Raw genomic sequence first — 57,671 nt, forward strand, 5'->3', positions numbered from 1 at the left:
TCGGAGACCTCCGCCATGAGCTCCGTGGGGATTCCGCCTCCCCACACCGGCCTGTCCGGAGCACTGCCGCGCGACACGATGGGGTCGCGGTACTCCCCTTTCTTGGTTCTCGAAACGGGCTCCACCACGGTCGACAGGTGGTGGTTGAAGTGCTTGATGAAGACGGAGTTACCCAGCCACGCGAGCGGTGAGCCGATGAAGGCGAGCGCCACCATGATGCCCACCCACGGTATCCGCCAGTTCGCCACGACCAGGGCGCTCACGAAGAACGTCAGGAGGTAGCCGCCCACCAGTGTGGGAAAGCCGATCATCACGATGGGGTCGCGGAAGAGCTCGAACTGAATCCACGCCGCGATGTTCGGGGCGGCCCACACGGCGGCGGACACATAGATGGCGCGATACTTTGAACCCGGCTTTGCCTCCGCTGTCTCCGTCGCGGGCGTCGCATCCGGCACGGTCTCCTCGGGTGCCGCGCTCGACATCGCCTCCGTGCGCCGCCGCGACACCAGCACATGCAGCACCGCCGCGACGCCGATGACGCCAGCCCCCTTGGCGAGGCTTTCCACCCCGCTCTTCATGGAGCTGCCGTCGTAGACGCTGTCGAGCAGACCCGAGAAGGCAAGAGTCACCATGAAGCTTCCGATGACGTAGACCAGTAGATAGATGATGCCCATGACGCACCCTTCGGATGAGGTTCCGGTTCAGTCCGCCGTGGCCTTCGTGAAGAGTCGGCCGCCCGGCCTGCGCTGGCGCATCTGCCGCTCCCACTCCGCCACGCGCGCGGCCTCTGCCTCGAAGGCCTGACGCTTGTCGGCCTCGACGGCTTCGTCGAGCGCCTCATCGAACGCCGCCGCGCTCTCCAGGGCCGCCTCCGAGCCATCCGGATTCACGACGACGTAGGACCCATCGTCGAGCTGCTTCATTCGACCGGCGGCGAGCTCCTCCTCGATGTTGATTTGCCTGGCATTGCCGAGGGCCGCGGCCAGGTCCATCACGTTCTTGTGCGGATTCATCTCCTGCGGGGGCATGGGCACATCGGCGCGCTCGCTGAGGACGCTCCGGTCCTCCCCCGTCATGGGGTCGCTCATGAGCAACACCACATCACTGAGGTGGTGGTTGAAGTGCCCGATGGGCAGCGCGGCGCCCAGCAGTCCCAACGGCAATCCGAACAACGCCACCCCCGCGGTCGTCGCCACGACAGGCATGCGCCAGGTCGCAGTGACGTGGGTGCAGACGCAGAACACCAGGAAGAGGCCGCCCAGGAACATGAGGTGCGGGGCCATCTGGATGGGGTTGATGAAGAGCTCGAACTGAAGCCATCCGATGAGGATGGGCATGGCCCACATGACGCCTGCCAAGGCGAACGCGACGCGCCCCATCCGAGGCAATGCAGCCGAAGGGCCGTCCGGGTTCCGTCGCCGGAGTGTCACCGCGTGCAGGAGCGCCGCGAAACAGACGAGCCCCATCCCCAGTGCCACGAGCGGTGCGGACTCTGCCAACGGCGCCCCGTTCAACGCATCTTGAAGGAAGCGGGACACGCTCAACGTGAGCAGGCCCCCTCCCGCGAGGTAGAGCAGCAGATACACGACACCCATGACTTCCCCCTCTAAACCGGACTTCCGGCGCGCAAACCCTACCCGTCCGGCCTCCGTCTGAGAAGGCACCCCCGGCGGCTCAGGCGGGTGTCACGCCTCACATCAACGACTGCACCGCGGCGACGACGTGCGGCCATTCCCGTGAGCGCGGGTCGATGACCTCGAAGTGCCCCGCGCCTGGCAAGGTGACGCAGCGGACGTCATCCCCCAGCGCGCGGCCGCGCGCGCAGAAGTCCTCGCTCATCGACACGGGCACGGTGTCGTCCTCCGTGCCGTGGACGAGCACCTGGGGCACCCCGAGCGGCTGGAGCGCCGCTGGCGAGGCGGTGCGGTAGCGCTCAGGCACCAAGGACGGCGTGCCGCCCACGAACGTCTCCACGATGCCGTCCCCCAGGCGGTGCCCGAACGCGCGCGCGAGGTCCACGACGCCCGCCAGCGGCACCACGCCGCGCAGGGGCAGCGGCGCCTCCTGGTGAAGCGCCTCACCGGGCCGCAGCTTGTGCCGTCCCCCCAGCCACGCCACCAGATGCCCACCCGCCGAGTGGCCGAGCGCCACGACCCGCGAGAGGTCCAGCGCATGTGACGGCGCGAGCGTGCGCAGGAAGTCAGTGCCCCGCGCGACATCCTCCAGCGTGCCGGGCCAGCCGCCGCCTTCATGCCCCACGCGCCGGTACTCCAGGCTCCACGTCGCGAAGCCACGCTGGGTCAGGTCCGCGCACAGGTGCCCGGCGTGCTCCAGCCCGTACTTCGCGCGCCAGAAGCCGCCGTGGACGACGACCACCACCGGATGCGGGCCGGGGCCGTCTGGCAGCCGCAAGTCCCCGAACTGGTGAGGCTGCTCGCCATACGCGATGCGCGCATCCGCATCGGGCGCGGGTGTATCCAGGACCCACATCGAGCTCATGGCGACACCCTACTCCGTTGCATTCGCGCGCCCGCGTGGACATTGAGGGGGCGCGCGGCTCGACATGGAGCCAGGGCGCCGAGCCTCGGCGCGGCGCGTCACCCTCGGCCGGTCCTTCGTCCTCCAGCCACCACTCCGAGGGCTTCCATGGTGGGTCCAAGTGTCATCCGGCGGGCTTTGAAGGTTTCATCGCAAAGTTTTTAGGCTCCGTGTCGCGGGGTTTAGACTTGATTTCCGGCCCCCAAATGTAAATACCTGCGCCCACGGATTCAGCGCGCCGCGTTGTCGGCGAAGAACCCGGCCTGGGAGGCACGGTCAATGGAGACGAAGGGTCTGCGGACGTTCCTGGAGATTCCCTACGACGAGCTCGAGGAGCGCAACCTCAAGGTGAAGGAGCAGCGTCTCAAGCACATCGCGCCGGAGAAACTGCGCGAGGAGCGCATCGACTACCTCACCAAGGAACGCGGCATCAAAGCGGTCACCGTGTGCTTCACCGACCTCGAGGGTCGGCTGCACATGCTGGACTACGACAAGAAGTTCCTCATCAAGAGCGCCGACAACCTGACGTTCGATGGTTCGTCCATCCGGGGCTTCTCCGCGCAGCAGGAGAGCGACCTGCGGCTGAACATCGACTGGGGCGCCTTCTACTGGCTGCCCTCGGACATCTTCGGGCCGGGCAAGGTGCTGGTGTTCAGCGAGGTCCTGGAGCGTGACGGCACGCCGTACCACGCCGACCTGCGCGGCAAGCTCAAGCAGATCACCGAGGCCATGTACCAGAAGGACGGCACGGTGTTTCACGCGGCGCCCGAAATCGAGGGCTTCCTCTTCAAGGGCCGCGACGCCGAGCGGCACTACCACGAGGTCGGCCACTTCGACTTCATCTCCATCGGCGGCTACTACCACTCGCTGCCCGGCGACGTGCTGCGCACCTTCATCGACAAGGTGGCCGAGGCCCAGCGCGCCATGGGCTTCCAGAACGAGAAGGACCACCCCGAGGTGGCGCCCAGCCAGTTCGAGATCAACTTCTCGTACAGCGAGGCCATCGTCGCGGCCGACCAGATTCAGCTCTACAAGCTGCTCGCCCGTCAGGTGGCCGCGCAGTTGGACTGCACCGCCAGCTTCCTTCCGAAGCCGGTGACGGGCGTCAACGGCAACGGCATGCACATGAACATGTCGCTGTCCAAGGGCGGCAAGAATCTCTTCTACGAGAAGGACGGTCAGGACGGCCTCAGCGCGATGGGCTGGGAGTTCATCGACCGCATCCTCAACAACGCCAACGACATCTGCCTCACGCTCAACTCCAGCGTGAACGCGTACCGCCGCCTGGACCCGCACTACGAGGCGCCCAACCAGATCAAGGCCAGCGCCAACAACCGCGGCGCCATGGTGCGCATCCCCTTCGGCAACGAGCGCAGCGCGCGCGTCGAGTGCCGCTCGGTGGCGCCGGACGCCAACCCGTACCTGGTGCTCTACACCCTGCTGCGCACCGGCCTGGAGGGCCCGCAGCCGCAGGAGGACGCGGAGACCAAGCGCAGCCGCACCCGCTTCCTGCCGGACAACATCTTCGACGCCATCCGCATCTTCAAGAGCAGCCAGTTCGTGTCGTCCATCCTCGGTGAGAACGTGCAGAGCAAGTTCGCCGAGCTCAAGACGTCCACGGCCGAGCGCAGCCCCAAGCAGTTGGGCAACCGCGTGAAGTACTCGGAGATCGTGTTCCACCACGAGGTCACCAACCAGTACCTCTGGAGCCAGTTCTAGGAACGGGCGTCCGCGCACCGCCGGACCTCAGGAGCCGCCGTCCTCCCGCGACATGGGAGGCGGCGGCTTCGTCCGTTACAGGGGCTCGCCGCGCAGCGCCGCTGACGGCTCCGAGGCGCGGGGCCTCGACAGCCGCAGCAGTACCAGCCCCGCGACGGTGGTGAGCACCGTGGTGACGCCTTCCCTCACGCTGGCACCGAAGGCCACCAGCGTCAGGCCCAGCCCCAGCGTGGGCACCGCCAGCAGCGCGTGCAGCGGACGCAGGCCTCGCTCGCGCCGCCAGGACAGCGTGGCCAGCGCGGCGGCCGTGACGCCGTACTGCATCAGCACCGCGATGCTGGAGAGCGCGAACAGCTCCGACAAATCACCCAGGTTGACGAAGAGCAGCACCAGGCCCCAGGTGACGGCCAGGGCACGCAAGGGCACGCCCCCAGCGGACATGCCGTCGAGCCCCAGCAGCGTGTGCTCGCCCGACGCCAGCGCGGACAGGTAACGCGGCGTGGTCACCATCATCCCCAGGCAGATGCCCAGCGCGGACACGCTGGTGCCCGCCCGCACCCACCCTTCGAGCCCGGGCCCGCCCCACACCCCCGCCGCGGCGGCCAGCGGCGTGGCGGAGGAGGCCAGGTCCGGCAGCGCCGCCACGCAGGCCCACACCAGGCCCACGTACAACAGCACCGCCAGCAGCAACGAGCCCACCGTGGCCAGGGGCACCGCGCGCGAGGACGAGCGCACCTGCCCCGCGATGACCGGGACGATTTCGAAGCCCTGATACGCGAACATCACCGTCAGCCCCGCGCGCAGCCACGACACGTCCACGGCCGGGCTCGCGACCGCCACCGCCGACGCGCCTGGAGCTGGTCCCGACAGCGCCAGGAAGGCCACCAGCAGCGCGGCCAGCGGCAGCAGCTTGAAGACGGTGAGCGCCGTCCACGTGCCCGCCGACACGCGGATGCCGGACGCCACCACGCCCGCCAGCGCCGTGACGAGGACGGACGCGAGCACGCGCTGCCCCAGGGCCCCTTCCAGGCCCAGGGAGGGCGCCACCGCCTGGGAGAGGCCCGCCACCACCGCGGACGTGCTCAGGAACGCGCTGACGTAGGCGACCCAGCCCACCAGGAAGGACGCCCGCTCGCCAAACGCCGCGCGCGCGAAGAGCACGGGCCCGCCGTCCGCATTGAAGCGGCGGCCGAGCACCGCGAAGGCCAGCGCCACCGGTATCAGCGCGAGCCCTGTCAGCGCGAAGGCGGCGATGGCACTGCCCCCCGGTGCCAGCGCGGCGACCTCCGCCGGGGCGAAGAAGATGCCCACGCCGACGATGCCGTTGACGCCAAGCGCGAGGAGCTGGAGCGGCCCCACCGGACGCGAGGCCGACGCAGGGGTGGAGGCAGGAGAAACCGACACGGACGCACTTCACTACAGGCGGGCACCGGACACCAATCCGCCACGCGGCCCGAACCGGTATGATGGCGGCGCCCGGAGCGTGGTGTCCCGGCGACACGTCGCCTGCCTGGGCTCCAGGCGGGATGGGAGCATTCGATGCGGCTTCACGGTGCGCTGCTGGGACTGGGGCTGCTCTGCTCGGGCTGCGCGACCTTGAGCCGGGGCTTCGGCGCCACGGCCAACGAGGACACGGGCGAGTACGAGACGCCGGAAGAAGAGCGCGTGTACATCGTCCCCGCCGAGGACGCGATGATGGTGGCGCGCCGCATCCTGGAAGAGCAGCGCTACGACATCCTGGAGAAGGAAGGTGGGCTGGAGATGTTCTCCTCGGCCCACGAGCCCGGGAAGAACACGCCGGGCGTGCGCACCATCGAGCGCTACTACATCAAGGGCGAACGGCTGGGGCCTCGTCAGACGGTCGTCCGCGTCTTCCGGCTCAGCTACAACGAGATGGAGACCCAGTTGGAGATTCCGCCGCAAGCCATGGGGCAGCGGGATGCGAACTATTTCTCCGCCCAGGACGCCCACCCGTTCGACGCCACCCGGGATGCCTACGCCGGCCCTCGGGGCGCGGCGATGCAGGACCCGTTCAAGGGCGCCCCGGGCATGGAGCGCTTCCGGATGGCGCGAGGCGTGCGCGACCTGGACATCGAGCGGACCTTGCTGCAACGGCTGGAGATGGTGCCCGCCCTCGAGCTGGTGGGCAGCAACGCGCCCATGCCCATCCGCTCCGTGACGTTGGAAGGATGGCGGACGGAGCAGCCGCAGCAGGCGCCGGAATGCGGCACGCCGGTGGACGGCGCCGGCCCGCTGATGGCGCCAGGACACGTGCTGCTGCTGGCCGACCCCTTGGGGACCCGGGAGCTGCCCACGGCGGCGCTGCGGATGCTCTGTGAAGCCACGGCGAAGGGCCTGCCGGTGACGCTGGCGCTGTCACTGCCCGCCTCCGAGCAACCCCTGCTGGACACCTACCTGGCGAGCGACGGCCAATCCCAGGACATCCAGACCCTGCTGAATGAGAGCCCTTTCTGGCGGCGCACCTATCAGGACGGCCGCAGCAGCGGCGCCATACTCTGGCTCGTCGAACAGGCCCGCAGGCTCCGTGCCTCCGGCAAGGACATTGCCCTGGTGGCCTTCGACGCCGAGAAGGCGCAGGGCAACGCGCGCGAGGCGGAGATGGCGCGCCACCTGCTCGACCATCAGCGCGGACGCGCCCAGGCCTGGACGCTGGTGCTCGCGGGCGGCACGCACGTGCGCACGGCCGGTGTGAATTGGGACAGCGACTATGCGCCGCTGGGGGCGCGGCTCGCCCAGGTGCTCCCGTCGGTGCGCGCGCTCGACGTGGGCTTCCAGCGAGGCACGCAGTTCTCCTGCCGCTACAACGTCTGGGATGAGGTGGAGTGCAACCTCTTCGCCATCAGTCCCACGAAGGAGGTGCGGCAGAAGCCCGACACCGCCCCCGGCGTGCACCTCTTCCCGCAGCCGCTCGCGGAAGGCTTTCACGGCCGCCTCTACGTGGGGGCGCTGAGCGCGTCACCTCCGGCGCTGCACCGGGTGGCGCCCACCACCGCCACCTGGACGCCGCCCGCCGCCACGCCGTAGGCACGGCAACGCCTGCCGGGGCTGGCAAGCCTTGCCGCACCGGAATGGCGCGGAGACGGCAACACTTGCCTGACATGCCACGGAACCCCAGGCGCGGAGGCCGCGCGAAGGCTGGCATTCCGGTTGCTCTTCCCGCTCACGCCACACCCCGCCGGACCGCATGAAGCGGCGCCGCGCGAGGCCGTGTGATGCCAGGAAGAAATCCCATGAAGACGTCCCTTTCGCTCGTGTCGAAGTCCGTTGCCGTGTTCGCGGCGCTCAGCACCCTGCCCGCCATGGCGGGGACCGCGACCTACTCGGGCTCGCTTTGCACGTCGGTCTCCGGGTTCGCGGCGCCGACCATCTTCCGCAGCGGGCGCCTCATCAACTCGGACACGAGCCCGATGGAGGTCGTCTGCCCGATTCAGCGCAACGTCAGCGCGCCCTACTTCAATGAGACGCTGTCCATCAGCGTCACGGCGCTGGACCCGCACCTGACGGAGAACGTCTGCTGCACCGCGACGGTGGCGGAGAAGGACGGCACCGCCCTGGCCTCGGCCGCGGCGTGCTCCAACTGGGGCGCGCACACGACCAACCACAACACCTTCTCCATCAGCGTGCCGTCGGTGTTCGCGAACCTCAACGGTTTCGTGAGCCTGCGCTGCGAGCTGCCGGGCCAGTACGTCAACGGCTCCACCTCGCACCGGTCCGTCCTCGCCAGCTTCGTCGTCACGGAGTAGCCACCATGCGACAGGTCCGTTGGGGAATCCTGGGTCTGGCCACGGCCGCCGTCGCCGCCGCGGGTGGGTGGAGCACGTGGGGAGCGACACCCGAAACCACACCGGTGCGCACGCAAGCCACCGAGGCACAGCCCGGGTCCCCAGCGGACCTGGCGTCGGAGGTGCGGGCCCTCCGCGCGGAGGTGGAAGCACTGCGCCGGGGACAAAGCCAGTTGAGACACCTCGGGGTGCCCGAGGCGCGTCCCACACCGCCGCCCGAGCCCGCGGAGGTGGCCGCCCCCGAAGCACCGGCGGCGCCACCCACCGCGCAGACGCTGGCCGCCGTGGAGGTGGCTCGCGACGAGCGGCGACACGAATTGGAAGCCGAGCTCCAGGCCGTGGCCCACACCGAGCCGCGTGACAGGGAATGGGCGGGACAAACCGAGACGCTCGTCACCCATGCGTTCGACGGTCCGCGCTTCGCGGGGTCCCGGCTGACACGCGTGGACTGCCGCACCCGGATGTGTGTGTTGGAGGTGGAGCACGACGAGGCCGAGGCACGCGCGGAGCTGCTGTCCTCCCTGTTGATGGTGAAGGGCCTTCAAGGGCAGGCGGTGATGCGGCCCTCGGACGCGGGGGGCCGGCTGACCTCACGTGTCTATCTATCGCGTGCGGGTGAGCCTCTTCCCATGACCTTGCGCCAATGAGCCACTCCGACGTGAGGAGACGGGGCCGGAGCGCGCCCGCCCGCGCAGCCGGTTGCCCGCGCCAGTGTGGGCGTGTCAGCATTCTCCGCCCCGACATGGCCACTTCACAGCCCAGCGCTCGCGACACGCGCCCTCTTGGGAGCGCGCCGGAATCGACAGACACCGGCACCTCGTATCTCCTGGTGTTGGAGGGGGACTCGACGTCGCGATTTTCCCTCCCCACCGAAGGCGTGGTGCTGGTGGGCCGCGACGAGAAGGCGGACCTGTGCCTGCGTGACGACAGCGTTTCACGCCGCCATGCGCGTCTGGTGTTGACGGAGGAAGGTGTGCGCCTGGTGGACCTGGGCAGCCACAATGGCACCACGCTCAACGGCCGTCCCGTGGACACCGCCCAACCCCTGCTGTCGGGTGACGTGGTGTCCTTTGGCGCCGTGGTCGCGGTGGTGCGCACGCGCGCACGCTCCGCTCCCGCGAATGCCCCGCTCCAGGCGGAGCCGCTGATGGCGCGGCTGCGAGAGGAGGCCGACCGCGCCTTGCGCTATGGCCGACCCCTCACCGCGCTGGTGCTCGCGCTCCCGGAGCAGAACTGCTTGGGGAGGGAGGCCGCGGAGGCGCTGCTGGCCGCGGAGGCGGGCCCGGCGGAGGCCGCGGGGTGGCTGGACGGCTCGCACCTGCTGTGGATGATGCCCGAGGTCTCCGGCGAGCAGGGCGAGGACGGCCTGGGCGAGCGCGTGGGTGCGCTGCTCGCCGCCTGTCCCCAGGGGCGCCTGGGCATCGCGACCTGTCCTTCGGACGGATGCGACGCGGAGTCCCTGGTGGCGGCGGCGCGTTCGGCGGCCCGGACCGCGGTGTCCGGCGCCTGGGCTCCCGCGGCCGAAGGCATCACCCGCCTGACGTTGGCGGACCGCACCGTGCTGGTCGCGGACCCCGCCATGGCGCAGCTCTACACCCTGCTGCGCAGGCTGGCGGCCAGCGAGCTGCCCGTGCTGGTCTGCGGGGAAACGGGCGTGGGCAAGGAGAACGCGGCCTTCGCCGTACACCACTGGTCTCCTCGCTCGGACAAGCCGTTCATCGCCATCAACTGCGCCGCGCTGCCGGAAGGGCTGGTGGAGAGCGAGCTGTTCGGCCACGAGCGCGGCGCCTTCACGGGCGCCAACACCACGCGCGTGGGCCTGCTGGAGAGCGCCCAGGGCGGCACCGTCTTCCTGGACGAAGTCGGGGAGCTGCCCGCCTCCGCGCAGGCCAAGCTGCTGCGGGCGCTGGAGGTTCGCCGCATCACCCGCGTGGGTGACGTGCGCGAGCGGACCATCGACCTCCGCGTGGTGGCCGCCACGCACCGGGACTTGGAGGCGGAAGTCCGCGCGGGGCGGTTCCGGGAGGATTTGTACTTCCGGCTCGGCGCGGCGACGGTGCTGCTGCCGCCGCTGCGGGAGCGCCCGCGGGAGGTGCCGCTGCTGGCGCGCGACTTCCTGGCCCGCGCCTGCCAGTCGCTCGGCCGAGCGGAGATGGAGCTGTCCGCGGGCACGCTGTACGCGCTGTCCCGCCATGCGTGGCCCGGCAACGTGCGCGAGCTGCGCAACCTGATGGACTACGCGGCGGCGGCCGTGCCGGAGAACGTGGTGGAGCCGCGCCACCTTCCCGCGCGCATGCAACCTCGCGGCGCTGGCACGCCCACGCAGCCGCTGTCACAGGACCTGGGGGCGCCTGCCGCACCGGCCGAGCCCGTGGTGCCGCAGAAGACGCGGGTTCCCCTGGCGCAGGAGATACGCGACCTGGAGCGCCGCCGCATGCAGGAGGCGCTCGATGAAGCCGAGGGGGTCCAGACTCGCGCGGCGGCGATGATTGGCATGCCCATCCGGACCTTCTCGTTCAAGTTGAAGCAGCTTGGACTGCCGTCCCGCACCTCTCGCAAAGGGCCGTCCATCGGATGAAACCGCCCGTGGGGCGATTGGGGCCCCCATCGGAGTTCGAGGAGTACCGGCTGCTGCGCCCCCTGGGGCACGGCGCCATGGGGCAGGTGTTTCTCGCGCAGGACACGCTGTTGGACCGGCGCGTGGCGGTGAAGTTCATCGCCACGGCGCAGGGGCTGCTGCCGGACGCGGCCGCGCGCGCGCGCTTCTTCCAGGAGGCCCGCGCCATCGCTCGGCTCCAGCATCCCAACGTGGTGGCCATCCACCGTGTTGGGGAGGTGCGCGGTCAGCCCTATCTGGTGTCCGAGCTCATCCAGGGCGAACCGCTGGACCGGCTGCGGCGGCCGGTGGATGCGCGGATGGCGCTCCAGTTGGGACTCGGGCTCGCGCGAGGGCTGGCCGCGGCGCACCGGCGCGGCATCCTCCACCGGGACATCAAGCCGGCCAACGCCATCCTCTCCGAGGACGGGGAGGTGAAGCTGCTCGACTTTGGGCTCGCGGAGGCCGCCTTCGCGGAGAGGGAGCCGCACGCTCTTGCGGGCACGGACGTCACGTCCCCGCCAGGAGCGACGTCCACGGACACCCAGCCGATGCCTGGAGCACGCCCCGTGGACACGCGGCCGCTGCCCGCGCAGGGCGCACGGGCTCATCAGGAGCCACGCGCCTCGGACACGCGGCCCATTGCCGCGCAGAGCGCGCTGGCCCAGCGGACCTCGGACACGCGGCCCATTGCGGCGACGAGGGGACACGACACCGGCCCGCGCGACGACGCGGGAGAATGTGCTCCCGCGCCTCATGGGCACGACACCGGTCCGCGTGACGACGCGGGAGAGCGGCCCACCGCGCCTCAGGGACACGACACTGGCCCGCGTGGCGGCACGGGAGAACGTGCTCCCGCACAGCAGGGGCACGACACTGGCCCTCGTGACGACGCGGGGGAGCGTGCCCCCACGACGCAAGGGCACGACACTGGCTCGCGTGACGACGCGCGAGAGCGTGCTCCCACGACGCAAGGACACGACACCGACCCGCGTGACGATACAGGTGCACGGACTCCCGCTCAGCAAGGGCACGACACTGGCCCGCGTGACGACGCTGGGACACAGGCTCCCGCTCTGACGAATGACACGGGCCCCCGCGACCTCTCGACTCCGGACGCGGAGGCCGACCACCACGACTTCGTCCCAGGCACGCCGCTCTACCTCGCACCCGAGCTGTGGCGCGGTGAGCCCGCCAGCCGCGCCAGCGACATCTACGCGCTGGGCATCCTTCTCTATGAATTGTGCGCGGGCCACGCGCCGCATGAAGAACTTCCGCTGGAGCAGCTCGGCGCCGCCGTCCTGGAGTCTCCCCCGCCACCCCTCGCCCAACACGCGCCGGGTGTTTCGCCCGCCTTCGCCGCCATCGTGGACCGCTGCCTCGACGCGGACCCGGCCCGGCGCTACGAGTCCGGTGACGCGCTCCGCGAAGCGCTCGAAGCCCTGAACACGCCCACGCGCGCCAGCGCCCTCCCCACCGGCAATCCCTACCTGGGCCTGCGGGCCTTCGATGCCGCGCACCGAAGCGTCTTCTTCGGCCGCGAACCCGAGCTGCGGGAGGTCCTCGACCGGCTGCGCGGCGACACCTTCGTCCTGGTCGCGGGTGACTCCGGCGTGGGCAAGTCCTCGCTCTGCCGGGCAGCAGTCCTCCCCACCGTCACCCAAGGCGCCTGGGAGGATGGTGGTCCCGCATGGACCGTCATCACCGGAGCCCCCGGCCGTCGGCCCCTGGAAACCTGGGTGGAGCTGCTGGCCCCCGTGGCCGGTGAAAGCGCGGAGGGCCTGCACGCGCGCCTCACCACCGAGGAGCCCGGCGTCCTGGCCCGCGCCCTGCGCCGCCGCCCCTCGAACGCCGCGCCCCTGCTCCTCTTCATCGACCAGTTCGAGGAGCTCGTCACCTTCTCGGAGCCCGCGCAGGCCGCCCAGCTCACCGAGGAGCTGGCGCTGGTCCTGCGCCGCGCGCCCCGCGTCCGCCTCCTCGCCACCGCGCGCAGCGACTGTCTCACGCGACTGGTGGCCCTCCCGGGGCTGGGCAGCGAAGTGCCCCGCGCGCTCCACCTGCTGCGCGCCCTCTCCGAACACGGACTGCGCGAAGCCGCGGAAGGCCCCCTGCGATTGCTGGGCATGCGCTTCGAAAGCCCCACCATGGTGGACGCCCTGGTCACCTCCGCGTCGCGCGCGGAAGGGGGCCTGCCGCTGCTCCAGTTCGCGCTGGAGACGCTCTGGGAGGCCCGGGACGCGCAGCGCCAGCACATCCCCGCCGCGGCGCTGGAGGCCCTGGGGGGCGTGGAAGGCGCGCTGGCCCGGCACGCGGACGCGGTGGTCGCCCGGCTCCGCCCCGAGCAACGGCCTCGCGCCCGAGACATGCTCCTGGAACTGGTGACGCCCGAGGGCACCCGCGTGCGCCGCACCCAGGAGGAGCTGCTGCGAGGCGACGCCGACGACACCGGGCGCGCGGTGTTGGATGGACTGGTGCGAGGCCGGCTGCTCACCGCGGGCGAGGCCGAGGACGGCGACGGCGTGTACACGCTGGCCCACGAGAGCCTCGTCACCGGCTGGGACACCCTGCGCGGCTGGCTGGGGCAGGACGAACAGCGCCGGGCCGCGCGCATGCGGCTGGAGCGCGCCGCCGCGGAGTGGGTACGGCTGGGACGTCCCCCCGAGCTGCTCCATGGGGCCCGCCAGCTCGCCGAGGTCCGGGCCGCGGGCCTCACCCACGTGGACGGGGCCCGTGAGCGCGAGTTCCTCTTCCGCTCGCGGGCGACCGTGCGTCGGCAACGCGTCACCCGCTGGCTGGCCGTCGCGCTGGTGCCCCTGGTGCTGGGAAGCGTGGTGGCCGTCACCCGCGTGCAGGCCCGGGCGCAGTTGGAGGCCCGCATCAACCGCCACCTGGATGAAGCCCAGGCACAACACGACGCGCTGGGCGGCCACCTGGCCGAACTGGGACAACGGACCACCGAGGCCTTCGCCCTGTTCGACACCCCGGGGCCCCAGAACCGCGAAGCGGCCGAAGCCAGGTGGACCCAGGCATTGAAGGCCCGGCAAGCGGTGGAGCAGACCGCGCTGCGCGCCATGTCGGAGCTGGAGGCCGCCTGGGGACTGGCGCCTGGGAATCCCCGAGTGAGCCCACTCATGGCGAGCCTGCTGGTGACGCGCGTGGAGCTCGCGGAGCAGGAGCGGCAACCCGAGCAGCACGCGCAATGGCTCGCACGGCTCACGGCGCATGACGCCCTGGGTGAGCTGAAACAGGGCCTGACGGCCCCCGCGCGCCTGACGCTCACCAGCAAGCCCTCGGGGGCCCGCGTGCGGCTGCTGGAGCCCACCCCCGAAGGGGCGTTCCACCCGGGACGCGACCTGGGCCAGACACCGCTGCGGGAGGTGGCGCTGCCAGCGGGTTCCCACCTGTTGGTGGTGGAGGCACCGGGCCGGTTCCCAGTGCGCGTCCCCGTGATGCTGGCCTTCGGCGAGTGGCTGGCGTTGGACCTGCCCCTCCCGGAGGCCGCGGCGGTCCCCGAGGGCTTCGTGTACATCCCCGCCGGACGCTTCCTCCAAGGCGCGTCGGAGAGCGAATACCTGCGGCGCGCCTTCTTCTTCGCGCCGCCGCTGCACGCCGTCGAGACGGGCGCGTACCTCATCGCGAAGCACGAGGTGACGTTCGCGCGCTACATCGCCTTCCTGGAGACGCTGCCTCCCGAGGAGCGCGCCGCGCGGATGCCGGGCTCGCGCCGCCGCCTCACCGTGGTGGACCTGGCGCAGGAGCCAAAGGGCCGCTGGCGGCTCACCCTGCGCCCCGCGTCCGCCAGCTACAGCGTGAGGGACGGAGAGCCGTTGCGCTACGGCAAGCGGAGCCGCCGCCAGGAGCAGGACTGGCTGCGCTTCCCCGTGTCCGCCGTGTCCTTTGACGACGCCCTGGCCTACACCGCGTGGTTGGACCGCACCGGTCAGGTGCCGGGCGCGCGCCTGTGCACGGAGCGGGAATGGGAGCGGGCCGCGCGAGGCGCGGACGGACGGCGCTACCCGTCCGGGGACTGGCTGGCACCAGACGACGCCAACCATGACGCCACCTATGGCCGGGAGCCCTGGGGCTTCGGCCCCGACGAGGTGGGCAGCCACCCGCGCTCGCGGAGCCCGTTCGGCGTGGACGACCTGGTGGGCAACGTGTGGGAGTGGACCCGCTCCGACGTGGACCCGGAGAAGCCGTCCGCCCAGGGCGGCAGTTGGTACCAGAGTGACCTGACGGCCCACACCGCCAACCGGGAGCGCGTGGAGCGCACCCAGCGCGAGGCCCTCATCGGCTTCCGAGTCTGCGCCACGCCGCGCCCCTGAGCGCGCGCAGGAACGGCCGGCAATCCCTGCCGCTCCACCGGCAATCATTGCCGTCCATCGACGCCAGCCCCCAGGCGCCTGTCGGAGCTGCCTGCAAGTCCTGCAAGGCCATGGGAAGCGCGGGCCCATGGCACGGCGGATGCTCTGTCATTCCACATCCCACGATGACTGAGGTGCCCCACATGAAGCTCCGCCTCCGACTGCTCCCACCGTGTCTTCTCGGCGTGCTGCTCGCGGCCTGCGGCCCCACCCTGGATGACGTCGAAGCGCCCCTGGCCCAGCAAGCCTTCGCGGGTGACGAGGACGACCCTGACTCCCACTCCCAGGGCACCCAGCTCCACGCCGCCCCCGTGCGCGCCGTGCAGTACGACAACGCCCTCGTGCGACACGACGGCGCCCACCGGGAAGCCCGCCTCCTGTTGAAGGCCGGCGGCATCGTGGCGGTGATGCCCCTCATCGTGAATGGGAGCACGCGCAGCCTCCAGCGCTGCTCGCCCACGGGAAGCCCGCCCACGGGCGAGACTCGGAACTGTGGCTTCATCCTGGATGGACAGGGCGTCTGTACGCCGGGGACCCGCGTCAACCTCGTGGGCGGCAATAGCAACTCCACCCGCGACCGGTGCGAAGGCGCGCCCGTGCTCCGGGTCTGCTCCGGGGAGGCGCCCTGCGAGCACCTGGGCCCGGGCTATCTGGCCTCTGGCAACAGCACCTTCTCGATGAACGCCTGTCCCGCCGTCGAGTTCGTCTGCCCCGACAGCGGCGTCTACACCGCGCTCGCGGGCCCCGCCGCCCCCTTCACCTCCTGGACGATGGAGGTGTCGGCTCGCAAGGGCACCTACCCCACGACCCACAAGATGATGAAGGGCGAGGAGCTGACGGGCGCTCGGCTCTACCAGGGCGCGACGACCTCCGCGCAGCCCTGGCTGGACATCGTGGACGTCGTCAACGCGCGCGAGAACCCCGTCTCGGAGGGCTCCGGCGCATGGGACCCGTCCGGACAAACGTACCTCTACCAGGTGCGTTACACGCCCAGCGGCGGCACGGCCTCCGTGCCCCTGTGCTCCCTGGGCGCGAACTGGGCCGTGCCGGTGAAGGGCCTCTTCAACCTCCAGGGCGCGCGGACGGAGAGCACCTCCAGCTTCACGCTGGGCTGCGACGCGGGCGTCATCGCCAAGTGCTACCGCTGGGGCTACCAGCCGTGGCGTGACGGCGCGCAGCCCGGCCCCATCACCGAGGCGCACTGGTCCTGCACCCGCATGGCGCGCGCCGACTACTGCGGCGTGGGCACGTCCTTCACCCAGGACGGCACGCGCATCCGCCCCTGGGACGCGCTGACGCCGGCCATCATCGCCCCGCCCGAGCCGAACACGAGCCCGGAGGACCTGACCTTCGAGGCGGGCTGGAACACGACGGGCCCCACGTGCCTCAGCCACCTGCGCTGGCAGCACCTGACGGCGTCCTGCGTGCCGCTCAATCCGCCCATCTACGACGCGAACGGCAACATCGTGAATGACTGCCGGGACCCGAACACGCCGTATGGCCCGGGCAAGTGCGCGGAGATTTGCGACACCGCCGAGGAAGCCGCCTTGTTCTACGGCAGCCGCGTCTTCAACAACTCCGCCATCAACACGCTCTGAGGGGGCGTCACTCCCCGGCGAGGTGGTCCCAATCCGCCTCGTCCTGGAACACCTGGACCGCCCACCGCTCGCACACGGCCCGGTGCGAGCGCGCGGCGGCGCCCCCCACCCAGACGGGCACCTTGGCGGGCAGCGCCTGCATCACCTGCGACAGCGCAGCCTCGAAGTCCGCCTCGCCCCGGTTCATCACCGTCGACAGGCCCACGAAGTCCGGCCGCAGCGCCGCCACCGTGCGGCCCAAATCGGTCGCGGGGACCCGCTGCCCCAGCAGCGTCACCCGCACGCCCAGGTGCCGCAGGCGCAGCGCGGCGCCCAGCAGGCCCATCTCGTGCTCCTCGTCCGGAAAGCACGCCAGCACCGCGTGCCGGCGCCGCCCCTGGGGCGCCGCGTGGAGCAGGCTCACCAGCCGCTCCCGCACCACCTGCGACACCAGGTGCTCCTGCGACACCGTCAGCGTGCCCGCCGCCCAGCGCTCGCCGACTTCGCACAGCAGCGGCGTCAGCACCTCGTCGTAGGCCTTGAGCGGGGGCAGCGCCGCCATCACCGTGTCCAGCACGCCCGACACCCCCGGTTGGTCATACGCCTGGGCGGCGGCGAACACCGACTCGCGCCACGCCTCGGAGTTCGCGGCGCGCGGTGCCTCGGGCTGGGCCAGCAGCTCCGGCAGGAGCTTGGCCGCCTCGCTGATGGCCATGCCCTCGTCGGTGAGCTGCTTGAGCTGCTTGAGCACCGCCACGTCCCGGTCCGTGTAGACACGGTAGCCCCCGGGCGTGCGGCGTGGCGTCAGCACGCCATAGCGACGCTCCCAGGCCCGGATGAGCTCCACGCGGACTCCGGCCAGCTCGGCGGCGATGTGGATTCGATAGGTGCGCTCAGCCATGTCCCTGCGGCAAGACTAGGGACGATTCTGGGCGTTGCGCACCTGATTCCAGATGGCCACGAGCTCTTCCGACGACTCCGCGTACTGCGCACCCAGCGAAAAAATGGCCTTCAGGTGCTCGCGAGCGCCCAGCCCACCCACCACGACGGGGAACGGCGAGCAGGCCCGCAGCGCCTCCTCCAACACCGGGGTGAACTCGCCCACGGAACGCGAGCGCACGAAGGACAACGCCACCACGTCCGGCCGCACCTGCGCACAGGCGCCCTGGAGCGCCATCGCCGGGGTGTCCGACCCCAGCAGCGTCACCCGCCAGCCCTTGCGCTTGAGATGGATGCCCAGCAGCAGCAGCCCGCCCTCGTGGTGGTCCCCCTCCGGGCAGGCCAGCAACGCCCGGGGACCGCTGACCACGGTGGGCAGGCCGTCATACACCTGCCGCAGGCGCTGTCGGATGACCGCCGACGCCAGGTGCTCCCGGGCGATGTCAAGCCGGGCGCCCATCTCCCGCAGCAGCGGCAGGAGGAACTGGTCGCAGTACGCCTCCATGTCCATGACGGTCTGCGCGTCATCCAGCACGCGCGTCACCTCGTCCCCGTCCAGGGTCACCACCGCGGCCCAGAACCGCTCCCCCAGACGCTCCGCCTCCGGCAGCTCGCGCGGCGGCGAGGACCGCACCAGGGCGATGGCCTCGCTCACCGACAGGCCTTCCTCCTGGATGAGCCGCGCCACGCGGCGGACGGCCTCCACCTCGTCGCGCGAATAGACGCGGTAGTTGTTGCCCTCGCTGCGCAGTGGTTGAGGGAAGCCGTAGCGCCGCTCCCAGGCGCGCAGCGTGGCCTCGCGGATGCCCGTCATGCGGGCGATGGTGCGGATGCGCAGCGTCACGACGCCATCCCTCGCGCCGCGTCCCAGCGCTCCGCCACGCCCCGCGCACCCGACACCCGGCGCGAGAAGTCCTCCAGCGACGTCACCGCCGCCAGCCGCCGCACCACGCGCTCCAAGCCCTCCTGGAACACGGCCATGTCCCCGGGAGGATGGGGCGTGCCCACCTCCAGCAACACGTCCGGGCGCTCGTGCTCGAAGAAGCCGTAGCGCACGGCGATGGGCAGACACTCCACCTTGGACACCCGCGCCAGCATCTCCACGCCGCGCTCCAACCGCAGGGGCAACACGCCGAAGGGCCGGTGCTCGCCTTCCGGGAAGACGAACACCACGGCGCTCGGCTTGCGCAGCAGGTCCTTCGCGTAGCGCAGCGACGACACGGAGGACACCGCGTCCTGGCGACGGATGCTGAAGGCGCCAATGCGCGTGAGGAAACGGTAGCGGCGCAGGTTCTCCTCGTCCATGAGGCAATAGCCGTCCCAGCCCGCCGTCTGGCAGAGCTGGTTGAGCACGAAGCCGTCCCACCAATTGGAGTGGTTCAGGTACACCAGCCGCCCGGGCCCGCCCGGAGGCAGCGTCCCGCGCACCCACAGGCCCCGAAACGCCGAGCGGAACTTCCAGCCGATGTACCGGTCCCACGCCCAGCCGAGCGGACCCCCTTTCGCCGCGTGAATCACGACGCCCGGGCCTCCCCCAGCAGCGACACCAAGGCGGTGAACAGCGCCAGGCCCAGCGACACCAACACGCTGGTGATGAGGAAGAAGAGCACCTCCTCCAGGGGCACCACGCCCAGGTAGATGCCCAGGTGCTTGCCTTCACCGAAGTTCCAGATGCCGGTGGTGATGGCCAGATGGTCCGCCACCGCCAGGTACAGCCCCAGGATGAAGGCCGGCGGCAGCACCGCTTTCAGCACCGCGCCAGAGCGCTCCTTGTAGTGGCGAACCAGCACGACGAGCTGGAAGGCGATGACGGGCAGCGTCCAGGCCAGCAGGTGGATGAGATAGGCCCACTTCGTCTCCATCATGGCGCCACCTCCCGGGCCGACAGCGCGCCGCTCCGCGCCGCCGGGGCATCCGGTGCCACGGGCCGCGACTCGGCCTCCGGAGCCAGCACGCGCGCCAACCGCGCCCGGGCCCACAGGCCCACCAGCAGCGTCTGGAGCCCGAAGAAGAGGTACTCCTCCAAGGGCAGGTAGCCCAGCCGGATGCCCCAGATGCGCTCCGGGTCGAAGCCCCAGAGGCCCCACTTCACCGCCAGGTTGTCCCAGGGCGACGTCGCCGCGTAGACGACGATGAGCAACAGCCCCATGGGCGCCAGGGTCCGGGCCGTGAAGGTGCGGCGGTAGCGCCACACCAGGAAGAGAATGGGTACCACCACGAACAACCCGAGGAATCTCGCGTACGTCATCCCGGTCCTCCACTCAGTTCAGGCACGACCCGCACCATGCGCCCTCCGGGGCGCAGTGCGTACGTCTGTCCCCGCCACGTCACCGTGCCCTGCTGCCACAACGAGCGCACGAAAGCAGCCAGCAGCAGCGCCTCGCCCAGCAACCAGTCCGTCACCGCGTAGGCCCGCCCCGGGTCCGCCAGGGGCCCGGAGAGCCTGGCCAATCGCAGGGCCAGCAGCACGCGGATGGCCACCAATCCGGCGACGGCCAGCCCCAGCACCGGCGAGCCCAGTCCCGCCGCCAGCACCAGCAGTGGCAACGTGGGCGTGAAGAGCAGCGGCACCGTGGGATAGAGCGCGGGGCGGTGACTGGCCAGCACCTGCATCCACCGCGTGAAGCGCGCCAGGGGCGCCTCCCAGGACACCGCCGAGTCCAACGGCACCACCGCGGGCGCCCCGCTCAACACCACGGACAGGCCCCGCGCGTGCAGCCGCTTCGCCAGCTCCAGGTCCTCGCCAATGTGGTCCGCCAACGGCCGCAGCGCGCACATGGCCACGGGCGACAGCCCCAGCGCCTTGCCACACACGGCCTTCGCGCCCGCGCTCATCGCGTCCAGGGCGCGGAAGCTGTGGTGCGTGTAGCGCAACAGGCCCGCCATCGCCCGGCTCGCACCGTCCCGCTGTCCCACGGGCAGCGGCGCCGCGGTGCTCAGCGCCGCGCCCGCGGCCACCGGCGCCGCCAGTCCTTCCACCAACGTCCCCGTCACCGCCACGTCCGCGTCCACGGACAGCACCACCCGGCCCTCGGTGGGGAGCACGTCCAGCGCGTACAGCAGGTGCCCCACCTTCCGGTTCGGCGTCAGCGGGTCGCTCGGCAGCCAGCGCACGCCGGGCGCGAGCCGGGGCCGGTAGGGCGACACCACCACCTGCTCCAGCGGCCCGTCATAGTCGATGGGCTGCGCCAGGTTCTCCAGCTCACGCGGCGTGGGCGCGTCCACCGGGCGCAGCAGCAGCACCGGCGGCAGCGCGCCGGTGGAGGGCGCCGTCCCCGCGCGAGCCCGCGACAGGCGCACCCACGCCACCGCGCTGAAGCCCGCGGCCACGCCGCACCAGACGAGGGACGCGAGGACGAGCGCGCTCATGCCGCCCGCCCCATGCGCGTGCGGAAGTGCGCCATCCAGCGGATGAAGGGCGAGTGGAAGCGGCGGAAGTCCGCCACCTCGCCCATGGAATCCAACGGGCCGGTGCGCGCCTCCAGCCGGGCGTAGAAGGGCGACGACTCCAGCAGCTTCGGCTGCCCCACCACGATGTTCCCCGCTTGCAGCCGCGACGGCACGCGCAGGCCCCAGCCGGTGATGTTGGTGGGACGCGACTCCAAGGAGGGCCCGCGCTCGCAGCGCACACCCTCCGCGTCCGCCACCATGCGCAGCGGCGCGACGCCTTCGGGCAGGTGGTAGTCCACCACCGTCTCGTCCTCGCGGTGCGTCCGCGTCCAGTGCCAGCCCGACAGCCGGTCGCCCAGCAGCTCCTCGCCATGGTTGGTGTCGTGGTACCCCAGGCCGCGGGCCTCGATGTCCAGGGAAGACACCTCCAGCCGGGCCTGCGCGCGCGGCGCCAACGCCTGCCAGTAGTGCGGCAGCCCGGGCATCAACTGCACCACCTCGCCCACGCCCGTCATCGGCTCCAGCGTCAGGCTGGCGCGCACCGGGCGGCCCCACGGCGCCGTCCCGTCATCCACGTCCATGCGCACCGAGCCATCGTCCGCGTACACCAACGAGGAGCGGCCAATGCGCAGCCGGCCCGGCGCCTCCAGCTCCGCCTGGGCGTACTCGCTGAGCACCCACAGCCGGCGCACGCCTTCGTGGTACAGCGCGAAGTTCACCGCGCTGTGCTCCAACGGCAGGCCCCCCCGCCGCGCCGCCACCGAATAGCGGGGCGAGAAGAGCGAGCCGAGCATGAAGATGCACACGGCGCTGTAAGGCCCCGCGGTGACGTCCGCGTAGAACCAGCGGTAGGTGCCCGCCACCTCGGGCAGCGCGGGCAGACAGGAAAGACTCCTCATGCGCTCCTCCGGAGGTGCTGCGAGGCCAGCTCCGCGGCGAAGCGTCCGGACAACATCACCAGCGGCACGCCGCCTCCTGGATGGGTGCCCCCTCCCGCGAAGAACAGGCCCGGCGTCTTTCCGCGAATGCGAGGCCGGCGGAAGGGACCGAACTTCCCGTGCGGCAGGAAGCCATAGATGGAACCCCCCGGCGCCCCCTGCGCGGCCAGGTCCACCGGCGAGCGCTGGCCAATGACACGCACCCGCCCCCGCAGCGCGGGGTAGTGCTGGAACAAGCGCCCGAGCATCTGCGCCTTCACGCGCTCGACGTCCGTTTCCCAGCCGCGCGCCGCCTGCTCCGCGCCCCGTGCGTCCACGGGCAACGCGGGCGCGTTCACCATGACGAAGAGCCCGGTGCGCCCCGGCGGCGCCATGCTGTCGTCCGTGGCGGAGGGGTTGCAGAAATACACCGTCGGGTCGGAGGCGAGCTGCCCGCTGAACAGCTCGTCGAACTCGCGCCGGTAGTCGCCGCCGAAGAGCACCGTGTGGTGTGGCAGCGCGGGGCGCCCTTCGACCTCCAACAGCAACACGAAGCCAGACAGCGCCAGGGGCTCCTCCGTGCGCGCGAGCCGCTCCAACGGGTCCGCGTTCACCACCACGCTGTCGAAGCGCTCGGTGCCCTCGGCGGGGCCCACTTGATAGCCCTCACGCGTGCGCTCGAAGCGGGCCTGCGTGCCCAGGTGGATGCGCACGCCCAGCCGGCGCGCGGCCTGCCCCAGGGCCTCCACCAACGCCCCGATGCCGCCATGCACGTGGTGCACGCCGTAGGCGCGTTCGATGTGCGGGATGAGCGCGAAGGCCGCGCTCGCCTCGTACGGCGACGCGCCCGTGTACGTGGCGAAGCGGCCCACGTACTGGCGCATCGCGTCCGTCTTGAAGTGCCGGACCGCCAGCTCGTGGAGCGTGCCCATCTTCATCCCGGCCATGACCGCGCCCACGCCACGCTTCGCCACGCGCGCCATGAAGCCGGCCATGCCCTCGAAGGGCGCCTCCAGGTAGGGCTCCCCGGCGGCACGCCAGATGGCCGCGGCCTCCGCGTAGAAGCGCCGCACGCCCTCGCCCTCGCTGGCGTGCAACCCGGCCGCGCTCTGGGCCGTGTGCTCCAGGTCCTTGTGCGCGGTGAACTCGCGCCCGTCCTCGAAGCGGTAGGTGCACTGCGGCTCCAGCTCCGTGAAGCGCGGCAGCAGGTCCTCCGCGCCCAGCGTCTGGAAGGTGCCGCGCACCAAGTCCGGCAGCGTCAGCAGCGTGGGCCCCGTGTCCAGGGTGAGGCCGTCCACCGTGACGGCCTGCGCCTTGCCGCCCAGCGACGCTCCACGCTCGAACAGCGTCACCTCGTGCCCGTCCTTCGCCAGCAGGGCCGCGGCCGTCAGTCCGCCAATGCCGCCGCCCACCACCGCCACGCGGGTGCGCTTCATGACAGGCCCCCCGTCCCGGTGGGCAGCAAGGGCATCCGCACCTCGTCCTGGGACACGGGCAGCACCGCGCGAGGCAGCACCATGGCCGCGGAGGCCAGCGCGAACTTGCGGCGCGTCGTCACGTGGGCGCGAGCGCTGAACACGTCGTAGTCGCGCGCCTCGATGTCACGGAGGATGTCGCCATAGATGGCGCCCATCAGCCGCACCATCCGCTGGCTCCCGAAGCCGGTGAGGTAGTGCACCCCCGCCGCCGCGCGCGCGTAGTACGCCCGCGAGCGCTCCACCTGGAAGCGCATGAAGGAGCGCCAGCGCGCGTCCACCTGCCCGCGCTTCAAGTCCTCCTCCGACAGGCCGAAGGCGGCCAGCTCCTCGGCGGGCAGGTACACCCGGCCGCGCTCCAGGTCCTCGCGCACGTCGCGGAGGATGTTGGTGAGCTGCATGGCCCGGCCCAGGTCCGCCGCGGGCTCCACCGCCGCCGCGTCCGAGCACCCCAGCACCGGCGTCAGCATCAACCCCACCACGCCCGCCACGCGGTAGCAGTAGAGGTCCAGCTCCGCCCAGGTGGTGTAGCGGTGCAGCGTGAGGTCCATCTCCATGCCGGAGATGAGGTCCTGGAAGGGCTGCTCCGGAATCCGGTAGTGCCGCACCGTGTGCTCGAGCGCGGCGAACTCGCCCGCGTCCCAGGGCGTGGCGGCCTCGGCCACCTTCACCCGCTGGGCCGGAGGTCCCAGCTCGCGCGAGGCCAGCTCCGGCATGGACAGGTACAGCTCCGCCACGCGCTGCCGCGCCCGCGCCAGCCGTGCCGGCAACGCCTCGGCCGCGCTCGCCGCGTCGTCGCCATCCACCATGTCGTCCAGGCGCCGGCAGAAGGCATACAGCGCGAAGGCCGCCTTCCGCCGCAGCCCGAAGAGCAGGTACGAGGCGAAGAAGAAGCTCTTGGCGTGGTGACGCGTCACCTGCTTCGCCCGCGCGTAGCCTCGCGCCACCTGCGCCATGTCGACAGGAGCGCTCACGCCGCCACCCCCGGAAGGGACTCGGCGGAAGCGCTCCGGGGTGACAGTGCGACGCCCTGCGCCTGGGCCCACGTCATCAGCCGCTCCGTCACCAGCCGCGCGGAGATGAGCACCGTGGGAAGCCCCGTGCCCGGCTGCGTGGACGCGCCCACGAAGAAGAGATTCTTCACCCGCGCGTCCTGGTTGGACGGACGGAAGGGGCCAATCTGCGTGAAGTTCTGAGACAGACCGAAGGCGCTGCCCTTGGCCAGGTTGAACGTGCCCGCCCAGTCATCCGGCGTGAAGACGCGCTCCACCTCGATGTCCGACTCCAGCGACGGGAAGCCCAGCTCCGCCAGGCGCGCGAACACCTTGGCGCGCACCTTGGGCCCCTCCTCCTTCCAGTCCATGCCCGGATGCTGGTGCGGCACGGGCACCAGGACGTAGAGCGAGTCCTTGCCCTCCGGCGCCAGGGACGCGTCCGTGCGCGTGGGGACGTTGAGATAGAAGCTGGGGTCCTCGGGGACGCGGAAGCGCTCGAAGATGTCGTCGAAGGAGCCCTTGTAGTCGCGGCCGAACACCACGTTGTGGTGGAGCAGCTCCGGGTAGCGCCGCTTCAGGCCCAGGTAGAGCATGTAGCCGCTGGACGTGTAGCGCAGCTTCTCCTTGCGCTTGAGCGTCGTCGCCTGCGGGTCGAGCAACTTCTCGTACGCGTAGGGCAGGTCCGCGTTGCACAGCACCGCGTCCGCCTCCACCACCTCGCCGCCCTCCAGGCGCACGCCCTGGGTGCGGCCCCCATTCGTGAGGATGCGCTCCACGGGCGCGCCGTAGCGGATGCGCACGCCCTCCTCGCGCGCCAGCTTCTCCAGCGCCAGGGGAATGGCGTACAGGCCGCCCTTGGGGAACCAGATGCCCACGCCCAGCTCGGTGAAGGGCAGCAGGCCGTAGACCGCGGGCGACGCGTAGGGCGACACGCCCAGGTACATCGTCTGGAACGTCATCGCCGCGCGCAGGCGGTCGTCCTGGAAGTAGCGGCTGACGTCCCCGTACATGCGGCGGTGGGCGCGCACCTGGAAGATGCGCGCGAGCACGCGGGGCGAGAGGTAGTCCCGCAGGCCCGCGTAGTTGCGGCCCACCAGGTGGTCCAGGCTGGTGCGGTACTGGACGCGGCCCTGGGCCAGGAAGGCGAGGTAGCGCGCGTAGCTGCCCGGCTCCACCCGCTCCAGCTCGCGGCCCATGGCGCACAGCTCGGAGGTGAAGGTGACGTCCGAGCCGTCCCGGAAGTGGACCCGGTAGTTCGGGTCGCACTTGAGCAGCGTCAGGTAGTCCTCGATGCGTCGCCCCACGGCGCGAAAGGTCTCCTCGAAGACCTCGGGCATCAGCACGATGGTGGGACCCAGGTCCCACGTGAAGCCCTCCACCTGCAACCGGTTGCAACGCCCGCCCGGCCCGTCCGTCTTCTCGAAGAGCTGGACGTCGAAGCCCTGGTGCGCCAGCCGGGCGGCCGCGGCCAGACCGCCCACGCCCGCGCCCACCACCACGACGCGCCTGCCCTGTGTCGATGCACTCATGACGTCCTCAGGCGGCGCGGTGGGCCAGCCGGGCGATGAGGGCGTCCAGCAAATCCCTCACGCCATTGGGGTTGGGCAGCGCCAGCAACGAACGGCGCGCGGCGCGGGAAGCCCGCTCCACCATGCGCTCACACGCGGCCCGGCCTCCGCAGGACTCCACCAGCGAGCGAGCCCGGGCCAGCGCGGCCGCGTCCTTCTGCTCCACCGGCAGCGCCCACAGCGCCTCGAGCTCCTCGCGCTCAGCCGCTCCGGCGCGAGCGAAGGCGGCCAGCACTGGAAAGGTCCGCTTGCCTTGCAGGAAGTCGCCGTCAGCGGCCTTGCCCGCCACGGCGGAATCACCAAAAAGGCCCAGCAAATCGTCTCGAAGCTGGTAGGCAAGACCGACGTGACGGCCCACGCGCTCCAACCCCTCCACCAGGCCGGTGGTGGCCCCGCCCAGCATGGCTCCGCAGACCAGCGGGGCACAGAAGCCGTAGCGCGCCGTCTTCAGGTGCGCCACGCGCAGCGTCTGGAAGAGCGTCACCTCCGCCAGCGGCGCGCGCCCCAGGTCCAGGTCCAGGTACTGCCCCGCCGCGGTGTGACGGCAGACGGCCAGGCTGTACTGCACCACGCCCGCCACGCCCGACAGGCCCGAGCCCAGCATCGCCTCCAGGGCACGCGCGAAGAGGTGGTCACCCACCACCACGGCCAGGTCCTCGCCCGCGCGGCCCGGCGCCAGCATCCGATGCAGGGACGCCCCGCCCCGGCGCAGCTCCGCCTGATCCGCCACGTCGTCGTGGATGAGGAGGAAGGTGTGCAGCAGCTCCAGGCCGGCCGCGAAGCGCCACAGCCCCGCGGGCACCGCCGTGCTCCCGCGCGCCAGGCAGTATCCCGCCATCACCAGCGCCGGACGCACCCGCTTGGCGGGCCGCAAGGCATAGGCCCGGGCCTGCGCCAACGCCTGCGTCCAACGTCCGTCCAGGTGGGCCTCGTCGTGGAGCTCGAACAGCTCCGCCAGCGAGGTCTCCACCTCCGCCTGGACCAACTGCAGCCAGGCTTGCTCCAGAGGAAGCAGGCTCGGCGATGGCTGCGCATCAGGAAGCGTGAGTGCCATGCTTCTTTCCTCCGAAGGTCCTGTTCCTTTGATTCCTAGAGGTAGCGTTTGCGTCCAGAGTTTGTCAAGGGTATGTCTAAGGTTCGCGATAACCTTGTACACAGGAGTCCCTTCATGAAGGCGTGGATCGCAGGCGCGCTGTCCGTGTCCCTGGCCGCGGGGAGCGCGCTGGGTGCGGCACCGGCCTCGGCGCCGGTGGACGCGACGTTGAAGACCTCCGGAGGCAAGGAGGTCCAGCTCTCCAAATGGCGCGGAAAGCCCGTCATTCTGTTCTACGAGGACAAGGACTCGACCAAGCTCAACGCCCCGTTGAAGAAGGAGTTGTTCGCTCGGGGACAGGAGCGCGGGATTCTGGACGCCGCCTGGGTGCTGGCCGTCGCAAACCTTCAGAATTTCGACTTTTTTCCAGCCCGGCAGATTGCCCTGTCCTTCGTCCGTGACGAGGAGAAGAAGGTCGGCGTCCCCATCCTGGTGGACATGGATGGCACGCTGGGAAAGGCACCCTGGAAGCTGCCGGTGAAGACGTCGAACATCGTCCTGTTGGACGCGGAGGGCGCGCTCGTCTACCGGCACTCGGGCCGGATGAAGGATGACGAGCAGACGGCCTTCTTCATCGTCCTGAGCCGACTGGTGGGTGTGGACCTGAACACGCCCGCCTCCTCGGAGCCCACCCCGTGAAGGTCGCCGTCACCGGCGCGAGCGGCTTCCTGGGTACAGGGCTTGTCCAACGTTTGTTGGACCAGGGACATCAGGTGCATGTCCTGGCCCGAAACGTTGAACGGGCCCTGTCCGGCCTGCCCGCCGGGGTGACGGGGGCGCGCTACGACACGAACGAGCCCCTCCCGCCCGAGTCCCTGGCGGGCGCGGACACCGTCATCCACCTGGCGGGCGAGCCGGTGGCCCAGCGCTGGACGCACGAGGGCAAGCACCGCATCCACGACAGCCGGGTGCGCGGCACGCGCGCGGTGGTGGCGGCGATGCGGGAGGCGGGCACGGTGAAGCGGTTCGTGTCCGCGTCGGCCATTGGCTTCTACGGCGGCACGCGCGGCGCGGAGCCCCTGACGGAGGACAGCACCCCGGGGGACGACTTCCTGGCCCGCGTGTGCGTGGACTGGGAGGCGGAGGCGATGCAGGCGCGCGACGCGAACATCTCCACCGCGGTGGTGCGCATGGGCGTGGTGCTGCACCCGGACGGCGGCGCGCTGCACAAGATGCTGCCCCCCTTCCGCATGGGCGCGGGAGGCCCGGTGGGCAGCGGCGAGCAGTACGTGAGCTGGGTGCACCGCGACGACGCGCAGGACCTGCTGCTCTTCACGGCGGTCCACACGGAGGTGGAGGGCCTGGTGAACGCCACCGCGCCCACGCCCGTGCCCAACACCTTCTTCGCGCACACGCTGGGCCATGTGTTGGGACGGCCCTCCGTGGTGCGGGTGCCGGGCTTCATGCTCAAGGCCACCCTGGGCGAGATGGCGAAGGTGGTCCTGGAAGGGCAGCGCGTGCTTCCCGCGCGGGCCCAGAAGGCCGGCTTCGTGTTCCGCCACCCCGAGTTGGAGGGAGCGCTGCGCGACCTGCTGACTTAGGTTGCCCGGATGGACGCGAAGACACTGGAGGCACGGGCGCAGGCCGAGGGCACGCCCGTCATCGACTCGGACACCGCCACCTTCGTCTGGCGCGGCCGCGGCCCCATCTGCCTCCAAGGGGACTTCCAGGACTGGCGCGGCAAGCCGCTGCCCTTCAAACGCGTGGCACCCGGCCTGTGGGCCCGCACGCTGAAGCTGCCCTCCGACGCCTACGTCGAATACGCGCTGGAGGATGCGCGGGGCCGGCGCGTGGAGGACCCGCTCAACCGGAACCCCTCCGACAACGGCTTCGGCGGCATCAACCATTCGTTCCGCATGCCCCAGGCCCGCTCGTCCCTGCCGGCCCGGCACCCTCGCGGCGCGCCGCGGGGCCGCGTCACCCGGCACGTGGTGGACACCGGGGATTTGGACCTGCCGGGACAGCGCCAAGTGTACCTGTACGCGCCGCCCACGGACGCGCCGGTGCCGCTGCTGGTGGTGTACGACGGCGAGGACTACCTGCGCCGCGTGCGGCTCCCGGAGCTGGTGGACACGCTGGTGGCCGAAGGCCGCATGCGCCCGGTGGCCCTGGCCCTGGTGTGCAACGGCGGCGAGACGCGCAGCATGGAGTACGCCTGCAGCGAGTACACCGTGGGGCTGCTGCGGTGGAAGGTGCTCCCGCTGGCGCACCAGAAGCTGTCACTCCTGGACGAGCGGCGCGGCCCCGGTGCGCACGCGGTGCTCGGCGCGTCCCTGGGCGGGCTGATGGCGCTCTACACCGGCCTGCGCCTGCCGGACGTCTTCGGACACGTGCTGTCCCAGTCCGGGGCCTTCAGCGTGGAAGGCCATGACTTCGTCGTCTTCGACCTGGCGCGGCAGGCCCCCCGCCGCCCGTTGGACATCTCGCTGGACTGCGGCCGCTTCGAAGGGCTGCTGGAAGGCAACCGGCGGCTCGCTCCCCTGCTGACGGAGGCCGGGCACCAGGTGGCGTTGCGGGAGTACAGCGGCGGTCATAACTACCCCGCCTGGCGCGAGGAACTGGTACACGGCCTGGAGCGGCACTTCCCTCCCCTGTCCGCCAAACGCCGGAACTCATTGAGTTTTCAGGGCCGGAAGCAACTGGAACCGGGGGGCCGCCGATAACCTACATGGGTCATCCCGCTGCGCTGTTCGCGGCCGGTCCCCCTGGAGCCCCCATGTCTCGCATTGATGGTGGTAACCGTCCGTCTTCGCCCAAGGGTCTGGTGACTGAGCGCACCAGCACGCCGGACCGGCAGGACGCCGGTACCACCGCCAAGGCGACGAAGGGCGCTCCGGTCCACCGCGCCGTGCAGCCGTTCCAGGGCCGCAGCGACTTCGAGCCCGCCCGCCCCAACGCGCACCGCGCTGTGACGACCCCGCCGCCCACGCCGCCGCTGGACGCCTCCGCCGTCGCGGGGGCGGACGCGGAGCTGGAGCTGCTCTCCGAGTTCCCCGACGCCGACGCCCAGGGCGGACTGGCCTCCGCCATGCTCCACGCGCACGCGAACGAGCCCGCCTCGCAGGCCCGCATCGTGGAGCGCCTGAAGCAGGACGGCCGCCTGGAGTCCCTCTTCGGTGAGGTGTTCCGCGAGGGCAACCCCTACGTCGAGCAGCCGCACCGCAACGCCGTGGTGCGCGCGCTCGACACGGCGATGGCGCGCGGTACCGTGACGGCCGAGGACCTGCGCTCCTTCGCTCGGGGCGCCTACGCCCACGAATGGCAACAGATTGGCTCGGAGCTGTCCTCGCCGGTTCCCGCATGAAGAAAGCTCCTCGTCGACACACCCCCGGCGCAGGTCCCCGAAAACCCATCAGCCGCCGCACCCGCTCTCCCCGCCGCGCGCTTGGTACCTACCGGGCCCGGCTGCGGACGCGGCCTCCGAAGAAGTACCGGGTCCGCATCCGCCCCGTCCGCCGTACGCTCTAGGGCAACAACACCCGTCCGGGTGACGCACGCTGGCCCAGCACGCCCAGGCCCAACGTGCCGTGAAGACTGGAGCCCCAGCTCATCAGCACGCCTTCCTGGGTCATCGCGAGCGAGGTGTCCGCGCCGCCCGCGATGACCTTGAGCCCCGACAGCAGCTTCATGCGCTGCGGCTCGGCGCGCGGCGCGTTGTCGCCCACGCCGAGCTGGCCGTGCGAGTTGCGGCCCCACGTGAAGGCGCCCTCCTCCGGGCCGGAGGCGAACGAATGCCAGGCGCCCGCGCCAATGGCGGTCGCCGCGGGCAGGCCCGACACCGGCTTGGGCACCAGGCGCATCCGGGGCCCCGTCACGCCGTCGCCCAACTGGCCATGGGCGTTGTCGCCCCACGTCCACACCGTGCCGTCCTTGCCCAGCGCGACGGTGTGCGCCGCGCCCGCGCGCACCTCCGTCAGGCCGTCCACGTCCTTCAGCCTCACGGGGGTGTAGCGGTCGGTGCGCGAGCCATCCCCGAGCTGGCCGGAGGCGTTGTGGCCCCAGCCCGACACGGTGCCGTCCGCGTGCAGCGCCAGCGAGTGGTGATCGCCCCCCGTCACGGCCTGCACGCCCTCGAGCTTGTGCACCTGGACAGGCAGGGCGCGCGACTCCGACGTGCCATCACCCAGTTGGCCGAAGGTGTTGTACCCCCACGTCCACACCGTGCCATCCGAACGCACCGCCACGGAGTGGTAGCCGCCCGCGGCGATGGCCACCACGTCCCGCAGCCCCTGCACCGGCACTGGCACGGCGCGGGCGGTCGTCGTCCCATCACCCAGTTGGCCGAAGCCGTTGGCGCCCCAGGCCCACACGGTGCCGTCCAGGCGCAGCGCCAGCGAATGCCAGGCGCCCGTGGACACGGCCGTCACCCGGGTCACCCCACGAATCTCGCCGGGCGAGGAGCGGCGCGTGGTGGTGCCATCACCGAGCTGGCCCGTCGCATTGTCGCCCCAGGCCTGCAGCGTGCCGTCCGCCATCAGCGCCACGGCATGCTGGCCCCAGGCGCCCACCGTGACCACGGTCCGCGCCTTGGAGCCGCCAATCTTCACCTCGGCGGGCGACAGCCGCGGTCCCGTCTTCCCATCACCAAGCTGGCCATACTCGTTGCTGCCCCAGGAGAAGGCCGTCCCATCGTGGGCCACGGCCACGGAGAACTGCTCCCCCGCGGCCACGGACTCCACGTCGCTCAACTCCGCCACCCGCTGCGGCCACATCACCGTGAACGCCGAGGTGCCATCTCCCAACTGGCCCAGGGTGTTGTCTCCCCACGCCCACACCGCGCCGTCCTCGCCCAACGCCATCGCATGGTGCGCGCCCGCGGACACCGCGCGCAGCCCCTTCACGGACGCAACCCGATGGGGCACGCGTCGCGACTGGTTCGACCCGTCGCCGAGCTGGCCGGACTCGTTGGCACCCCAGGCCCACGCGGTGCCGTCGTCGCGCACCGCCAGCGAGAACGCGCGCCCGGCCGCCACGCTCCCCACGCCTTCCAAGCCCTTCACGCGCGCGGGAAGCAGGCTCGGCGTCTCACCGCCATCTCCCAACTGACCGGACGCGTTCGCGCCCCAGGCCCACACCGTGCCGTCCTCGCCCACCGCCAGCGCGTGTGACTCACCGAGCGCGATGACCATCACATCCGACAGCGCCTCGATGCGCCGCGGCGTCAGCCGGTCCTCGACGGTGCCATCTCCCACCTGCCCGGAGGCATTCGCGCCCCAGGCCCACACCGTGCCGTCACTGCGCAGCGCCAGCGACGTGTCCCCGCCGCCCGCCACGGCCACGATGCCCTCGAGCCCCTCCACCCGCCCCGGCGCCACGCGCGCAGAGGTGGTGCCATCCCCGAGCTGCCCCCGCTGGTTCTCGCCCCAGGTCCATACGGTGCCGTCACACGCCAGCACCAGCGAATGCTGGCCGCCACTGGCGACCGAACGCGCGCAGGACACACCGCGCACCGTGACGGCCCGCGCGCCGTGGGTGGTGCCGCCGTCGCCCAACTGGCCCGACGCGTTCGCGCCCCACGCCACCACCGAACCATCCGCGCGGACCAGCAGGGCGTGCGCGCGTCCGGCGGCCAACCGCTCCACCCGGCCAATGCCTCGCACCTGCACGGGCCGCGCGCTCCAGCCCGCGGCGCCCAGGCCCAGTTGGCCAAAGCGGTTGTAGCCCCATCCGCGCAGCGTCTTGTCCGCATGCAACGCGAGCACGTGCAGGTGTCCCGGGTGCAGCGCCTGGATGCCCGACAGGCCCGGGATGACCGAGGGCAACACGCGCGAGGTCAGCGTGCCGTCCCCCAACTGCCCATACCCGTTGGAACCCCACGCGCGCACCGTGCCGTCCGCGTGCAACGCCAGCGAGTGGGAGCGGCCGCCACTGACGGCGGTGATGCCCGTCAGGTTTCGCACCTGCACCGGCGCGAAGCGGTCCATCCAGGACCCATCTCCGAGCTGGCCTTCGTTGTTGTCGCCCCAGGCCCACACGGTGCCGTCGCCGCGCACCGCGAGCGCGTGCGCGGAGCCCACGGAGATGTTGCGGATGTCCGACAGCCCCTTGACCGCGACCGGCGACAGCCGCTGCACGCCGCCACCATCCCCCAACTGGCCTTCGAAGCCCTCGCCCCACGTCCACACCGTGCCGTCATTCGCCAGCGCCATGGAGAAGTAGGTTCCGGCGGCCACCGACTGGATGGGCGCCAGGCCCGGCACACGCACCGGCGTCAGCTTGTCCCCCGACGTGCCATCACCGAGCTGCCCCAGCGCGTTGTAGCCCCAGGCCCACACGTCGCCGTCGCTCCGCAGCGCGAGCACATGGCTGCCTCCCGCCGCGATGGCCAGGACCGACGTCAGGCCCGACACGGCCACCGGCCGCGCGCGGTCCCTCGTGGTGCCATCTCCCAGTTGGCCCGCGGCGTTGCGTCCCCATGTCCACACGGTTCCATCCATCGCCACCGCGATGGAGTGATGTCCCGCGGCGGCGACCGCGCGCACGCTGGGGAGCCCCGGCACGCGCACCGGCACGTGACGCTCGGTGACGGTGCCGTCGCCGAGCTGCCCGTAGCTGTTGCGCCCCCAGGCCCAGACGGAGCCATCCTCCAGCGCGGCCAGGGAGTGGAAGCTGCCCGTGGCCATCGACGTGACGTTCGTCAGGCCCATCACCGTGGCGGGCACCACGTGCCGCTCCGAGCCACCGTGGCCCAACTGGCCCGCGAGCCCTCCGCCCCACGCCCACAACGTGCCGTCCTTGCGCAGCGCCAGCGCGTGCTGCGCGCCGCCCACCACGGCGGTCACGGCCGACAGCTCCGGCACGAGCGAGGGCGTGGACCGGTCCGCGGTGTCACCATCTCCAAGCTGCCCCGAGTTGTTGGCGCCCCAGGCGAGCACGTCGCCGCCCTCCAGCAACGCCAGCGAGCCCGCGTCCAGCGACGCCACCGCGCGCGCCCCGCCGACCCCAGGCAGCGGCGCGGGCACGGCGCGGTCATTCCAAGTGCCGTCACCGAGCTGGCCCGAGCTGTTGCTGCCCCACGTCCACACCGTCCCATCCTTGCCCAGCGCCACCGCGTGGTACGTGCCCGCCGCCACCGAGGTGATGCCGCTCAGGGTGGGAATCCGTTCGGGAGACAGGCGCTGGGTGAAGGTGCCAAGCCCGAGCTGCCCAAAGGAGTTGGCGCCCCATGAGGACACCGCCCCGTCCGCGTGCACCGCCAGCGTGAAGTCGAAGCCGGCGGCGAGCGCAACCACACCCTCCAGACCGGGCACCGGCTTGGGCCACAGGCCCGTCTGGGTGTGCCCCTGTCCGAGCTGACCATGGAAGTTCGTGCCCCACGCCCACACCGTGCCGTCCGACTTCAGCACCAGCGAGTGGAAGTCTCCGGCCGCCACCGCCACCACGTCCGTGAAGCCCTCCACGCGTTGCGGCTCGGCGCGGTCCGTGGTGGTGCCGTCGCCCAACTGACCCGAGCTGTTGCTGCCCCACGTCCACACCGTGCCATCCGCGCCCAGCGCCAGCGAGTGCGCATCCCCCGACACCACCGACACGATGTCCTCCAGCACCGGCAGCCGCGCGGGCGACAGGCGCTGGAACGACGTGTCGGCGCCGCCGAGCTGTCCGGCGCTGTTTCCACCCCAAGCCCAGACCGCCCCCGTCGGCGTCAGGAACAACGAGTGCTGCGCACCCGCGGCGATGCGCATGGGCGACAGCGGCTCGGCGAGCCGTATCGCCTGCGCGGCGCGGGACGCCGGCGGTGATGACACAACGCCGCCAATGGGTTCACAGCCCGCCACCAGCATCGCGCTCAACAGCAACGACCACAGGCAGCGCGCTCCCGCCTTCATGTCCAGGGGCAAGGGGTTCCTCCGCGTCAAAACGTGTCCACCGGGCTCATCGCCATCCACGGCTGCAACGGCGTCTGAGCGCTCTTCCGGGAGGCCGATGTCTCCGACCAATACTTCGTGACTTGTATCGCGAGAACGCCGCGGAGCGCTCTCTTGCCTGCACTGCGGTATCACCTGACGCGGAAAACTTCGGGTCGCGATTGCCCCAGTCACACACGCGCGAACGCTGAGCACGGATTGATTCGCTGTTCGTGTACCAGGCGTTCACACTTCTTCACGCGGATTGCATTGCGGTGCGTCGTCCGAAAGGGAGGATGAAGCCCCGCATGGACACCGCGCGCTTCATCTTCTTCGCCATCGCCACCTGCATCGCCACCGTGGCCGCTCACGTCTATCTGTACCGGCGCCTCTTCGCGGACACCTCGGAGCACCGCACGTGGCGCCGCGTGGGCATGACGCTGATGACGGCCCTGGCCGTGCCGCTGATTCTGTCGTGGTCGGTGACGCGCTTCATTCCCATGGACTCCACGTTCGCCGTGGCCACCGCCGTGTGGACGTGGATGGGCATGTCCATCTACCTGCTGCTCTCACTCTGGGTATTGAGCGGTGCACGGCGCGTCGCGGCGCGACTTTCACGCACACGTTCAGGAACGAACGCTCAGACCAACGGGGACAGCGTGGAGCCGCGGGGACAGACGCACACGGCTGGCGCCACGGAGCCCCATGCGACACTGGCCGCCACTGGCACCGAGGCGGTGTCGCGCCCCTCCGTCATGGAGCCGCCGACGCACGGCGCATCGGAGGCGCACGTCGCCATCGCGGCGAGCGCCCCGGTGGATGCGGACCGCCGCCGCTTCCTTGCCCGGGCCACGGCCGGGGGAGCGGTGCTCGCCGCGGGGGGCGTGACGGGCTTCGGCATGTGGAGCGCGTTCCATCCGCCGGTGGTGAACGAGGTGGCGGTGAAGCTGCCCGGGCTGCCCAAGGCGCTGGATGGCTTCACCATCGTCCACCTGAGTGACATCCACGTGGGCCCCGTCATCCGGCGCCGCTTCATGGATGAGCTGGTGCGTCGCTGCAACGACCTGCGCCCGGACCTGATGTGCATCACGGGCGACCTGGTGGACGGGCACGTGGAGACGCTGTCGCCCGCGGTGTCCGCGCTCTCCGAGCTGAAGTCACGCCATGGGGCGTACTTCGTCACCGGCAACCATGAGTACTACTGGAACGCCGCGGCGTGGTCGGACGCGCTGGAGCGCATGGGGGTGCAGGTGCTGCGCAACCGCCACGTGCGCATTGGTGACGCGGCGGCGTCCTTCGACCTGCTGGGCGTGGATGACTGGTCCGCGGGGAAGATGGGTTTCCAACAGTCCTACGACTTGGGCACGGCGATGGCGGGGCGCGATGTGGAGCGGGCCTCGGTGCTGCTGGCGCACCAGCCGTCGAACTGGAAGGTGGCGGCGCAACAGGGTGTGGGGTTGCAGCTCTCGGGGCACACGCATGGGGGCCAGTTCTTCCCCTTCACGCTGGCGGTGTCCGCCATCTGGGAACACGACGCGGGCCTGTTTCACGAAGGGGACCGGCACTTGTATGTCAGCCGGGGAACAGGCTTCTGGGGTCCGCCGCTGCGCGTAGGCGCGCCGCCCGAAATCGTCCGGGTGACACTGTTGGCGTGATGCATAGATTCGCTGGGTATGTCCAGGGAACCCGCCCAGCGAGAGCTGAAACAAGAGCGTGCCGCGCGCACGCGCATGGAGATTCTGGAGGCCGCCATCCAGCTCTTCGCGCGGAGGGGATTCCTCGCGACGACGATGGCGGACTTATCCCGCGCCATCCGGATGACGCCCGGCGCGCTGTACTGGCATTTCCCCACCAAGGAAGACCTGCTGCTGGCTGCGATTGAGGAATTGCACCAGCGCTGTCTGCGTGAGTTCCAACCCCTGGGTGACTTGCGTCAGCGCGCGGCGATGGAACAACTCCAGAGCATCTCCGAGCGCGCCCACCGCTTCCTTCGCGAGCACCGTGAATACGGCATCTTCTTCGCGATGCTCGCGGCCGAGGCGACGGACTCGAATGACCAGGTGGCGGAGGCCATCCGAGAGAAGCTGGACCTCTACGCCAAGACACTGGAAGGCATCATCCGCCACGGCCAGAAGACCGGCGACTTCCGCCAGGACGTGGACGCGTGCCACACGGCGCACAGCTTGCTCGGCGGGTTCCTGGGCGTGCTCGTGCACCAGAACCTCTTCCGCGCCTCCATGGACTTCGACCTGCCCGTGGCGTCCCTGAGCCGCCTGATGACAGCGGGGATTGGGAGCACCTCCGCGGCGGGGTGAGCAAGACAGCAGGCACAGCGTGCCCTCCTCCTATCTGCTTTTCTCGTCGCCAACCTTACTTCGCGAGTGCCCAGGCAACGGCAGGCAGAGCCCCAAGATTGCCAAACCGGTGCAGAGGCTCACGGTCCCCCTCCATCAGCAATACGGCGGCACCGCCGGGCGCGTAGAGACGTCACTGAGGAGGCGTTGAGTGGGGACTCTTTGTCGACGGACCGTATTCACACCGATCCGCCCCGTAATCCCACGCGCCCCCGCGATCCAGACAGGCATCAATCCTCCACCACCGCCGACACGCGGGCAGCCCCCAAGCGAAGACCAGACTCAAGAAAACCGCGACCCCGACATAATGCCAGCGATTCATCTTCATCAGCTCAGTGCCAAGACCTGGTGTTCAAGTTGGAAAGCCTGAATACAGAACAACGCTTCCGAACAATCAACTCCACCATTCGCCGCGGCACTCCAGGTCGAAGGTGGCACGGCCCTGCCATGAGCGTTTGCATCGCAAACTGACGTGGCCCGTTCATCCTGCCGAGCGTGAAAAACAAACGGGCGGAACCCGAACCCGGGTTCCGCCCGTTATTGAAACTCGAGGAGACAGGGCCCGCGCTTCAGCCCTGCCCCTGAATCACCTGACGGTTACGGCTGCTCCGTCGGGCTCTGCGAGTTCTGCGGCTGGCGCACGGCGCGGACGATGAAGTCGCTGCCGTTGTCGTCGGTGTCGTGACCATTGCCGGCCAGCGCGTCGGCGCCGCCCTCCGCCATGGACTCCGGCGTCGAGTTCGGACGCGCCTTGCGCTCGAGGCTTCCGCCCGCGGCGGGGTGCGCCGCGGCGGGGCTGCCCTCGGGCTGGTTCGCCGTGCCGTAGCCCATCTTGTCCACCGTGTTCGGGTCGTTCAGGTTGCTCGCGTCCAGGTTCGGCCCGATGCGGACGTGGCCGCCGCCGGTCGCCGACGCGGACATGTCGAAGCCGTAACCCACGTCCCGGGTCACCGTACCGGTGTAGCCCGTGTTGTGCGTGAGCAGCAGGAAGCCGTAGGCCCGGATGACCGTGCCGTCCGGGATGTCCACGGAGCCGGAGTAGTTCGTGGTGCTCGCCGCGCTCTTGTACTGGACCTTCCAGCCGTTCAGCGTGATGTCCGCGCCCGTCGGGTTGTAGAGCTCGATGAACTCGTCGTTCTGAGCCGTCACGCCGCGCGCCGAAATCTCGCTGATGACGATGTGGTCCACGGCCGGACGGTCCGCGATGGTGATGTCCGCGCCGCGCGAGACGCCCGCGTAGGTGGCAATCAGGCGGCCCTGGATGAGGTTCTCACCCGCGGTGAACGTCACCGTGCCGCTCGTCTGACCCTCGGGGATGATGACGGAGGCGCTGGACAGCGTCCCCATGCCGGTGGCCGGCTCCAGCGTCAGCTCCACCGTGACACCGCCCGCCTGCGCCGCGCGGTCCAGCGTCACCGTGAAGACCTGGGTCGTGGAGAAGTACACCGTGGCCACGGCCGGCGTCACCGTGCGGAGCGCCGGGGGCGGCGGCAGCACCGTGAGCTCGGTGGCCTGGGTGACGCCGTACAGCGAGGCGTACACCGTGCCCGTGCCCTCACCCTGCGCATCCGCGGTGAAGGTGAAGGACGCCTCGGTCGCACCCGCCAGAATCGTCACGGTGGCCGGCACCGTGCCGTACGCCGGGACGCCCGCGCCCGGGACGGCCGCCAGCTCCACCAGCGTGTCCTGCGGCACGGCGCGGTCCACCGTCACCGTGAACGCCTGCGTGCTCCCCGCCGGAATCGTCACCGCCGAGGACGGCGTCATCGACGTCAGCCGGGCCGCGTTCAGGTCCAGCGTCACCGTGGCGCTCGCGCTGCTCGCCCCGATGCTGGCCGTCACCGTGCCGGGCTCGGTGGCCGTGGCCGCCGCGTCCGCGATGAAGCTGAACGTGGCCGAGGTGGCGTTCTCCTCCACCGCCAGGCTGGCGCCGGGAACGAAGGTCCCGAAGCCGGCGCCCGGAGTCACGCTCAGCGCCACCGTGGCGTTCGCGGGCGCCGGACGGTCCAGCACCACCGTGAAGACCACCTCGCCGCCGGGCACCATCGTCACGGCGTCCGGGTTCAACTGGAGCACCTCGGGCTGCTCGTTCGCACCCAGCACCCGGAGGGTGGCCGTCTGCGAGGAACCACCCAGGTTCGCCGTCAGCGTCACGCTCTGCGCGGCGGCCTGCGCCAGCACCGGCACCGTCACCGACGTCTGACCGGCAGGGATGGTGACGCGCCCTTCCGGCACGCTCAGCGCGGCCGAGTTGGACGAGGTGATGGTGACGTCGAGCGGCGACGCATAGGCCGAGGCCAGCGTCAGCGTCAGCGCCTGCGGGAACGTGTTCACCGGCGCCGAGCCGCCCGCCCGGGCGAAGCCGTTCGGACCGAAGGCCGTGAGGGCCGGCGGCGGCTGCTGCATGTCCGCCGCGGAGCGCGGGATGAGCTTGGAGTCATTGAAGTTGTACGTCAGCACACCGCGCAGCACGCCGAAGCGCGTCCCCACCGTCGGCGGCGGGAAGGCGTAGGCCTGGTCATCAATCATCAGGCCCGGCTGGCCGGGGTTGCCCGCCTCGTTGACCAGGAACTGACCGAACTCGTCCACCGTGGTGTTGGACGCCACGTCACGGACCTCCACCAGCACGCCTTCCAGCGCGGAGGCGCGCGGGCCACCCGTCCGGATGTCGGCCGTCGTCACCACCACCGGCGCGGGGACCTCGCCACCGGAGCCGCGCTTGACGTACGTCACCTCCGTCAGCTCGGGCAGACCGAAGTAGAGAATCAGCGTACCGGAGCTGATGTCGATGCGGTCACCCACCGCGAGGTCACCCTTGGGTGAGTACACGTAGAGGCCGGAGTTGTCGACGCTCGCGCCCGAGGGCAGCGGATGCGTCTGCACCCAGTAGCCCTGGGTGCTCGCGCCTCCCTTGGCCACGCCCGTGACGACCACGTCGGGGATGGACACCGGCGTGCCGAGCAGCGGCAGGTTGCCATTCACGCGCGTCTTCAGCTCGTGGATGGTGGCCGGGCAGCCCAGGTTCCCCGGGTTCGGCGTGGTGGGGCACGCGTCGCACGCGTCGCCCTTGCCGTCGCCGTCCGCGTCCGCCTGGTCGGGGTTGGAGACGAACGGGCAGTTGTCCAGCCACGTCGGGATGCCGTCGTGGTCATCGTCGCCCACGACGAACGCGGTGCAGGCGTTGCCAGCCTCCAGCGGGCAGGGGTCGCACGCATCGCCGATGCCGTCGCCGTCCGTGTCCGCCTGCTTGCCATTGTCCATGGGGCGGATGGGGTTGAAGATGTTCGGGCAGTTGTCGACGTTGTTGGCCACGCCGTCACCGTCCGTGTCCGCGTCGCGAATCTCACCCGTGTAGCTGGTGGAGTTGTTCACCACCGCGGGCCAGCGCGAGTCCAGCGAGGCGCGGCGGGGCGAGCACGACGGCTCGTTCTCCGGCGTGCCACAGGCGAACAGCGGGTACTTGTGCGTGGCGCCCGCCGTCAGCCCCGCCAGGTTCTTCCCAATCTCCGACTGGAGGCAGACTTCCTTCTGCGAGCCGCACACGTCCAACGTGTCGCAGGCGTCCGCGCCCTTCAGGGCGGCCATGAGCGCCTGGTCACCGTAGAGCGGCTTGCCACCGCGCATGGTGAGGACCACGTGCTCCGGGTTCGAGGTGATGACCGCGCGGTGCGGCGAGTTGGCGAAGGTGCGGAGCTGGAAGATGGCCAGGTCGGCCACCTTGCCCTCGGAGATGCGGCCCGTCTTCTCGAAGACGTCCACCAGGTCCGCGGCGCTCGACGTCACCATCTGCCACAGCTCCACGTCGCTGAAGGAGCGCGCGAAGTGCGTGGCGTTGAGGTAGTCGGCGCACTGGAGCTCGCGCAGCAGGTTCATGGAGCCGGAGCGCAGCCAGTCGGTGCCCAGCGCGATGGTGACGCCGACGTTCTTGTAGGCCGTCACCATGGCCGTGTCGCCGTACAGCGCGATGTTGGAGCGGGGCGACCAGATGAGGCCCGTGCCACGCTGGCCCATCAGGTGGATTTCCTTCGCCGTCAGGCCGATGCCGTGGATGACGGCGGTGCGCGCCTGCATCACGTCATTGTCGCCGGTGGAGAGGCAGAGGAACTCGTTGTGCGCCGCCGCCGAGATGCCCTCGGAGATGTGCGGCAGGTACGCGGCCGTGCGCGGCAGCGAGCTCGTCGTCGGACGCGAGGGGTAGCTGCAACCCGAGGCAATCAGGTTGCCGCTGGTGTCGCTCAGCGGGAACGTGTCGGAGTCCACCACGCCCTCGCCCAGGCCCTCCTGGAGCGCGGTGTTGTTCACGTCCAGGTTGCGCAGCAGGCCCGCCTGGCCGCCCGCGCCCGCCATGGACGTGGCGCCGGCCATCATCTGGCGCAGCTCGCCCCAGCGGACGTTGTCCGCGGCGCTGGCCGCGGGGCTGTTGATGCGCGTGTGGCCGTTGCGGCCGGTCCGCCACTCGTGGCGGTGCTCGTAACGCTCCTCGGTGCCGACGTACGGCTCCATCGGGTAGGTGATGTGCTCGTGCGGGTTCACCAGACCCGGGGAGATGACGCCACCCGGGCAGGAGACCTGCGTGGCCTCGGCGGCGCCCGCCGCGGCGGAGCAGTCACACGCGGCGCACGTGATGACGCCCTGCGCGTCCACCAGCACCTGACCGCCCAGCAGCGTCTCGCCGTCCTTCAGCACCACGCCCGTGAAGAGGCGCGCGGAGGAGCCGGCCTGCGTCACCGCGCAGGTCGCGCCATCCGGCAGCGCGGGCGCGTTCGCCGCGGGGCAGACGGTGAACGTCGGCGTGCAGTCCGACTCACAGCCGTCACCATTCACCGTGTTGCCGTCGTCGCAAATCTCGTCGCCTTCCAGGCGGCCGTTGCCACATACGGCGCCCGGGTCCGGGGGCGTCAGCGTACAGTCGTTCTCGCAACCGTCGCCGTTGACCCGGTTGCCGTCGTCACACTGCTCACCCGCTTCGCGCTGGCCGTTGCCGCAGACCGCTTGCGGGTTGCAGTTCGCGCCCTCGCAACCCGGCTCGTCGCCGTCACATCCGGCGGTAAAGAGAAGGACCGCGCTGAGCGCGGCCAGTAATAGACGTGGGGACATACTCATCTCGTGGGTCTCCCGGTTGAACCGGCCCGAGGGAAGGTGACAGGTCCTTGGCACGCGAAGAGCGTACCCCTTGAAACATTTCAGCGACACCTGACCGCCCAGGTCCAGTTCCCGATCGGGAGTGCGCACGGGAGTACGCCGCCCACATCACCTCAAGTACGGGCACCCGTAAGCGTGACGTGTCGGCCTTGCCCGCACCCATGACGCACCTGCTCGTGACGCGCTGCACGGCCGGGAGGCGCGCTACAACCCTGAATCGCCATCGCCGCCAGGAGCACCGCCGTGGACGTCGCCATCCTCACCTATCACGCACTGCCTCAGCTCGAGCCGTACGACGCCTGCCTGCTCCCCGCGCTCACCGCGCTGGGTTTGGATGCGAGGCCCGTCATCTGGGACGACCCGGCCATGGACTGGCGCACGGTGCGGCTGGCGCTGGTGCGCAACACCTGGGACAGCCACCTGCGCCGGGACGCCTTCGTCGCCTGGGCGGACAAGGTGGGTCGCCTCACGCAGCTCCAGAACCCCGCGCCGGTGCTGCGCTGGAACACGCACAAGGCCTACCTGCGCGAGTTGGAGGAGAAGGGCGTCGCGGTGACGCCCACCGTGTGGGTGCGCCAGGGCGACACGCTCGACGTGGGCGCGCTGGCGGCCGAGCGCGGCTGGGACACGGTGGTGCTCAAGCCCGCGGTGTCGGCGGGCGCGCTCAAGACGCACATCTTCCCGCGCGCGGAGGCGGACGCGGCCACCGCCCGCGTCGCCGCGCTGGCCCGCGAGGGTGACGTCATGGTGCAGCCCTACCTCACCACCTTCGAGAAGGAAGGCGAGCGCAGCTACATCTACTTCGACGGCGCCTTCAGCCACGCGGTGCACCGGCCGCCCACGCTGGCGGACGCGCCGCGCGGCTTCTCCAAGCCCGTGGCCTTCACACCGGAGAACCCTGCCGAGCTGCGGCTGGCGGAGTCCGTGCTGGAGGCCGTGGGCCAGCCCCTGCTCTACGCGCGCGTGGACGTGGCCACCGACAACGCGGGCCAGCCGCGGCTCCAGGAGCTGGAGGTCACCGAGCCCAGCCTGTTCCTGTCGCTCGACGCGGGGGCCGCGGACCGCATGGCCCGGGCCATCGCCGCGAAGCTCTGAGCGCGCACCGCCGGGTGCGGCCGGATCAGAGGCCGCACACCGCCGCGTCCGCGTTGCGGAAGGAGCACAGCAGCTTGGGCAGGCGCTTCTTCCAGAAGAACCAGTCGTGCGCGGCGCCGGGCTCGTTCCAATGCATCACGTTGTAGCCGCGGCTGCGCAGCGCCTGCACGAACAGGAGGTTGGATTCGCAGTCGTCTCCGCCCTCCTCGCCATCCCGCGTGCAGCCCGCCACCGGCGAGCCGTGGTCCACGTAGAAGCGCAGCGGCACCACCGGCTCCTGCCCCGCGCGGACCACCATCGCGTTGCCGTCGTCGCGGTCCACCACGCCGTCATGCGGCCAGAACAGCGTGCCGGACTGGGTGCCCACGAAGCCGAACTTCTCCGGCATCTGGAAGCCCGCGTACACGGAGATGAGGCCACCCAGGGACGCGCCCGCGATGCCCGTCTCCTGCGGCCCCGTCTTCACGCGCCAGGCCGCCTCCACGCGCGGCATCAGGTCGTCTCGCAGGAAGGCCAGGTAGCCATCCCCCGTCGGCGTGGGCCACTCCGGGTCGCGCGCGGGCGGGAAGGTGTACTGCGCCAGGCGCACGGATTGGTCGGGCAGCGCCACGAAGACGAGCACCGCCGCGTCCGCGGGCTTCGCCGCGTAGTGCGTGTCCGCCGCCTCCGCGAAGGACTCGCGCGTCAGGCTCTCATTGCCGTCATGGAGGTACATCACCGGCAGCGCCGGGCACTCCCGCCCGTCGTACACCGCGGGCGTGTAGACGAAGACGTCGCGCGCGTCGCCCAGCACGGAGGAGGGCACGCCGTACCACGCGGTGAGGCGGCCCTTGGTGGCGTCCTGGAGCCCGGGGTAGACGAGCGAGTTGAACTGCCCCACGTCGTAGCGGTTGAGGTTGTCCCACGCCACGTGGCGCGCGCCCGGGTCGGCGAAGAACTCGCCCCCTTGCACCAGCTTGTACGGCTGCGGGCCCGTGCGAGGCACCTCCACCTCCGCCACGTACAAGTCGGTGTCCCGCACCTGCACCAGCGGCGTGGCCGTAGCGGACCATCCGTTGAAGTCGCCCGCGACGAAGGTGTTCCGCCCCGCCTCGCCGCGCACGAAGAAGGCCACCCGGGGCCGGCCCGCCTGCGCGTCGCTGACGAGCGGCAGGCCGCCCTGCTCCTCCACCTCCGCCACGAAGCGGTCAATGGCCGCCGTGCGCTGCGCCGGGGAGGAAGCGCGGCTCATCTCCAACTGGAATTCGGCCAGCAGCGTCATGGGCGCGCCGTGGACCGTCGTCGAGCGCTGGCAGGCCCAGGGCTCCTGGGTCCCCGCGTCCGTCGGCGTCCCCGCGTCCGGGTACGTCTCCGTGTAGGGAGGCGGCGGTGGCGTGGGAACAGGGTCGTCCTCGCACGATGCGAGCAGGGCGGCGCACAACACGGCAGCAGGCAGACGGCGCATCGAACCTTCCAGCAGGCAGGGACGCCTTGTCGGGACAGGAAGCGGGCGCGGGTGTACTACAGGGGTCGGCCCGTGCGCGAGTGGGGCAACCCGCCCGGCATCTGGCCATTCGTGGACACCCCGTGGCCCCACCGTGCGCCTTCTTCGGCTGCGGCGCGGCAGGAAGGTTATTCAATCCGCATGGCTCGCGCTCTGCTGCTCTCGCTGCTCGTGAGGCAGCACATGGCTCTCAAGGAAAAGTTTCGCGCCAAGTACCCACACCCGTGGCTGGTGTGGGAGGCAGGCGCGTGGAATGTCCCCGAAGTGGTGGAGGGCAACGTGGCCGCCACCCGGCTGCCGCTGACCGACCTGAGGGACTGCCTGCCCGCTGGTGACGCGCTGTGTTTCGAATTGGTGGGGCAGACGGACGGCAGCCCGCTCCGCCTGGGCCGCTCCTCGAACAACCCGCTGGTCGTCAACGACGCCACCGTGTCGCGCGAGCAGTTGCACCTGGCCCCCACGCTGGAGGGCCGCTGGCAGGTGACGCGCGTGGAGGGCGCTCGGCCGGTGACGCTGGGCGACACGAGCCTGGAGGCCGAGCGCCCCACGGTGCTCCAGCCCGGCGTGCAGCTCCAGGTGGGTGATGTCCGCCTCACCTTCCACGAAGCAGAGGACTTCAACGAGCGCATCGGGCGCATCGCCGCGCAAGTGCTCGCCCAGACGGTGGGCGCGCCGCGCTGAGTCCGTCCGGGCGCCCCGCCCCGTGGGCGAGGCGCCTCCGGACTACGGGGTGTTGGCGCGCGCGCGGGGCTTCTTGCCCGTCGCGCGCTGCGGCGCCGCCGCCGGGGGCTTCCGGGGTGAAGGCAGCGCCTTGACCAGCGGCACCTCCAACTCGGCGTGCTTGCCCAGGTCCACCATCCGCTCCAGCGGAGCGTAGCCGGCCAGCTCCACGCGCAGCCGCAGCGGCTCGGCCTCGCCCGACACCTGCTTCACCAGCGGCGTCACGCCCAGCACCTCACCGGTGTCCACGCGCCGCACCTGCGCGCCCTCCGGGAAGGAGCGGACGGTGAGCGTGACGGGTGGGCTGAGCCGGGGCGCGGCGACGGGCGCCTCCACCACGGCGGGAACGACGGTGGACAACACGGACGTGGGCAGCTCCGCCACCGGCGCGGAGGCCGGCGCGAGCGCGGGCGCGGACTCCGGATTCATCCCCGACCAGGTGACCACCGCGGCCACCACCAGCAGCGCCGCCGTGCCCAGCGACATCGCGGCCTGCCGGTGCCAGCGGCGGCTCACCGCCACCTGCACCTCTTGCGTGGGCCGCTCCGACTCCTCCAGCACCAGGTCCGCGGGGGGCGGCGCCAGGGACTCCGCCGACGCGGGCAACATCAGGAGCGCCGTCGTCACCTCCGCCAGACTCTGCGGCCGGGCCTCGGGCTCCTTCGCCAGACACCGCATGACCAACTGCGCCAGTTGCGGCGGCACCGGCTCGCCCGACGGCAGGTGCGAGGGCAGCGGCGGCGGAGGCTGGGTGATGATCTGCACCACCAGGTGGCCGAAGGCCGCGGCCTGGAACGGAGGGTTCCCGGAGATGAGCTCGTAGAGGATGTTGCCCACCGCGTAGATGTCCGCGCGAGCGTCCACCGGCAGCCCCGCGGCCTGCTCCGGGGCCATGTACGCGGGCGTGCCGATGATGGTGCCATCCACCGTGTTGGTGGTGCCGCGCTCCGCCGTGAGGAGCTTCGCCACCCCGAAGTCCAACACCTTCACGAAGTCCGGCTGGCCTCCTCGGTGGATGACGAAGAGGTTGTCCGGCTTCACGTCCCGGTGCACCACGCCCACCTGGTGGGCCGCGCCCAGCGCCGCGCACACCTGCACGACGAAGCGCTGGATGCGCGCGAGCGTCAGCTTCTCCTCCTGCGAGAGCACGCTCAGGCTCTGCCCGCGCAGCAGCTCCATCACGCAGTAGACGTGGCCGCCCTCCTTGCTCGCGTCGACGAAGTCGAAAATCTCCACGATGTGTTCGTGGTTGATTTGATTGACGGTGCGCGCCTCCTGGAAGAAGCGCTGCACGAAGCCGCCGTCCTTCGCGTGCTCGGGCCGGAGCACCTTGAGCGCCACCTGACGCCCCAGCCGCGTGTGGCGCGCCTGGAACACCCGGCCCATGGAGCCCTCACCCAGGAGCTGCTCGAGCTGGTAGTTCCCCAGCGTCGAGCCCTCGCGGAGCTCCTCGCCAGCACGAGGCGCCGCCTCATTCATGGCGGCCTCGGTACTGGACAGCACGGTCTGCGTGAAGGCGTCATCGGAGCCCATGGTGGGAAGAAATTTCCATGTTCCGGGCAAACAGCAACCCTGGATCTGCACTCTGTCTTCCCATGTACGCCCACCTCACCCACCGAGTGCGGGATGGCGGACAGAGCGGCACGGAAGTCGTAGCCCTCATAGACACACTCCGTTCACCTGGCACTGGCCGGGCGCGCCATCCTCGCGCTGACACACCGTCGTCGTGGGGCAGTCCGCCCGGTCCGCGCAGTCAATGAGCCCGTCGCCATCATCGTCCAGGCCGTTGGCGCAGTTCATCTCCGTCTTCGAACCGTTGCGGCACACGCACTCCGCGCCGCACGACTGGTCGTCGCAGTCCTCGCGGTCCTGGCAGTCGGTGAAGCCGTCCCGGTCGTCGTCCACGCCGTTGGCGCAGTCCAGCTCCTGGCGGCGCACGCACTCGCCATTCACGCAGTCCTGGGCGAAGGTGCAGGCGTTGTTGCAGACGCCGCAGTGGACGGGGTCCGTCTTCAGGTCGAAGTCCTCGTCCACATCGCCGTCGCAGTCGTCATCCAGGCCGTTGCAAATCTCGGTGCCAGGGACGACCGCGCCGACACACACCGTGCTCCGGTCCGCGGCGCAGACGGAATCCCCCGTGCGGCAGACGCCCACGTCGAGCGTGCCCGCCGGGCCCGGGTAGCAAGGCGTGTCCAGGTTGTCGACCTGGCCGTCGCAGTCGTCGTCCAACCCGTTGCAGACCTCCGCCGGGTCCGGAAGACAGCAGTACCGAGGCCCGTCGTTGGGCAGCGACGTACAGACGTAGCCATCACCGCCGCAGTCCGCGGTCTCCGTGCACGTGTAGGGCACGTCGTCGGGGAACTCCACCACACAGGCCGCCGCGCCCAGCGCGAGAATCAGTCCGCCGCAGAGGGCGAGCAGCCGGGATTCGAAGGTCTTCATAAGCTCAGAAACTCCCGCCGACCATGAGGTGCAGCGCCGTGGAGGCGCCGCCGCTGCCCGCCGCCGGGGCCACGGACGTCGAAGCGGGCGCGGTGCGCGCGGGCACCACCACCAGCCACACCGCGCTGCCCGCCGCCACCGCCCCGCCGCCCACCAGCAGCGCCGTGGCCAGGTTCGCCTGCGACTGCGCGTCCAACCGCTCCTTGCGGCTGATGTCGAACACGCCGTCCCCGTTCGCGTCATTCGCCCGCGACTCCACGTCCTTGGCGGCCAGGCCCATCACCACGCCCGCGCCCACCGCGGCCAGGCCCAGCAGCGCCGTGTAGAACGCGGGCCGCTTGAGCAGGGACTTGCGCGGCGCCTTGCGGGTCGCGCCCACGCCCGCCACGGACTCATCCGGCGGACCGTCCGGCGCCGGACCGGAGATCTCCAACATCACGTCCACCGTCTCGCGCGCGCCGGGCTGCAGGTCCAGGTTGCGCGTGTAGACGCCATACTCGTCCGCGGACACCTCCAGCGGCATCGCGCCAGGCGCCAGGCGCGCCTCCACGTTGCCCACGCCCAGGATGCGCTCGCCCACCTTCACCACCGCCTGCGGCACGTTGACGTTGACCGTCAGCATCGCGCGCGGACGCGCCAGCGCCGTCAGCCGCTTGGACAGCATCGCGGAGGCCTCCGAGAGGAAGTCCTCGTCGCGCGGATTGCGCCCCGTCACGAAGTCCTCGTGCACCTCGCGGCGGTCGCGGTCATACGTCCACGTGCGCAGCGTCCAGCCCGCGTCCTCCAGGGACAGGCGCGCCGTGGTCAGCAGGTCCGCGTCCAGCAGCTCCGCGGGCTCCGCGAAGCAGGAGGCCTCCGCGCAGCGCACCGTCGCCGCGTAGCCGTCCTCCAGCCGCTCCCGCGTCCCCTGCAGGTCCGACGCCTGCGCCACCACGGCGGACGACAGCGCCCCGCGCTCCAGGGCCTCGAACCAGCTCGCCGCCTGCTGCGCCCCGGCCCGCTCGGGCGCATGCAGCCCCACCAGCGCGAAGCGCGGAAGCAGGTCCGCGTTCGGGTTGGAGGGGCGCAGGTCCAATCCCATGTCCAGGCCCTGCTGCTCGGGGGGACTGTCGGTGGTGAGGTCCAGCCCGAGTCCACCTTCCTGGGCCCACGTGGGAGGGGCCAGCAGCGCGAGCGCCAGCAGGGCGGTGAAGGGCGCAACGGGAATACGCATGGGCCCCCTTCTATCGCGGCGCCGTGCGTAACGGAATGATGCGACGGTAGCGCACCTGGGCCCGAGGGGAGGGTCCACCGGGAGGGGCCTGCCTGCCTGCCCTGCGCACGGCGAATGCTCGGCTCGTCTGGGGAAGCTTGCCTTGGACCCCGGGGGTCCGCATCTCCCACCTTATAGCGCAAGGAGATGCACGACATGGCGAATGGGACGCTCTGGATTCTGGTGGGGAACGCGAGCCGGGCCCGCCTCTTCGCGACGGACGCGAAGGCGGAGGAGGACTGGCGACTGCTGGAGGAGTTCCACCACGACGAGAGCCGGGCCCACCAGGCGGAGCTGGTCGAGCAGGCGGACAACCCCAACGCCGGCACCCTGCACGGCCCTCCCGTGGAGAATGAACCCAATGGACGCCGGGAGCTGGAGCATGACCGCTTCGCCCGCCAGCTCTCCGCGTTCCTCGACAAGGGGCATGACCGGCATGATTTCGACAAGCTGGTCATCGCCGCCCCGCCGGAATTCCTGGGGAGAATCCGGAGGTTGCTGAGTGCCCGGGTGCGTCAGCGCGTCCTGTTGGACGTGGACTCGGACTACTCCAACGTCCCGGCCAAGGACCTGCCCAACCGGGTGCCCGTGCTCTGAGCAGGCGGGCCAGGGGGTGCCCTGGTGACGCGGGGCTCTGGTATAGGTCGGAGACCGGCCTTTCTGGACGGTCTCCGTACGCCACCCGCCGCGTCCCATGGCCCTTACGATTCCTGGCATCAAGTCCCTTCGCGGGCGCCTCACCCTCTACGTCACCCTGCTGTCCGTCATCCCGTTGCTGACGCTGACGTGGCTCCAGTCGCGCAGCGCACGACAGGTGATGGAGGAGCAGATTCGCGCTTCGCTGAAGAGCGAGGCGGAGGGCGTGAAGGACCTGCTGGAGGCGACGCTCGCCGAACGCGAGGCGAGCGCCCGCGGCTGGGCGGAGGACGCGGTGGTGCGCGCGGCGCTGCGCGGTGACGTGGCGCCCGCCGACGCCATGCTGGCGGTGCTCCAGAGCCGCTACCTCACCCTCAACGGCATCGTCGTCTTCGACGACACCGGCCGCGCCGTCTCCGCCAACACCCCCGCCCTGCGGGACGAGTACCTGCGGCGCCAGGACGAGGTGCGGCGCAGCCCCTGGTTCGTGGCGGCGCAGCAGGGCCACACCACCAGCGAGGGCGTCAACGAGGAGCACCCCATCTTCACCGGGCAGGTGCTGTCGCTGGGCATCCCGGTGCTGGACCCCGTCTCCAAGCACCGCCTGGGCGTGCTGCTGGCCGCCTTCGACTGGGCCCACGTGGACCAGATGGTGCAGCCGGCGCTCTCACGCGCGGCGCAGCGCAACCTGAAGACCTTCGCCCTCACGCTGCAACGGGAAGATGGCACGGTGCTGTACGACTCGCGCGGCGCGAACCCCACGGGGGACGACACGCTGCTGGCCGTCACCGCGCTCAATGGCGGTGACGTGCGGGACGTGGCGGACGGCTGGCACTTCGTGGCGCGGGTGGACCCGGCGGAGGCCTACGCGCCCGTGGAGCGCATGCGCAAGGTGTCGCTGTTCATGGTGGTGGGCTTCATCCTCCTGGCCGTCACGGGCGCGTGGTTCCTGTCGCACCGCATCTCCGGCCCGGTGCTGGCCCTGCGCGCGGCGGTGACGCGGCTGGTGAGCGAGGGCGACCTCACTCAGACGCTGGACGTGAAGGCCGGCAACGACGAGGTGGGCGAGCTGGCCGGGGCCTTCGGGCTGCTCGTGTTCCAGCTCCGGGAGACGGCGCAGAGCCTCCACACCGGCACGCGCGTGCTCAGCGAGACGGTGGCGGAGCTCCAGACGGCGGCGACGCAGCAGGAGCGCAACGTGGCGCGCCAGGCCGCCGCGCTCCAGCAGACGCAGGTGACGGCGCAGGAAATCAAGCAGACGTCGCTGCTGGCCTCGGAGAAGGCCGAGGACGTGCTCAAGCGCGCCTCCGCCGCGGAGGAGGTGGGCCGCGCCGGCGAGGTCGCCATCCGCGACAGCCTGGGTGGCTTCTCCGAAATCCTGTCGCAGGCCGAGCAGATGACGGAGCGCATCGCCCAGCTCAACGAGCGCACGCAGCAGATTGGCGGCATCACCCAGACGGTGAAGGACCTGGCGGACCAATCGAACATGCTGGCCCTCAACGCCGCCATCGAGTCCGTCCGCTCGGGCGAGCACGGCAAGGGCTTCAACGTGGTGGCGCGCGAGATTCGCAGCCTCGCGGACCAGTCCATCCAGGCCACGGACCGGGTGCGCGAAATCCTGGGCGACCTGGGCAGCGCCATCCTCTCCACCGCGAAGATGACCGAGGTCGGCTACACGCACATGGAATCCGGCCTGGAGCAGGTGCGCGGCACCGGCGAGCGGATGAAGGAGCTGGCCGCCATCATCCAGGACAACGCGGCCGCGGTGCGGCAGATTGCCGGCGCTGTGAGTCAGCAGAACGCGGGCATCGCCCAGATTTTCGGCGCGGTCACCGACATGTCCTCCATGATGAACGACACCCAGGAGAGCCTGGCCGCCACCACCCGCGCGGCGAAGCTGCTCCAGGACGTGTCCGAGCAGATGCAGGACGTGGCCCGCGCCTATCGCATCTGAAGGAGCTCACATGGCGCAGGTGAAGGCAGTGCTGCTGGACCTGGGCAACGTCCTCGTCTTTCACGACAACGCCGTGCTGTTCTCGCGGCTGGGCGCCCGGGCGGGGCTGGAGGCCGGCGAGGTGGCCCGGCGGCTGTCGGGCGCGGGCTGGACGGACGCCAACCGGGGCGTGCTGGGCGCCGAGGGCATCCGCCAGGACGTGTGCCGCGGGCTCGGTGTGGACCTGCCCATGGCGGAGTTCGCCGCGCTGTGGAGCAGCCACTTCACGCTGCATGACGCCGTGCTGCCCCGTGTGGAGGGCCTGCTGGGCCGCGTCCGCGTGGGACTGGTGTCCAACACCAACGCGCTCCACGTCGCCTACCTGCGTCCGCTGCTGCCGGTGCTGCGCCGCTTCGACAGCGTGGTGATGAGCTGCGAGGTGGGGCACGTGAAGCCGGAGCCGGACATCTTCCGGCTCGCGCTGGAGGGCGTGGGCTGCGCGCCCGAGGAAGCCGTCTTCTTCGACGACCTGCCCGAGTTCGTCCAGGCCGCCGAGGCCCAGGGCATCCAGGGCCGACTCTTCACCACGGCGGACGCGTTCGACGCCCAACTGAAGGCCCTGGGACTATGAAGCTGGGCGGCTACGTCCTGCACCGCGACAACCGGGACACGCTGGAGCCCTGCCTGCGCGGGCTGCTGGCCCTCTGTGATGACGTGGTGGCGCTGGACACGGGCGCGACGGACGGCTCGGCGGAGCTGGCGCGTTCGATGGGCGCGCGCTCCGTGCCGCACGCCTGGCGGGGGTACGGCGACGCGCGCGACGCGGCCGTGCGGGCCCTGGCGCCGTGTGACTACGTCTTCTATCTCGACTCGGACGAGGAGGTCGGTCCGGAGGCGGAGGAGGCGCTGCGCGCGTGGAAGGCCTCCGCTCCCACCCAGGACGTGTACCGGCTGCCCCGCCGCGACTGGGCGGAGCTGGGCTCGCGGCGCTTCCGCTACCGCACGCAGTGGCGCGCTCGGCTGGTGCGCCGGGAGAAGGCGGTGTGGCGGCCGCAGCAGATTGTCCACGAGGCCCTTCCGAAGATGGCCGGCGGCCGGGTGCACGCGTTCATCGAGCACCGCTTCGCCACGTCGGTGGAGCGCCGCTCGGCGAAGGAGGACCGCTACGCGCTGCTGTGGGCGCTGCGGGCCCACGCCGAGCAGCGGCGCCTCAAGCCCGTGGGCGTGCAGCGCGTGGCGTCCTGGGCGCGGGACTGCGTGTTGAAGGGCGCGCTGTGGCGCGGCGGCGCGGAGGCCTCGCGGTTGGCGTGGGCCGTCGCGGGCTACCACGCCGCCAAGTACGCGTACCTCCGCGAGCTGCGGCAGGGCGGCTATCCGGAGCTGGCGCGCGCGTACGCGGAGGGCCGCTACGACGAGGTGTTCGCCCGCGTCCGTGACGGCGCGCTCGGCTGATCCGGCTGCCATCGTGGGTGAGCTGCTGCTCCCTGGGGATGCTCCGCGCGTGCGCGAGCGTGAGCCCCGCCCGGTTGACGCCGGCGCTCGCGACGCCCTGAGCGCGCGCCCACGTCACGCGGGCCTTCAGGCTCAGTCGTACTTCGGGATGCCGGGCTCGCTCCGGCCTTCCTCGGTCCACTTCTGGAGCGAGGGTAGCGCCAGCACCGCGTCGCGGTAGGCCGCGCTCACCGCGTCCAGCGCCACGTCGTACGTGACGAAGCGGGTGACGACGGGCGCGTAGAAGGCGTCCGCGATGGAGAAGCGGCCGAACAGGAACGGGCCGCCCTGGCCGAAGCGGCTCCGGCAGTCATTCCAAAGCGCCTGGATGCGCGCGATGTCCTCCGCCACGCCGGGCGCCCGTCCCTGGCCCGGCTTGCGCGCGCGCAGGTTCATGTTCATGTGCTGGCGCAGCGACGTGAAGCTGGAGTGCATCTCCGCCGTGACGGCGCGGGCCACGGCACGGGCCGCGCGGTCCTCCGGCCACAGCCGGGCCTCCGGGAAGGTCTCCGCCAGGTACTCGCAGATGGCCAGCGAATCCCAGATGACCAAGTCACCATGCTGGAGCGCCGGCACGCGCTTGCTGGGCGAGTGGGCGACAATGCGCGCCTCCGTGTCCGGCAGGCCCAGGGGCACCACCACCTCCTGGAAGGGCTGTCCCGTGTGGGCCAGCGCGAGGTAGGGCCGCAGGGACCAGGAGGAATAGTTCTTCGAACCGACGACGAGCGTGAGCTGGGGCATGGGGCGGCCTCTATAACGCCGCGCACCTGGATGTGCCCGTGCCCGTGAAGGGTCAGTTCGCGGTGCTTCGGCGTCCCAGGAAGGAACGCATCCGCGACAGCAGCGGCACCCGGCGACGATGCTCGGGCGGGTCGATGCGGTAGACGGCCACCGGGAGGCGGATGTTCTTCATCTCCCCCCGGCCCAGACGGACCGGCGGCGAGGAGAGCAGCCCTTCCACCTCACGGGCCACCGCCTCACTGACATAGAGCGTGCCGGGCCGGGCCAGGGCCTCGATGCGCGCGGCCAGGTTGACGCCCTCTCCGAAGACGTCGCCGTCCCGGTGCATCACCATGCCCAGGTGGACGCCCACGCGGAGCACCACGCGGCGCTCCGCCGCCACATCGCCATTGCGGGCATCCAGCGCGCTCTGCAACGCCAGTCCGAAGTCCACCGCCGCGGGGCCTCCCTCGAACTCCAGGAGGAAGCCATCCTCCAGCCGCTTCACCTCGATGCCGCCATGCCGCGGCAAGAGCTCACGGACGAGCGTCGCATGCTCGTCTCGCATGGCGTTCTGCAGCGACTCGTCACGCCACGAAAGTCCATCAGGACCTTCGATGCCCGTGAACAGAATCGCCGCCAGCCTTTCGGGTTTCGGTGCCTCCACCACCATCGCGCAATCCCCTTTCCCCCCGGCACAGACTGTCAGCGATGCTACATCACACAGGGCCCCCGGTCCCAGCCGAGCCCCCCTTCCCGGCTGGAACCGGGCCCTGGACGGCCTGCGCCCCGGGGGGACGCGGCCGTACATGGTGGTCCACCAGCGCTGACGGGAGTACGCGTGGGCGACCTGCCGCTCACTCGCTCACGAACGCTGAGTGTTGGACACGACATGAACCGACGTGTCAGTCCTCATCAGGATACGGAAACGCTGACGCAACGCACCAACACCCTGGTGAGTCAGGTTCGCGCGTGTCGAGCGCCAAACGCGTCAGGTGGGGTTCGGTCCGAGTGAAGACAGGACACGGCCCCGAAGGGTGGACGTGATGAAGAAGAAGCACCGCAAGCTGGTGGTCGACGGCCGTGAGTACGCCTGGGCCGGAGACTGGGTCCACGTCAACGGCAGGCGCGTGGTGCGCATCCGCGCGTGGTTCAAGACGGAAGACGACCGGAAGGCCGGTCCCAAGCTGGCCGTGAACCTCGTCGGCCGGGGCGGCGGCATGGTGGACACCTCGGCAGCGCGGCCGCGCGATGCCCGCGACGCCATCGTGTTCGCGCAGACCCAGGGCTGGACGCCGGAAGGACGCGGCACCTTCTGGCTCCGGCCAGCGATGGGCTTCGCGCTCGAGGGGTTCGACGTCATCGAGCCGGACGCCCCCTCATAAGCGAGGGGTGCCCGCGAGCGGGCTACTCCGCGCTCACGGGCACCGGAGTGGCCCCGTCCGACCGAGGGTCCGGGCGTGGCCACATGGCGAAGGCCACGGCGCAGACGATGGCGACGATCATCACCACGGTGAGCGGAGACAGCTTCCGCTTCGACTGACCAGCCAGCACGCCCGGCGAGACGGATTGAGCACCGCCCGGCTTCGACGACAACAGCACGGTCGACCCCACCCCGTCCGCGGCTGGCGCGGGCGGCTTCTGCTGGCCAGGGCCCAGCGGACGCGCGATGGGCGCGGGGACCACCTTGGGGGCCGGACGCTCGACCGGTGCGCCGCGCCTCGCCTCCACGGCCTTCTCCGGTGGCTTGTCCCCAAGCGGCTGCCGAGCCCCCCTCGACGCAGGCACGCCGCCGTCTGGAGGCGACGCCTGCGCCGCGGGCTGAGCGGGCGCGCCATGCCGGGCCACCGCGCCCTGCCCCTGGGCGGCCACCGCAGCGTCCCGAGGCGTCGACCGCTGGGCCACGGCGCCCTGCCCTGGCGCGGCCACCGCAGCGTCTCGAGGCGTCTGCCTCCGGGCCACGGCCGCGTCCTTCGGCGGACTCCCGGCGCCTGACGCGCCGTCGGGCTTGCGCGCCACCGGCGAGCGGGCGATGGGCGCGGGCACGACGTCCGCGGGCGCCACGACGGGCCTGGGCGGTGGCGCCTCCATCTCCGGCAAGGGCATGGCCTCCGCGATGGTGGCGGCGTCGTGCCGCGACACCACCGACACCGGCACGGACAGGCTGACCGTCTCCGACTCCCGGAACGCGGGCTTCACGGCGGGGAGCTGCACGTCGTCCCCTTCGTTCGTCGCGCGCCCCGGACGCCTGCCGTCCACCGTCTCCGGCTTCGACTCGGGCGCCAGCGCCACGGCGAGCTGCGGCGTGCTCAAGGGCGTGAGCATCGGCACCTCGCCCATGGTCTGCAACGCGCGGCCCGTGAACGCGGTGATGAAGTCGCCCACTTCCGGGAAGCGGTCCTCCGGGCGCTTCTCCAGCGCCTTCTCCACCGCCGCGATGACGTGGTCCGCGAGCCCGGGGACCAGCGACTCCAGCGGCTCGGGCGGGTCGTACACGATGCGGTAGATGAGCTCCGGGAGGTTGCCGTTGTCCTTGAACGGCAGCCGGCGCGCCAGCATCTCGTAGACGAGGCACCCGAACGCGAAGATGTCCGTGCGCGGGTCCACCTCGCCGTTCTTCCCGGTGGCCTGCTCCGGCGCCATGTACTGCGGCGTGCCCAGCAAGATGCCGCCCTGCGTGTGCACGCTCTGCGAGTCGATGACCTTGGAGATGCCGAAGTCGAGCAGCTTCACGTGCTCCATCAGCACCCCGCCCACCTCGGTGGGCACGAGGAACACGTTGCCCGGCTTGAGGTCGCGGTGGACGATGCCCGCGCGGTGCGCGGCCTGGAGCGCCGAACCCATCTGCCGCGCGCAGGAGAACACCTCCTCCAGCGTCATCGGGCCCTTGCGAAGCCGCCGCGAGAGCGGCTGGCCCCGCAGGCACTCCATCACCATGTACGGCGAGCCGTCCTCGAGGCTGTCGAAGTCGAGCACCTCGACGATGTTGGGGTGGCCCAGCTTCGAGGCGATCTCCGCCTCGCGCCGGAAGCGCACGTAGACCTCCGGCCCCAACCCCGCGTCGTGCCGCAACACCTTGATGGCCACCTGCCGGCCGCGCAGCCGCAAGTGATTGGCCAGGAAGACCGTCCCCATCCCTCCACGGCCGAGGACGCCTGCAATCTCATAGGTGTCCCTCAAGACGGTGCCGAGAGGGATGTCGTTAGGTTTAAAGGGAGCCATGAATAACCGGTTTTAAGACTTGCACCGGATTCTATCCTGCTCCCTCTGACACGCCGTGGCCAACCACACCGCGGCGCGCAAAAGACCTTCGTTTCCCGCACAACCTCTCGGGTCTTGAGAATCGGGATTACTTCGTGGGCGCGATGGGGGCGCCGAGCGTGGCCCGAAGCTCGTCCACGACGCGCTTCGCGCCATAGACGTGCTCCAGCCCCGCCAGGATGCCCTCACCGTGCACGGCGACGGCCCGGTTCGTCTCCGGGACGTAGGCGTAGCGCCCACCCAGCGAGTGCAGATTTCCGTCGAAGATGAGGCCCACCACGCGGCCCTCCCGGTCCACCAGCGGAGAGCCGGAGTTGCCGCCGA

45 protein-coding genes (2 of these 45 running past the window's edge) are annotated in these 57,671 nt (G+C 71.0%); 20 read left to right on the forward strand and 25 right to left on the reverse strand.

Annotation, left to right across the window (positions count from 1 at the left end; translation table 11 throughout):
• The 3 genes from A176_RS29380 to A176_RS29390 form a co-directional block, all read right to left on the reverse strand.
• Positions 1-674: the 5' portion of a hypothetical protein gene (locus A176_RS29380; protein ID WP_002635669.1), read on the reverse strand. Its footprint begins 253 nt before the window's first position; only the first 674 of its 927 coding nucleotides appear in the window; its start codon is at positions 672-674; the stop codon falls past the left edge of the window.
• Between the two features lie 27 nt (positions 675-701).
• Positions 702-1,595 (reverse strand): hypothetical protein, encoded by an 894-nt coding sequence (locus A176_RS29385; RefSeq protein ID WP_002635668.1) that lies wholly within the window; start codon positions 1,593-1,595, stop codon positions 702-704.
• Positions 1,596-1,692: 97 nt separating this feature from the next.
• On the reverse strand, positions 1,693-2,499 hold the full coding sequence (locus A176_RS29390) for an alpha/beta hydrolase family protein (protein WP_002635667.1): 807 nt from the start codon (positions 2,497-2,499) through the stop codon (positions 1,693-1,695).
• Positions 2,500-2,817: 318 nt separating this feature from the next.
• Here A176_RS29390 and A176_RS29395 point away from each other — a divergent pair, with 318 nt between their 5' ends.
• Positions 2,818-4,257 (forward strand): glutamine synthetase family protein, encoded by a 1,440-nt coding sequence (locus A176_RS29395; protein ID WP_002635666.1) that lies wholly within the window; start codon positions 2,818-2,820, stop codon positions 4,255-4,257.
• A 75-nt stretch (positions 4,258-4,332) separates the two neighbouring features.
• Here the strand turns inward: A176_RS29395 and A176_RS29400 are convergent, their stop codons facing one another.
• Positions 4,333-5,616 (reverse strand): APC family permease, encoded by a 1,284-nt coding sequence (locus A176_RS29400; RefSeq protein ID WP_002635665.1) that lies wholly within the window; start codon positions 5,614-5,616, stop codon positions 4,333-4,335.
• 180 nt (positions 5,617-5,796) lie between these two features.
• On the opposite strand from A176_RS29400, the gene A176_RS29405 reads away from it, so the two are divergent.
• The 6 genes from A176_RS29405 (at position 5,797) to A176_RS29430 (ending at position 16,618) form a co-directional block, all read left to right on the forward strand.
• On the forward strand, positions 5,797-7,302 hold the full coding sequence (locus tag A176_RS29405; protein ID WP_002635664.1) for a hypothetical protein: 1,506 nt from the start codon (positions 5,797-5,799) through the stop codon (positions 7,300-7,302).
• Positions 7,303-7,508: 206 nt separating this feature from the next.
• Complete coding sequence (locus A176_RS29410) at positions 7,509-8,021, forward strand: hypothetical protein (protein ID WP_002635663.1); 513 nt, start codon at positions 7,509-7,511, stop codon at positions 8,019-8,021.
• 5 nt (positions 8,022-8,026) lie between these two features.
• Positions 8,027-8,707 carry a hypothetical protein gene (locus A176_RS29415; RefSeq protein WP_002635662.1) on the forward strand — a complete coding sequence of 227 codons (681 nt, stop codon included), beginning with the start codon at positions 8,027-8,029 and terminating at the stop codon, positions 8,705-8,707.
• A gap of 95 nt (positions 8,708-8,802) precedes the next feature.
• Positions 8,803-10,638 (forward strand): sigma 54-interacting transcriptional regulator, encoded by a 1,836-nt coding sequence (locus A176_RS29420; protein WP_021780988.1) that lies wholly within the window; start codon positions 8,803-8,805, stop codon positions 10,636-10,638.
• Positions 10,635-14,981: an nSTAND1 domain-containing NTPase gene (locus A176_RS29425; RefSeq protein ID WP_044889281.1), complete on the forward strand. Its 4,347-nt coding sequence runs from the start codon at positions 10,635-10,637 to the stop codon at positions 14,979-14,981. Before A176_RS29420 ends, A176_RS29425 begins: the two co-directional genes overlap by 4 nt.
• Positions 14,982-15,163: 182 nt before the next feature.
• Positions 15,164-16,618 (forward strand): ADYC domain-containing protein, encoded by a 1,455-nt coding sequence (locus tag A176_RS29430; protein WP_002635658.1) that lies wholly within the window; start codon positions 15,164-15,166, stop codon positions 16,616-16,618.
• Positions 16,619-16,625: 7 nt separating this feature from the next.
• On the opposite strand, the gene A176_RS29435 is transcribed toward A176_RS29430, so the two are convergent.
• From A176_RS29435 to A176_RS29485, 11 genes are read right to left on the reverse strand one after another with little or no spacing between them, the layout of a single operon-like run.
• Positions 16,626-17,498: a MerR family transcriptional regulator gene (locus A176_RS29435; RefSeq protein WP_002635657.1), complete on the reverse strand. Its 873-nt coding sequence runs from the start codon at positions 17,496-17,498 to the stop codon at positions 16,626-16,628.
• 15 nt (positions 17,499-17,513) lie between these two features.
• Entirely contained in the window at positions 17,514-18,380 is an 867-nt protein-coding gene (locus A176_RS29440; RefSeq protein WP_002635656.1) for a MerR family transcriptional regulator, read from the reverse strand.
• Complete coding sequence (locus A176_RS29445; protein ID WP_002635655.1) at positions 18,377-19,054, reverse strand: lysophospholipid acyltransferase family protein; 678 nt, start codon at positions 19,052-19,054, stop codon at positions 18,377-18,379. The genes A176_RS29440 and A176_RS29445 overlap by 4 nt, the downstream gene beginning before the upstream one ends.
• Complete coding sequence (locus A176_RS29450) at positions 19,051-19,401, reverse strand: lycopene cyclase domain-containing protein (protein WP_002635654.1); 351 nt, start codon at positions 19,399-19,401, stop codon at positions 19,051-19,053. The genes A176_RS29445 and A176_RS29450 overlap by 4 nt, the downstream gene beginning before the upstream one ends.
• A complete protein-coding gene (locus A176_RS29455) occupies positions 19,398-19,784 on the reverse strand; it encodes a lycopene cyclase domain-containing protein (protein ID WP_002635653.1) in 387 nt (128 codons plus the stop codon). Before A176_RS29455 ends, A176_RS29450 begins: the two co-directional genes overlap by 4 nt.
• The gene (locus tag A176_RS29460; RefSeq protein ID WP_002635652.1) at positions 19,781-20,905 is read right to left on the reverse strand and encodes a glycosyltransferase; all 1,125 of its coding nucleotides are present in this window, start codon (positions 20,903-20,905) and stop codon (positions 19,781-19,783) included. Before A176_RS29460 ends, A176_RS29455 begins: the two co-directional genes overlap by 4 nt.
• Positions 20,902-21,825: a carotenoid 1,2-hydratase gene (locus A176_RS29465; protein WP_002635651.1), complete on the reverse strand. Its 924-nt coding sequence runs from the start codon at positions 21,823-21,825 to the stop codon at positions 20,902-20,904. The genes A176_RS29460 and A176_RS29465 overlap by 4 nt, the downstream gene beginning before the upstream one ends.
• Positions 21,822-23,279, reverse strand: coding sequence for a phytoene desaturase family protein (locus tag A176_RS29470; RefSeq protein WP_002635650.1), 1,458 nt, complete (start codon positions 23,277-23,279; stop codon positions 21,822-21,824). The genes A176_RS29465 and A176_RS29470 overlap by 4 nt, the downstream gene beginning before the upstream one ends.
• Complete coding sequence (locus A176_RS29475) at positions 23,276-24,292, reverse strand: phytoene/squalene synthase family protein (protein ID WP_021780987.1); 1,017 nt, start codon at positions 24,290-24,292, stop codon at positions 23,276-23,278. The genes A176_RS29470 and A176_RS29475 overlap by 4 nt, the downstream gene beginning before the upstream one ends.
• Positions 24,289-25,842, reverse strand: coding sequence for a phytoene desaturase family protein (locus A176_RS29480; RefSeq protein WP_044889279.1), 1,554 nt, complete (start codon positions 25,840-25,842; stop codon positions 24,289-24,291). The genes A176_RS29475 and A176_RS29480 overlap by 4 nt, the downstream gene beginning before the upstream one ends.
• 7 nt (positions 25,843-25,849) lie before the next feature.
• A complete protein-coding gene (locus A176_RS29485) occupies positions 25,850-26,935 on the reverse strand; it encodes a polyprenyl synthetase family protein (RefSeq protein WP_002635647.1) in 1,086 nt (361 codons plus the stop codon).
• Positions 26,936-27,049: 114 nt separating this feature from the next.
• On the opposite strand from A176_RS29485, the gene A176_RS29490 reads away from it, so the two are divergent.
• From A176_RS29490 to A176_RS29505, 4 genes are read left to right on the forward strand one after another with little or no spacing between them, the layout of a single operon-like run.
• Positions 27,050-27,613 carry a peroxiredoxin family protein gene (locus A176_RS29490; RefSeq protein WP_002635646.1) on the forward strand — a complete coding sequence of 188 codons (564 nt, stop codon included), beginning with the start codon at positions 27,050-27,052 and terminating at the stop codon, positions 27,611-27,613.
• Entirely contained in the window at positions 27,610-28,515 is a 906-nt protein-coding gene (locus tag A176_RS29495; RefSeq protein WP_002635645.1) for a TIGR01777 family oxidoreductase, read from the forward strand. Before A176_RS29490 ends, A176_RS29495 begins: the two co-directional genes overlap by 4 nt.
• 9 nt (positions 28,516-28,524) lie before the next feature.
• Complete coding sequence (locus A176_RS29500; protein WP_002635644.1) at positions 28,525-29,637, forward strand: alpha/beta hydrolase-fold protein; 1,113 nt, start codon at positions 28,525-28,527, stop codon at positions 29,635-29,637.
• A gap of 53 nt (positions 29,638-29,690) precedes the next feature.
• Complete coding sequence (locus tag A176_RS29505) at positions 29,691-30,278, forward strand: hypothetical protein (protein ID WP_002635643.1); 588 nt, start codon at positions 29,691-29,693, stop codon at positions 30,276-30,278.
• A 160-nt stretch (positions 30,279-30,438) separates the two neighbouring features.
• On the opposite strand, the gene A176_RS29510 is transcribed toward A176_RS29505, so the two are convergent.
• Positions 30,439-34,812 carry an RCC1 domain-containing protein gene (locus tag A176_RS29510; RefSeq protein ID WP_226994018.1) on the reverse strand — a complete coding sequence of 1,458 codons (4,374 nt, stop codon included), beginning with the start codon at positions 34,810-34,812 and terminating at the stop codon, positions 30,439-30,441.
• Between the two features lie 314 nt (positions 34,813-35,126).
• On the opposite strand from A176_RS29510, the gene A176_RS29515 reads away from it, so the two are divergent.
• Positions 35,127-36,473, forward strand: coding sequence for a metallophosphoesterase (locus A176_RS29515; RefSeq protein ID WP_021780986.1), 1,347 nt, complete (start codon positions 35,127-35,129; stop codon positions 36,471-36,473).
• A gap of 18 nt (positions 36,474-36,491) precedes the next feature.
• Complete coding sequence (locus tag A176_RS29520; RefSeq protein ID WP_002635640.1) at positions 36,492-37,133, forward strand: TetR/AcrR family transcriptional regulator; 642 nt, start codon at positions 36,492-36,494, stop codon at positions 37,131-37,133.
• 636 nt (positions 37,134-37,769) lie between these two features.
• On the opposite strand, the gene A176_RS29525 is transcribed toward A176_RS29520, so the two are convergent.
• The gene (locus A176_RS29525; RefSeq protein WP_002635639.1) at positions 37,770-42,275 is read right to left on the reverse strand and encodes a lamin tail domain-containing protein; all 4,506 of its coding nucleotides are present in this window, start codon (positions 42,273-42,275) and stop codon (positions 37,770-37,772) included.
• Positions 42,276-42,557: 282 nt separating this feature from the next.
• On the opposite strand from A176_RS29525, the gene A176_RS29530 reads away from it, so the two are divergent.
• A complete protein-coding gene (locus A176_RS29530) occupies positions 42,558-43,409 on the forward strand; it encodes an ATP-grasp domain-containing protein (protein ID WP_002635638.1) in 852 nt (283 codons plus the stop codon).
• Between the two features lie 25 nt (positions 43,410-43,434).
• Here A176_RS29530 and A176_RS29535 read toward each other — a convergent pair whose 3' ends face one another.
• On the reverse strand, positions 43,435-44,853 hold the full coding sequence (locus A176_RS29535) for an alpha/beta hydrolase (RefSeq protein ID WP_002635637.1): 1,419 nt from the start codon (positions 44,851-44,853) through the stop codon (positions 43,435-43,437).
• Between the two features lie 222 nt (positions 44,854-45,075).
• Between A176_RS29535 and A176_RS29540 the strand changes: the two genes are divergently transcribed.
• Positions 45,076-45,573 carry an FHA domain-containing protein gene (locus A176_RS29540; protein ID WP_226994019.1) on the forward strand — a complete coding sequence of 166 codons (498 nt, stop codon included), beginning with the start codon at positions 45,076-45,078 and terminating at the stop codon, positions 45,571-45,573.
• Positions 45,574-45,615: 42 nt separating this feature from the next.
• Here the strand turns inward: A176_RS29540 and A176_RS29545 are convergent, their stop codons facing one another.
• The 3 genes from A176_RS29545 to A176_RS29555 form a co-directional block, all read right to left on the reverse strand.
• On the reverse strand, positions 45,616-47,145 hold the full coding sequence (locus tag A176_RS29545; RefSeq protein ID WP_002635635.1) for a serine/threonine-protein kinase: 1,530 nt from the start codon (positions 47,143-47,145) through the stop codon (positions 45,616-45,618).
• A gap of 126 nt (positions 47,146-47,271) precedes the next feature.
• A complete protein-coding gene (locus tag A176_RS29550; protein WP_002635634.1) occupies positions 47,272-48,054 on the reverse strand; it encodes a MopE-related protein in 783 nt (260 codons plus the stop codon).
• A 4-nt stretch (positions 48,055-48,058) separates the two neighbouring features.
• On the reverse strand, positions 48,059-49,267 hold the full coding sequence (locus A176_RS29555; protein ID WP_002635633.1) for a hypothetical protein: 1,209 nt from the start codon (positions 49,265-49,267) through the stop codon (positions 48,059-48,061).
• Positions 49,268-49,462: 195 nt separating this feature from the next.
• Between A176_RS29555 and A176_RS29560 the strand changes: the two genes are divergently transcribed.
• From A176_RS29560 to A176_RS29575, 4 genes are all read left to right on the forward strand, one after another.
• Complete coding sequence (locus tag A176_RS29560; protein ID WP_002635632.1) at positions 49,463-49,903, forward strand: host attachment protein; 441 nt, start codon at positions 49,463-49,465, stop codon at positions 49,901-49,903.
• Between the two features lie 97 nt (positions 49,904-50,000).
• The gene (locus tag A176_RS29565) at positions 50,001-51,896 is read left to right on the forward strand and encodes a methyl-accepting chemotaxis protein (RefSeq protein WP_002635631.1); all 1,896 of its coding nucleotides are present in this window, start codon (positions 50,001-50,003) and stop codon (positions 51,894-51,896) included.
• Between the two features lie 10 nt (positions 51,897-51,906).
• The gene (locus tag A176_RS29570) at positions 51,907-52,506 is read left to right on the forward strand and encodes an HAD family hydrolase (RefSeq protein WP_002635630.1); all 600 of its coding nucleotides are present in this window, start codon (positions 51,907-51,909) and stop codon (positions 52,504-52,506) included.
• Complete coding sequence (locus tag A176_RS29575; RefSeq protein ID WP_002635629.1) at positions 52,503-53,327, forward strand: glycosyltransferase family 2 protein; 825 nt, start codon at positions 52,503-52,505, stop codon at positions 53,325-53,327. The genes A176_RS29570 and A176_RS29575 overlap by 4 nt, the downstream gene beginning before the upstream one ends.
• A 132-nt stretch (positions 53,328-53,459) precedes the next feature.
• Here A176_RS29575 and A176_RS29580 read toward each other — a convergent pair whose 3' ends face one another.
• Complete coding sequence (locus A176_RS29580) at positions 53,460-54,107, reverse strand: glutathione S-transferase family protein (RefSeq protein WP_002635628.1); 648 nt, start codon at positions 54,105-54,107, stop codon at positions 53,460-53,462.
• 52 nt (positions 54,108-54,159) lie between these two features.
• Entirely contained in the window at positions 54,160-54,759 is a 600-nt protein-coding gene (locus A176_RS29585; protein ID WP_002635627.1) for an adenylate/guanylate cyclase domain-containing protein, read from the reverse strand.
• Between the two features lie 373 nt (positions 54,760-55,132).
• Between A176_RS29585 and A176_RS29590 the strand changes: the two genes are divergently transcribed.
• Positions 55,133-55,471, forward strand: coding sequence for a hypothetical protein (locus tag A176_RS29590; RefSeq protein ID WP_044889439.1), 339 nt, complete (start codon positions 55,133-55,135; stop codon positions 55,469-55,471).
• Positions 55,472-55,493: 22 nt separating this feature from the next.
• On the opposite strand, the gene A176_RS29595 is transcribed toward A176_RS29590, so the two are convergent.
• Complete coding sequence (locus A176_RS29595) at positions 55,494-57,308, reverse strand: serine/threonine-protein kinase (RefSeq protein WP_044889275.1); 1,815 nt, start codon at positions 57,306-57,308, stop codon at positions 55,494-55,496.
• A gap of 127 nt (positions 57,309-57,435) precedes the next feature.
• On the reverse strand, positions 57,436-57,671 hold the final stretch of the coding sequence (locus A176_RS29600; RefSeq protein WP_002635624.1) for a S46 family peptidase. The gene runs 1,843 nt beyond the window's last position; only the last 236 of its 2,079 coding nucleotides appear in the window; the start codon falls outside the window, past its right edge; its stop codon occupies positions 57,436-57,438.

It is taken from the genome of Myxococcus hansupus, from assembly GCF_000280925.3.
GTDB lineage: Bacteria > Myxococcota > Myxococcia > Myxococcales > Myxococcaceae > Myxococcus > Myxococcus hansupus.

What these genes read in the sequence shown, in the direction of transcription:
- A176_RS29385 (WP_002635668.1), bottom strand. Translation starts at nt 1,595, where the DNA reads ATGGGTGTCGTGTATCTGCTGCTCTACCTCGCGGGAGGGGGCCTGCTC.
- A176_RS29390 (WP_002635667.1), bottom strand. Translation starts at nt 2,499, where the DNA reads ATGAGCTCGATGTGGGTCCTGGATACACCCGCGCCCGATGCGGATGCG.
- A176_RS29395 (WP_002635666.1), top strand. Translation starts at nt 2,818, where the DNA reads ATGGAGACGAAGGGTCTGCGGACGTTCCTGGAGATTCCCTACGACGAG.
- A176_RS29405 (WP_002635664.1), top strand. Translation starts at nt 5,797, where the DNA reads ATGCGGCTTCACGGTGCGCTGCTGGGACTGGGGCTGCTCTGCTCGGGC.
- A176_RS29410 (WP_002635663.1), top strand. Translation starts at nt 7,509, where the DNA reads ATGAAGACGTCCCTTTCGCTCGTGTCGAAGTCCGTTGCCGTGTTCGCG.
- A176_RS29415 (WP_002635662.1), top strand. Translation starts at nt 8,027, where the DNA reads ATGCGACAGGTCCGTTGGGGAATCCTGGGTCTGGCCACGGCCGCCGTC.
- A176_RS29420 (WP_021780988.1), top strand. Translation starts at nt 8,803, where the DNA reads ATGGCCACTTCACAGCCCAGCGCTCGCGACACGCGCCCTCTTGGGAGC.
- A176_RS29425 (WP_044889281.1), top strand. Translation starts at nt 10,635, where the DNA reads ATGAAACCGCCCGTGGGGCGATTGGGGCCCCCATCGGAGTTCGAGGAG.
- A176_RS29430 (WP_002635658.1), top strand. Translation starts at nt 15,164, where the DNA reads ATGAAGCTCCGCCTCCGACTGCTCCCACCGTGTCTTCTCGGCGTGCTG.
- A176_RS29435 (WP_002635657.1), bottom strand. Translation starts at nt 17,498, where the DNA reads ATGGCTGAGCGCACCTATCGAATCCACATCGCCGCCGAGCTGGCCGGA.
- A176_RS29450 (WP_002635654.1), bottom strand. Translation starts at nt 19,401, where the DNA reads ATGATGGAGACGAAGTGGGCCTATCTCATCCACCTGCTGGCCTGGACG.
- A176_RS29455 (WP_002635653.1), bottom strand. Translation starts at nt 19,784, where the DNA reads ATGACGTACGCGAGATTCCTCGGGTTGTTCGTGGTGGTACCCATTCTC.
- A176_RS29460 (WP_002635652.1), bottom strand. Translation starts at nt 20,905, where the DNA reads ATGAGCGCGCTCGTCCTCGCGTCCCTCGTCTGGTGCGGCGTGGCCGCG.
- A176_RS29465 (WP_002635651.1), bottom strand. Translation starts at nt 21,825, where the DNA reads ATGAGGAGTCTTTCCTGTCTGCCCGCGCTGCCCGAGGTGGCGGGCACC.
- A176_RS29470 (WP_002635650.1), bottom strand. Translation starts at nt 23,279, where the DNA reads ATGAAGCGCACCCGCGTGGCGGTGGTGGGCGGCGGCATTGGCGGACTG.
- A176_RS29480 (WP_044889279.1), bottom strand. Translation starts at nt 25,842, where the DNA reads ATGAGTGCATCGACACAGGGCAGGCGCGTCGTGGTGGTGGGCGCGGGC.
- A176_RS29485 (WP_002635647.1), bottom strand. Translation starts at nt 26,935, where the DNA reads ATGGCACTCACGCTTCCTGATGCGCAGCCATCGCCGAGCCTGCTTCCT.
- A176_RS29490 (WP_002635646.1), top strand. Translation starts at nt 27,050, where the DNA reads ATGAAGGCGTGGATCGCAGGCGCGCTGTCCGTGTCCCTGGCCGCGGGG.
- A176_RS29500 (WP_002635644.1), top strand. Translation starts at nt 28,525, where the DNA reads ATGGACGCGAAGACACTGGAGGCACGGGCGCAGGCCGAGGGCACGCCC.
- A176_RS29505 (WP_002635643.1), top strand. Translation starts at nt 29,691, where the DNA reads ATGTCTCGCATTGATGGTGGTAACCGTCCGTCTTCGCCCAAGGGTCTG.
- A176_RS29515 (WP_021780986.1), top strand. Translation starts at nt 35,127, where the DNA reads ATGGACACCGCGCGCTTCATCTTCTTCGCCATCGCCACCTGCATCGCC.
- A176_RS29520 (WP_002635640.1), top strand. Translation starts at nt 36,492, where the DNA reads ATGTCCAGGGAACCCGCCCAGCGAGAGCTGAAACAAGAGCGTGCCGCG.
- A176_RS29525 (WP_002635639.1), bottom strand. Translation starts at nt 42,275, where the DNA reads ATGAGTATGTCCCCACGTCTATTACTGGCCGCGCTCAGCGCGGTCCTT.
- A176_RS29535 (WP_002635637.1), bottom strand. Translation starts at nt 44,853, where the DNA reads ATGCGCCGTCTGCCTGCTGCCGTGTTGTGCGCCGCCCTGCTCGCATCG.
- A176_RS29540 (WP_226994019.1), top strand. Translation starts at nt 45,076, where the DNA reads ATGGCTCTCAAGGAAAAGTTTCGCGCCAAGTACCCACACCCGTGGCTG.
- A176_RS29545 (WP_002635635.1), bottom strand. Translation starts at nt 47,145, where the DNA reads ATGGGCTCCGATGACGCCTTCACGCAGACCGTGCTGTCCAGTACCGAG.
- A176_RS29550 (WP_002635634.1), bottom strand. Translation starts at nt 48,054, where the DNA reads ATGAAGACCTTCGAATCCCGGCTGCTCGCCCTCTGCGGCGGACTGATT.
- A176_RS29555 (WP_002635633.1), bottom strand. Translation starts at nt 49,267, where the DNA reads ATGCGTATTCCCGTTGCGCCCTTCACCGCCCTGCTGGCGCTCGCGCTG.
- A176_RS29560 (WP_002635632.1), top strand. Translation starts at nt 49,463, where the DNA reads ATGGCGAATGGGACGCTCTGGATTCTGGTGGGGAACGCGAGCCGGGCC.
- A176_RS29565 (WP_002635631.1), top strand. Translation starts at nt 50,001, where the DNA reads ATGGCCCTTACGATTCCTGGCATCAAGTCCCTTCGCGGGCGCCTCACC.
- A176_RS29570 (WP_002635630.1), top strand. Translation starts at nt 51,907, where the DNA reads ATGGCGCAGGTGAAGGCAGTGCTGCTGGACCTGGGCAACGTCCTCGTC.
- A176_RS29575 (WP_002635629.1), top strand. Translation starts at nt 52,503, where the DNA reads ATGAAGCTGGGCGGCTACGTCCTGCACCGCGACAACCGGGACACGCTG.
- A176_RS29580 (WP_002635628.1), bottom strand. Translation starts at nt 54,107, where the DNA reads ATGCCCCAGCTCACGCTCGTCGTCGGTTCGAAGAACTATTCCTCCTGG.
- A176_RS29585 (WP_002635627.1), bottom strand. Translation starts at nt 54,759, where the DNA reads ATGGTGGTGGAGGCACCGAAACCCGAAAGGCTGGCGGCGATTCTGTTC.
- A176_RS29590 (WP_044889439.1), top strand. Translation starts at nt 55,133, where the DNA reads ATGAAGAAGAAGCACCGCAAGCTGGTGGTCGACGGCCGTGAGTACGCC.
- A176_RS29595 (WP_044889275.1), bottom strand. Translation starts at nt 57,308, where the DNA reads ATGGCTCCCTTTAAACCTAACGACATCCCTCTCGGCACCGTCTTGAGG.